The sequence below is a fragment of the Cryobacterium sp. MP_3.1 genome (assembly GCF_035984795.1).
GTDB lineage: Bacteria > Actinomycetota > Actinomycetes > Actinomycetales > Microbacteriaceae > Cryobacterium > Cryobacterium zongtaii.
In genome coordinates this window covers 1-54,231 of record NZ_JAXCHV010000010.1, presented here as the reverse complement: position 1 = coordinate 54,231, position 54,231 = coordinate 1, and the positions used below count along the sequence as shown (strand labels likewise).

The window sequence follows — 54,231 nt, the reverse complement described above, 5'->3', positions numbered from 1 at the left end:
CGAGTCGATCAACGATCTCTACGAGCTGCGCGAGGCCCTCGAGGAGCGGGCGGCCACGCTGGCCGCGCGCCGCGATGACCGCACCGCGTTCGGGATGCTGCGCGACCGGTTCGTCGCCGCCCCGGCCCTGCTAGAGGCGGGCGAAGCCGGCATCCACGAGTACTACGCGCTGATCGACGAGTTCGACGCCGCCATCGACGCCGCCGTCGACAACTCCTTCCTGGTGGGCGCCCTGGTCACCGTGCGCACCCACCTGGCCCGCATCCGCCGGGTGGCCAGGGGAAACCCGGTGCGGCTGCGGGCCGCCGCGGCCGAACATCTGTTGATCCTCGACGCGATCATCGACGGCGATGCTGCTCTCGCCGCGCACGCCACCCACGTGCACCTGCATCTCAGCCTCGCGAGTGTGCTCGCGGTGCTCGAGGCCACCGAAACGACCTCCTGACCTCCCCGATTCGAAAGGACCACCTTCGTGCAGACAACCTCCGTGCGCGTGCACCCCAGCGAGAACAGCCCCGCCAAGACCGACCAGCTGGCCTGGAAGATCGCCGCCTGCGCGGCAGACCCGGTCCCGGTCGACGACGACGTCACCGAGATGATCATCAACCGGGTGATCGACAACGCCGCCGTCGCCGCGGCCTCGCTGACCCGCGCCGCCGTCGTCGCCGCCCGGTCGCAGGCGCTGGCGCATCCCCGGTCGACCGGCGGCGACGGCGCCACGGTGTTCGGCCCGTCCGACACCGAGAGGGTCTCGCCGGAGTGGGCGGCCTGGGCCAACGGGGTGGCCGTGCGGGAACTGGACTACCACGACACCTTCCTCGCCGCCGAGTACTCGCACCCCGGCGACAACATCCCGCCGCTCATCGCCGTCGCCCAGCACCTGGCCGCCGGCCGCGGCCTCACCGGAGGCGACCTGGTGCGCGGCATCGCGACGGGCTACGAGGTGCAGATCGACCTGGCCCGCTCGATCAGCCTGCACAAGCACAAGATCGACCACGTCGCCCACCTGGGCCCGTCGGCCGCGGCCGGCCTCGGCACCCTGCTGGGCCTGGACCCCGACACGATCTTCCAGGCCGTCGGCCAGGCGCTGCACACCACAACGGCCACCCGGCAGTCCCGCAAGGGCGAAATCTCCTCCTGGAAGGCGTACGCTCCCGCGTTCGCCGGCAAGATGGCCGTCGAGGCCGTCGACCGGGCCATGCGCGGCCAGACCAGCCCCACCCCGATCTACGAGGGCGAGGACGGCGTGATCGCCTGGCTGCTCGACGGGCCGGATGCCGCTTACGACGTAGCCCTGCCGGCCCCTGGTGAGCCCAAACGGGCGATTCTGGACAGCTTCACCAAGGAGCACTCCGCGGAGTACCAGGCCCAGGCGCTCATCGACCTGGCCCGGAAGCTGCACCGCGAGCACCCCGAAATCTTGGTGCCCGGCGCGGTGGCGAGCATCGTCATCCACACCTCACACCACACCCACAACGTGATCGGCTCCGGAGCCAACGACCCACAGAAGTACGACCCGCGGGCCAGCCGGGAAACCCTGGACCACTCGGTGCCGTACATCTTCACCGTCGCGCTGCAGGACGGCTCCTGGCACCACGAGGACTCCTACCGGCCCGAGCGCGCCGGCCGGGCCGACACCGTGGCCCTGTGGAACACGGTCAGCACGAGCGAAGATGCCGAGTGGACCCGCCGGTACCACTCCAGCGACCCCGCCGAGAAGGCGTTCGGCGGCCGGGTCGAGATCCTGCTGGCCGACGGCAGTCGTCTGGTCGATGAGCTGGCCGTCGCGGATGCGCATCCGCTCGGCGCCCGCCCGTTCGTGCGCGCCGACTACGTCGCCAAGTTCCGGCTGCTCGCCGCGAACGCCCTGGAGCCGGCCGAGATCGAGCGGTTCCTGGACCTCGCCCAGCGGCTGCCGGAGCTGACCGCTGCCGAACTCGGCGGCCTCACCCTGGTGGCCCGCCCCGGCCTCCTCGAACCGCTGCCCAGCCTGAACGGAATCTTCTGATGCTCTACTCCGGACTCACCCCCGCCGCCAAGCGCGCGCAACTCCGCGCCGACCTCGCCGGCGGCGAGCTGCTGCGTTTCCCCGGCGCGTTCAACCCGCTCAGCGCCAAACTGATCCAGGCCAAGGGATTCGAGGGCGTCTACATCTCCGGTGCCGTGCTCGCCGCCGACCTCGGTCTGCCCGACATCGGTTTGACCACCCTCACCGAGGTCGCCGGCCGCAGCCAGCAGATCTCCCGGATGACCGACCTGCCCACCCTCGTCGACGCCGACACCGGCTTCGGCGAGCCGATGAATGTGGCCCGCACCGTGCAGACCCTCGAGGATGCCGGCGTGGCCGGCCTGCACATTGAGGACCAGGTCAACCCCAAACGCTGCGGGCACCTGGACGGCAAGCAGGTCGTCGACACCGACACGGCCCTCAAGCGCATCCGCGCGGCCGTCGACGCCCGGCGGGATGCGAACCTGCTCGTGATGGCGCGCACCGACATCCGCGCCGTCGACGGGCTGGCCGCAGCGATCGACCGGGCCAAGGCGCTGGTGGATGCCGGCGCCGACGCGATCTTCCCCGAGGCCATGGGCACCCTGGCCGAATTCGAAGCCATCCGGGCGGCGGTGGACGTGCCGATCCTGGCCAATATGACCGAGTTCGGCAAGAGCGAACTCTTCAGGGTCGACCAGCTCGCCGACGTGGGCATCAACCTGGTGATCTTCCCGGTGTCGCTGCTGCGCCTGGCGATGGGCGCAGCCGTTGCGGGCCTGGACACCATCCTCGCCGAGGGCTCGTTGACCAGCCGGCTGCCGGACATGCAAACCCGCGCCGAGCTCTACCGGCTGCTGGACTACGAGGCTTACAATCGCTTCGATTCGGGGATTTTCAACTTCACTCTGAGCGGTCACGACGGCTAGCCCAGCACCACAACGGCACCACGAAGCAGTACCAGCACGGCTAAGTACCTCAGGACGCAAAGGAGCGAAATGACTATCAACCAGCCCACCCACACGGCCCCGGTGCAACAGCCGGTCGTGCCGGAGATCCACCGCGGCCTGGCCGGGGTGGTGGCCGATACGACGGCGGTGTCCAGGGTCAACCCCGACTCCAACTCGCTGCTCTACCGTGGCTACCCGGTGCAGGAACTGGCCGCGCAGAAGAGCTTCGAAGAGGTCGCCTATTTGCTCTGGCAGGGCGAGCTGCCGGACGATGTGCAACTGGCCGCATTCGAGGTCGCCGAGCGGTCACTCCGGCGCCTGGACCACTCGGTGCGCCGGGTGATCGACGAGATCCCCACCTCCGCCGATCCGATGGACGTGGTGCGCACCGCCGTGAGCGTGATCGGCGCCAACGACCTGAGCACCCCGGACTCGTCGGTGGAGGCCAACCTGGCCAAGTCGTTGCGCCTGTTCGCGCAGCTGCCGGCGATCGTCTCGTACGATCAGCGCCGCCGGCACGGCCTCGACCTCGTCGAACCCCGCGACGACCTCGGTTATTCGGCGAACTTCCTCTACATGACCTTCGGCGAGGTGCAGGAGGTCGAGGTCGTCGAAGCCTTCGACGTGTCGATGATCATGTACGCCGAGCACTCCTTCAACGCGTCCACGTTCACGGCCCGGGTGATCACCTCCACCCTTTCCGACCTCTACTCCGCCGTGACCGGGGCGATTGGGGCGCTCAAGGGCCCGTTGCACGGCGGCGCGAACGAGGCCGTGATGCACATCTTCAGCGAGATCGGCCTGGGCGACGGGTCGGCAGAGCGCGCAGAACTCTGGCTGGAGGACACCCTCGCGCACAAGCGCAAGGTGATGGGCTTCGGCCACCGGGTGTACAAACACGGCGACTCCAGGGTGCCCACCATGCACGCGGCGCTGCTCACCCTGATCGACCACTTCGACCGGCCCGACCTGCTCGACCTCTACGAATCGCTCGCCGACGGCATGAAGACCCGCACCGGCATCCTGCCCAACCTGGACTACCCGGCCGGCCCGGCGTACCACCTGATGGGTTTCGACACCGCCAGCTTCACGCCGATCTTCGTCGCCGCCCGGGTGACCGGCTGGACCGCGCACATCATGGAGCAACTGGCCGCGAACGCGCTGATCCGGCCGCTGTCGTTCTACAACGGCACGCCGGAACGCCACGTTCCGCCGGCGGCCGACGGCGACGTGCTCTGACGCCGCGCGAGCCGCTCCATACTGGAGTCATGACTGTACTGATAGCCGGATGCGGCGACCTCGGCACCGAGGTGGGCCTCCGCCTGGTCGCCCTCGGCCAACGAGTGGTGGGAGTGCGCCGCCAGGCCGGGGTGCTCCCGGTCGCCCTCAACGGGCAGTCCGTCGACCTGAGCCGCGAGCGGCCCGAGGTGCCGGCGGACACCGAGATCGTGATCGTGACCGTCGCCGCGGGCAACCCAGACCCCGCGGTGTACCGGGCCGCGTATGTGACCGGCCTGGCCAACCTCCTCGACGCCCTCGACGCGACCGGGGTCACCCCGCGCCGGTTCCTGCTGGTGTCCTCCACCGCGGTGTACGACGTGAACGACGGCAGCACTGTCGACGAGGAGACCCCGGCGGCCCCGGGACCGGGCACCGACTCGATCCTGCTCGAGGCCGAGCAGCTGCTGCGCAGCCGGATCCCGGCCGCCGTCGTGCTGCGCCTGGGCGGCATTTACGGCCCCGGCCGGGAGCGCCTGATCAGGCAGGTCCGCGAGGGGCGGGCGACGATTGCCGCGCGCGGCCGTCTCAGTAACCGGATCCACCGCGACGACGCCGCGGCCATGATCGTGCACCTGGTCTGTCGGGACACGGCGCCCGACCCGCTCTACCTCGGCGTCGACTCGACGCCGGTGCCCGCCACCGAGGTGCCGGATTTCCTCGCAGACGAACTCGGCCTGCCCCACCCGGAGATCGTCGAGACCGGCGGCCGCCGCGGCGGCGACAAACGCGTGAGCAACCGTCGAATCCTCGAGACCGGGTTCAGCTTCACCTATCCGAGCTACCGGGAGGGTTACCGGGCCGTGCTGGCCGGCCAGGCGGTTCGGCACCCGTAAGCCCCACACCGGTCAGGGGGCTGCTGCAGCGCAGCCGGGCGGGCCCGAGCCGCAGCATCCCGTCGGTCAGCGGTTCGCAGCGCATGCCGCCGCGGCCCCGCAGGGCCCGGTGCGCGCCGGGAGCCAGCACCACGTCCATCCAGGCGCACGGGTTCGCCGGCCGGTTGACCAGGAACTCGACCGGGCCGTCGCCGGTGTCGAGCGAGAACGTGGCGCCGCGCAGAGAGTCGATATCCAGCCCGCGCAGCAGGACGTTGCGCCGGGTGGCGGCCGGGTCCAGAGTGCGCGGCAGGCCGAGGTCATCCGCCACCTGCGCCAGAACGTCGGCGTTCATCACGGTGACCGACGCGTGTACGTGCGCCGGTTTGGCGAAGTGCCGGTCGCCCACGATGCCCAGGCCCGCCCGCAGGCGGACGCTGGGGTGGCTCTCCGCGCCGACCATCGGCAGCGGCCCGTCGGCCGGGCGCCCCTCGTAGCGGTGCACGGGGGAGGCCAGGAGCAGCACGATCTCCACCTCGGCGCTGTGCGGCAGAAGGCTCACAAGACGGTTACGGCGCCATCCCGGACTCGACCGGCACGAATTCCACGTTGTTGGTGGGGTGCACGGTCTTCGCCGGCGCGCGGGAAAAGCCCTTGGCATCCAGGCGGTTCTCGGCGCGGAAGGTAGCCAGCGCCGTGTCGTACAGGTCGTTCAGCCGAGCGCCGGTGTACTCGCCGGTCGTGCCGTCGGTGAAGAGAATCGCGATGGGGGTCTTGCTGGGGAAGTGGCGGTTCATGCGGATGAAACCGTGGGCGTCCTGGTGCAGTGTGATCATGGGTCAATTCTCCTGTAACCGGGGCGTCGCCGCGGAACCGGGCCCTTCGGCCGCGCACTGCGGCCGCCCGAGGTTCTACCATTGACAAATGCAACCCGACCAGCAGCAAACCGCGCCCCCCGCCACCATCGACCCGCCGCGCGAGGTGCTGGAGTGGACCGACTTCGCCGACGCCTCCAGGTCGCTGGCCTCGACGGTGCTGGCCAGCGGCTTCCAGCCCGATGTCGTGATCGCCATCGCCCGCGGCGGACTGCTGCTCGCCGGAGCCATCTCCTACGCCCTCGGCACCAAGAACTGCGGCTCCATCAACGTCGAGTTCTACAGCGGCATCGACGAGCGCCTGCCCGAGCCCGTGCTGTCCGGCCCGATGCTCGACGCCCCGGCCCTCGCGGGCCTGCGGGTGCTGCTGGTCGACGACGTCTCCGACTCCGGCCACACCCTCGCCCTCGTGGTCGGCATCCTCAAGGAATCGGCCGGTGAGGTGCGCTCCGCCACCCTGTACACCAAGCCGCGCACCGTGCACGTGCCCGACTTCACCTGGCGCGAGACCGACGGCTGGATCGTCTTCCCCTGGTCGTCGCTCCCGCCCGTTACGGCCACCCCGCTCACCTCGGTGGTCGACGCATGAGCATCCACCTCGTCGGCGGCGGCTGGGCCCCCGAAAACGACACCGAGAACGACGCGGCGGTCTTCGGGCCGTTCCTGGCCGAGGCCGCCCTGCGGGCCACCGCCGCCGGCCGCACCGACCCGCGGATCGCGATCATCGTGGTGCGGAACGGCGACGGCGACGACCACGCCGCCAAACTTGTCGCCGCGCTCGAAGCAGCCGGCCCGCTTGACCCCGTCATCACGTCGCTGGCCCTCGATGGCCTGGCGACCCTGCTGGCGGTGGCGGATGCCGACGGCATCGTCATCGGCGGCGGCCTCACCCCCGCCTATCTCACGGCCGTCGCGCCCATCGCCGGTGAGATCCGCCGCCAGGTGGCCGCCGGCATCCCGTACCTGGGCTACTCCGCCGGCGCGATGATCGCGGCCGAGCGAGCCCTGCTCGGCGGCTGGCGCATCGGCGGCGTGCCGGTGAGCCCGCAGGAGGCCTCGGAAGACCTCGACGAGATCACCATCGAGAACGGCATCGGCCTGCTCGACGTGACCGTCGACGTGCACGTCGCCCAGTGGGGCACCCTGAGCCGCATGGTCGCCGCCACCGAGGCCGGACTCATCCGCGGCGGCCTCGCCGTGGACGAGGGCACCGTGCTGATCGTGGGCCAGGGCACCCTCGGCGTGGCCGGCGCCGGCAGTGTCTGGACCGTCAGCGAATCCGAGGGCGGGGTGCTGGTGAGCACCTTCGGCGCCTAGCGGATGGCAGAACCCGCGCTGATCGCGGCGCCGATCGACCCCGGTTGGGCGCGCGCCTTCGGCGTCCCCGGCGCGGGGGATGCGCCGGTCGACGTGAACACCGTGGACCCGTTCGCGGCCCCGCTCGCCTTCGCGCGGGCCGACGCCGCGGCCGGCGAACGGGTGCTGCCCGCGCCGGAGCACATCCTGCGGGCCTTCCGGCAGCCGTTCGCCGACGTGCGATTACTCATCGTGGGCCAGGACCCGTACCCGACCCCAGGGCATCCGGTGGGCCTGGCCTTCTCGGTGGCCGCTGAGGTGCGCCCGGTGCCGCGGAGCCTCGGCAACATCTTCACCGAGCTGCACGACGACCTCGGGCTGCCGACCCCGGCCACCGGCGACCTCACCCCCTGGACCCGGCACGGCGTGCTGCTGCTCAACCGGGTGCTCACGGTGCGGGCCGGCGCCGCGGGCTCGCACCGGCGACACGGCTGGGAGGCCGTGACCGAGCAGGCCATCCGGGCGCTGGCCGCCCGCGGCACGCCGCTGGTCGCCATCCTCTGGGGCAAGGACGCCGAAAACCTCGCCCCGCTACTGGGAGACACCCCCACCATCGTCTCCGCGCATCCGAGCCCGCTGTCGGCCCGACGTGGATTCACCGGATCGCGCCCGTTCAGCCGGGCGAACGCGTTGCTGGCCGCGCAGGGCGCCGCGCCCATCGACTGGTCGCTGACGGTAGCCTGAACAGCATGTGGAGAGGACCCGTCCGGTGTTAGAAGAGGAATACCAGCCCCGTCGGCGGCTGCCGCGTCACCTGTCTCCGGCGCCGGCGCCCGAGGCGCCGTTCGAGTACGCGCTGCGCGACGCGGTGGAGACCGACCTGCCCCATATTCAGGAGATCTACAACTATTACGTCGCGAACAGCACCGTCACCTTCGACGAGGATGCGATGACGCTTGCCGAATGGCGCGACAAGTTCCACTACCTGGCCAAGCTCGGCATGCCGTTCATCGTCGCCGAGTCCCCTGCCGGCCAGCTGCTCGGCTACGCCCTGGTGAGCCCGTGGAAGCAGAAGAAGGCTTACAGGTTCACCGTCGAGAACTCCATCTACCTCGGTGCCGCCTCCACCGGCAAGGGGCTGGGTCGGGTTCTGCTGGCCGAACTCATCGAGCGGTCCAGGGCCGCCGGCCTCAAGGAGATCATCGCCGTGATCGCCGACCAGGGCGCCGACGCCTCGATCAAGCTGCACCAGGACTTCGGTTTTGAGGAGATCGGCCGGATGGGCAAGGTCGGCTTCAAGTTCGAGCGTTGGCTGGGCACCGTTCTGCTTCAGAAGAGCCTGAAGTAGCGGCAGCCGGCAACTCAGCGGCGCGACAACCGCCCGGTCACCGTCACCACGGCGCGCCGGGGTGCCGTTCCGGCCAGCCAGGCGACGACCCGGTTCTGGCCGCCGACGACGGTGTGCGGGGGAGTCGTGGCCGCGTCGAGAGCGGCGAAGGCCGTGTGCATCACCTCGTCGACGCTCATCAGGCGCCGCGGCCCGTCCGGTGACCGCCGGGCGACGGCGTAGAACTCGGTCTCGGTGGGGCCGGGGCACACCGCGGTGACCTTGAGGCCGGTGGCCCGCGTCTCGTACCAGAGCGCCTCGGTGAGGCTGAGCACGTAGGCCTTGGCGGCGGCGTACACGGCCAGCCGCGGCACCGGCTGGAACGCTGCGGTGCTGGCCAGGTTCACCAGTGCGGCCCCGTGCGGATGGGCGAGGGCCGCGGCCTGAAGACCGGGCAGCAGGGCGTGGGTGAGATCCGTCAGCGCCGCCACGTTCACGGCGACCTGGTCGTGCACCCGGCTGGCCGGCGCATCCACCAGGGCGCCGAAATGGCCGAAGCCGGCGTTGTTGACCAGGGTGGCCACCCGGATGTCGCGTTCGGTCAGGTCCCGCACCAGCTCGGGTACGGCGCCGGGTTCGGCGAGGTCGAGCGGAATCACCGTCGACACGGTGCCGTATTTCTCGGCCAGGTCCACCGCGAGGGCCTCGAGGCGGTCGAGCCGCCGGGCGGTGAGCACCAGGTCGGCGCCGCGGCGGGCGAGCTCGTGCGCGAAGCCCACCCCCAGCCCGCTGGACGCGCCGGTGACCAGGGCGGTCGTGCCCATCGGGTTGTACAGCGCGGCAGTCTTGGTGCGGGTCATCCTCCGAGGCTACCCGCGCCGGGGTTTCCGGCGCCAGCATGGCTAGGCTCGGGGGATGGCCGACCTCTTCGAACTGACCGCCCTCGACCAGTGGCGGTCGCTGCAGCGGGGCGAGATCAGCCCCACCGACCTCACCGAGCACTACCTGGCCCGCATCGAGCGGCTGAACCCCGGGCTCGGCGCTTTTGTCACCGTGACCGCCGAGGCCGCCCTGGCCAGGGCCTGGTTCGTGGAGAACGAGGTGCCCCGCACCGCACCGCTATGGGGCCTGCCCTTCGGCGACAAAGATCTGCAGCTGCGCGCCGGCGTGCCCGCGCGCCTGGGCTCCCGGCTGATGCGGGACAACGTGCCCGAAACCAGCGACCTGCTCGTGCAGGCCCTCGACACCGCCGGCGGAATCAGCCTGGGCAAGACCAACACACCCGAGTTCGGCCTGCCCTCCTACACCGAGAGCCTGGCCGCCCCGCCGGCCCGCAATCCCTGGAACCCCACTTTCGGCGCCGGCGGCTCCAGCGGCGGCGCCGCGGTGGCCGTGGCCGCCCGGATGCTGCCGTTCGCACCCGGGAGTGACGGCGGCGGCTCGGTGCGGATCCCCGCCGCCGCCTGCGGCCTCGTCGGCCTGAAGCCGTCCCGGGGCCGAATTCCGGCGGCGAGCGGCCTCGACGTGCCCGGCGGACTGCCGGTAGCCGGCCCGCTGGCCCGCACCGTGGCGGATGCGGCCCTGCTGCTGGACGCCATGATCGCGCCGGGCGGCGGCCGGCCGGAGCATCCGTTCTCGGTGCGGGCGCCCGGGGGAGACGAGCAGCTGCTCGGCGCCGCCATCCGCGGTGAGGGCCGGTACCAGCTGGGCGTGATGACCACCTCGGCCTGGGACGACGCCTACGAGATCAGCCTGGCTCCCGAGGCCCTGGCCGCGCTCACCTCGGCCGTGGACGGCTTCGCGGCGATGGGGCACGGCATCGAACAAACCGCCCTCACGGCAGACCCGAGCTACGCGCCGGCCTTCCGGGCGCTGTGGCAGCTCAGCGCGGCCCGGATCCCCGCCGAAACCCCGGAGCAGGAGGCCCTGCTCGAACCCCTCACCCGGTGGCTGATGCACCGCGGCCGTTCGCTGACCGGCCGCGCCGTGGCCGAGGCGCTGAGCACCCTGGCCGCCTACGAGCGCTCGTTCATCCGCCAGCTGGCCCGCTTCGACGCCGTGCTCACGCCCGCGCTGGCGCTGACCCCGCGACCTGTGGGCTGGTACGACGCCACGGATGGCGAACGCAACTTCGCCCAGCAGGTGCAGTACACGCCGTTCACCTCGATGGTGAATGTCTGCGGCCTGCCGGCCATCACCCTGCCCGTCGCGCAGACCGCCGACGGGCTGCCGATGGGTGTTCAACTGATCGGCCGGCCGGGCGGCGAGGCCACCCTGCTGGCGCTCGGGGCGCAACTGGAGCGCAGACTCCGCTGGCAGGACCGGGTGCCGGCCGGCCTGTGACCGGCGTGTCTTGTTTTGAGTGATTCAAAACAACTGCTAGCGTGAGGGCATGCACAGACACGGAATGGACGACCAGGCGATACCCGCCGCCCTCGACCACGCCGCCGACCATGCCGCCGAGATTCGCGCTGCGGGACTGAAGGTCACCGCACCCCGGCTGGCCGTGCTTGGCGGGCTCGCCGAGTCTCCGCACGCCACCGCCGACCAGCTCTTCGAGGCCGTCAGCCGGCAACTGCCCGGCACCTCCCTGCAGGCGGTCTACGGTGTGCTCGGCGCCTTCAACACCGCCGGTCTGGTGCGCCGCATCGAACCGGCCGGCTCCGCCGCGCTGTTCGAGCGCCGGGTGGGCGACAACCACCACCACATCGTCTGCACGAACTGCCACAGCGTTCGCGACGTGGAGTGCGTGACCGGCGAAGCTCCCTGCCTGACCCCGTCTGACACCGCCGGCTTCGTCGTGCAGACCGCCGAGGTCACCTTCTGGGGTCTCTGCCCGGACTGCCAGACCGGCACGACGCTCCCCTCGACAGCCACCGACTTCTAAACGACGCGAACGACCAGCACATGACACGAAGGAGCACCATGACAACACTGCCCCCCACCACCACCCAGACCGGAACCCCGGTTCCCAGCGACGAGCACTCCCTCACCGCCGGCGCCGACGGCGTCACCGCCCTGCACGACCGCTACCTGGTCGAGAAGCTCGCGCAGTTCAACCGCGAGCGCATCCCGGAGCGCATCGTGCACGCCAAGGGCGGCGGAGCGCACGGCGTTTTCGAAGTCACCGGTGACGTGTCCGCATACACCCGCGCGGCGCTGTTCCAGCCCGGCGCGCGCACCGACACCCTGCAGCGCTTCTCCAGCGTCGCCGGCGAGCAGGGCAGCCCGGACACCTGGCGCGACGTGCGCGGCTTCTCGGTGAAGTTCTACACCCAGGAGGGCAACTACGACATCGTCGGAAACAACACCCCGGTGTTCTTCATCCGCGACGGCATCAAGTTCCCCGACTTCATCCACTCGCAGAAGCGCCTGCCGGGCTCCGGCCTCCGCGACGCCGACATGCAGTGGGACTTCTGGACCCTCTCGCCCGAGTCCGCCCACCAGGTGACCTACCTGATGGGCGACCGCGGCCTGCCGCGGTCCTGGCGCACCATGCCCGGCTTCGGCTCGCACACCTACCAGTGGATCAACGCCGCCGGTGAGCGCTTCTGGGTGAAGTACCACTTCACCTCCAACCAGGGCAACATCGAGATGGAAGGCGCAGAGGCCGAGCTCATCGCCGGCGCCGACGCCGACTACTACCGCCGCGACCTCTACGAAGCCATCGACGCCGGCGACTTCCCGTCCTGGGACGTGCACGTGCAGGTCATGCCCTACGAAGAGGGCAAGACCTACAGGTTCAACCCGTTCGACCTCACCAAGGTCTGGCCGCACGCGGACTTCCCGCTCATCAAGGTGGGCACGCACACCCTCAACCGCAACCCGGGCAACTTCTTCGCCGAGATCGAACAGGCCGCGTTCTCGCCGGCCAACTTCGTGCCCGGCATCGCCGCCAGCCCCGACAAGATGCTGATGGCTCGTATCTTCTCCTACCCGGATGCCCAGCGCTACCGCGTGGGCACCAACTACAACCAGCTGCCGGTGAACGCGCCCCAGGCCCCGGTGCACAACTACTCGCAGGATGGCGCCGCCCGGTACCACTTCAACGACGCCAGCGCCCCGGTCTACGCGCCCAACTCGCTCGGCGGCCCCGTCGCCGATCCGGCCCTCGCGGGCGACGGCAGCTGGGAGTTCGACGGTGCGCTGGTGCGCAGCGCCGCCACCCTCCGCTCCGAGGACGACGACTTCGGCCAGGCCGGCACCCTCTACCGCGACGTCTTCGACGACGCGGCCAAGGCCCGGTTCCTGGAGACGATCACCGGTGCCGTCGGTGGCGTCACCCGCCCCGAGGTCAAGGAACGCGCCATCCAGTACTGGACGAACGTGGACGCCACCCTCGGCGCGAGCCTCAGGCTGAACCTGGCCACCGACGCTGCGGCCGACTCGGCCAACGTGGCCGCCGAGCCCGTCGGCGTCGGCGAGTAACACCCGCACCACCTCACTCGCGCGGCCGGCCCAGCCGGCCGGCCGCGCGATCACACACCACCACCAGCACGCGTCCAATGAAGCTCTGCGTCGAAACCAGCCCCACCCGACAGGAGCATCATGAATTCCTACATCAGCATCGCCAGCCCCCGCACCGATCGTTCAGCCGAGCCGGCCGGCTACGTGAGCAGCGGACAGCCCGCCGCGATCCCCACCGGCTACGTCAGCCCGGCCACGCGCCGCGGCGCGGGCAGCTACGTCGCCAGCGAGTGGGTCACCGCCGCGTAGCGACCCACCTCGGAACCGTTCACCGGAAATCGCTAGGTGAAACATAGGTAAGGCATGCCATACTTAGGCCATGCTTACCTCGACAGTCGCTCCCGCGCCGGCCGCCGCACGCGTGCGGGCACCGCGCCCCAGCTACCGCCCGTTCGCCGTCTCGGTGGCCCGCGTGCAACGTCTGTCGACAAATTTCACCCGGGTGACCTTCACCGGCCCCGACCTGCACGAATTCGGTACCGCCGGCCTCGACCAGCGCATCAAGATCGTCCTGCCGCTGCCCGGGGTCGGCGTTTCGGCGTTCCCTCGGAACGACTCCTGGTACGAGACCTGGCGCGACCTGCCCGACGAGCGCCGCAATCCCATCCGCACCTACACGGTGCGGCACGCCCGGCCCGAGCACCGCGAGGTCGACATCGACTTCGTCACCCACGGTGACGCGGGCCCCGCGTCGCGCTGGGTGCGCGCCGCCAACGTGGGCGACGAGGTCGCCATCGTTGGACCGGTCGCCGACGGTGACAACCCGGTGGTCGGCATCGAATGGGCCCCCGGCAACGCCAACACTGTGCTGCTCGCGGGCGACGAGACCGCCGCTCCGGCGATCTGCGCAATCCTCTCCGCCCTGCCCCGCACGGCCAGGGGCTGCGCCTACATCGAGGTGCCGGAGGCCGCCGACGCCCACGAGACGAACGCGCCGGATGGTGTCACCGTCACCTGGCTGCCCCGCAACGGCGCCGGTCACGGTTCCGCGCTCGAATCCGCCGTTCGGGGCTGGACGGCCCGCTTCCTGACCGCACACCACAGCGGTACCGAGCTGCCCGACATCGACATCGACGAGAGCATCCTCTGGGAGGTGCCGGACGGATCGGCTCTCGACGGCGAGCTCTACGCCTGGCTGGCCGGTGAAGCCGGTGTGATCAAGCGGCTGCGCCGCTTCCTCGTCTCCGAGGTCGGCATCAACCGTCGCCAGGTGGCCTTCATGGGGTACTGGCGTGACGGGCGCGCGGAGCACGCGTAGCCGCACGCTTCTGGCGTAGGTAGCCGCCCTTCTCCAGGCCCGCCTCGATCTCGAACCGGTTCTTCAACGGGTCCCGCCCGGCGAGCAGATACAGCAGCGGAAAAAGCATGCCGTAACGTTGCCACTGCACTTTGTGCACGGCCTCGTGCTCGAGCACATCCGCCGTCACGTTCTGGTTGGTGAGGTAGACGGCGCCCACGCAGGAGCCGCCGCGGCCGAACGACCAGGCGGGCAGGCCGCGGAACACGAACAGGCCGTTCCGGCGTTCGACGCGGCCGGTGCTCCAGATCGCACCCCAGACCAGGCCGACGGCGGTGGCGTACAGATACCCGGCCCGGCTGAGCGGGGAATCGAGCAGAAGCCGTCGCATCAGAGGCTCCGGTCGCTGCTGGCCGGCGGCCGGCCGTAGGCCTCGAGTAGCCGCAGCCAGACCTCGCTGAGGGTGGGGTAACTGGGCACAGCGTGCCAGAGCCGGCTGATCGGTACCTCGCCGACCACGGCGATGGTGGCCGCGTGCAGCAGCTCGCCGACACCGGCGCCCACGAAGGTGACACCCAGCAGCACCTCGGTGTCGAGGTCGACGATGGCGCGGGCCTGCCCGGTGTAGCCGTCGGCCAGCACGCTGGCGCCGGCGACCCCGGCCAGGTCGTAGTCGAGCACCCGGATGCGGTAGCCGGCCTGCTCGGCCGCCGCGGCGGTCAGCCCGACCGAGGCCACCTCGGGGTCGGTGAAGGTCACCTGCGGCACCGCGGCGTGATCGGCCGTGGCCACGTGGGTGCCCCACGGGGCGTCGTCGACCACCGTGCCCCTGGCGCGGGCGACGATGACGTCGCCGGCCGCACGGGCCTGGTACTTGCCCTGGTGGGTGAGCAGCGCCCGGTGGTTCACGTCGCCGGTGGCGTAGAGCCAGTCGCCGGCCAGGGCGGCGGAGTCGCCGGTGACCAGCAGGGTGTCGTCCACGTCGACCCAGTCGCCCGGGGTGAGGCCCACGGTCTCGAGGCCGAGGTCCTGGCTGCGCGGCACCCGTCCGGTGGCCACGAGCACCTCGTCGGCCGTGATGGTGCGGCCGTCGGCGAGCACCAGGGCCACCTGGCCGGTATCGATGCGGCGGGCGGCGGTGGGGCTGGCGCCGGTGAGCACCTGGACACCCGCGTCGGCGAGGGCGGCGGCCACCAGCTCGCCGGCGAACGGTTCCTGGTCCCGCAGCAGGGAGCTGCGCACGAGCAGGGTCACCTCGGCGCCAAGCGACCGGTACGCGGCGGCCATCTCCACGGCGACGACACCACCGCCGATGATGGCGAGATGGCCGGGCAGGTTCGTCACCGAGGTGGCGTCCCGGCTGGTCCACGGTGACACGTCGGAGAGGCCGTCGATGTCGGGCAACAAGGCGCTGGACCCGGTGCTGAGGACCACGGCGTGCCTGGCAGTGACGACCACCGGCCCATCCGTCGTCTGCACGGTGACCTCGCGCACGCCGCTGAGCCTGGCGTGGCCGCGCAGCAGGTCGATGCCCGCGGAGGCCAGCCAGTCGGCCTGGCTGTCGTCGTTCCAGTCGTGCGTGAAGGTGGTGCGGCGCCCCAGCACGGCAGCCACGTCGAGCTGCCCGGTGACCGCCTCGGCCGCGCCGGCCACCCGGCGGGCCGCGGCGAGGGCGGCGCCGCTGCGCAGCAGCACCTTGGAGGGCATGCAGGCCCAGTATGAGCACTCGCCGCCGACGAGTTCGGCCTCCACGATGAGGGTGCGGAGGCCCCCCTGCACGGTGCGGTCGGCCACGTTCTCGCCCACGGCGCCGGCACCGATCACGATGACGTCATAGCTACGGGTGGCGGGCATCGCTGCAGAGTCGGTCATCGTCGCAGCCTACCGACCGTTCCCGGGAGGAATCCAGAGTTCGCCAGACTAGCGTCCCTGGAACGCGGCGGGCTGGCGCGAGAGGAACGCCTCCATGCCGATGCGGGCATCCGTCGACCCGGCCAGGCGCGCCAGGGCGGGCTGCAGCTCGGCCTCGGCCGCTGCAGGTCCGTCACGGAGCGCCGTGCGGGCGCTGGCGAGGGTGGCCTGCACGGCCAGCGGCGCCTGCGCGGCGATGCGCTCGGCGAGCTCGATGGCACGGTGCAGCTCGCGACCGTTCGGCACGATCTCCTGCACCAGCCCCATCCGGTGCGCCTCCCTGACGTCGAACATGTCCCCGGTGAGCAGCCAGCGCATGGCATTGCCCCAGCCGGCGGCGCGCGGGAACCGGATCGTGGCGCCGCCGAACGGCAGAATGCCCCGGCTCACCTCGATCTGACCGAACCGGGTGGACTCGGCGGCGACGACGATGTCGCTGGCCAGCATCAGCTCGATGCCCAGGGTGAGGCAGGTGCCCTGCACGGCGATCACCACGGGCTTGGTCAGCGCGGTGCCGTCGACCTGCCAGGGGTTGATGCCGCCCTCAGGCACGATGTCGATACCGTCGGGGCCGAGCCGCGGGCCCACATCGGCCAGGTCGAGCCCGGCGGTGAAGTGCTCGCCGAGAGCGTGCACCACACCCACGCGCAGCTCCGGGTCACGCTCCAGCTCCCCGTAGGCCAGCGCGAGCTGCTGCAACATGGCGAAGTCAGCCGCATTGCGCTTCTCGGGCCGATTCAGCCCGATCAGCAGCAGGTGCCCGCGCCGCTCGGTCACGACTCTCAAGTCCTCCGTGGTCATGGTTGATCTCCTTCGATCAGGCAAGCGAAAAGGTCGTCAGCGGGTGATCGCGCTGATGATGCGCAGGATGCTGGGCAGGTCGTCGTTGGCAGCCTCGGGGGAGGACGGCGCGAAGCCGGCGATGGTGGCGCCGGCCAGCGAGAATTCGGCGCGGAGCGCCGTGATCGCAGCGGTGAGGCCCTCCACGGCCAGACCGAACGGGTAGATGTTCGACAGGCCGACGATCGTGGCAGGATCGAGCACGTCGAGGTCGATGTGCACATACACGTGCGCGGCGCCCGTGCGCTTGACCGCGGCCACGACCGCCGCCGGGGTGCCGAAATCCTCCACCGGCACCAGCGGGATGCCCTGCTCCGTGATGTAGACATCTTCGGCCGGGTCGATGTCGCGCACGCCGGCCAGCACCACCCGGTCCGGGCTGAGCCGGGCATCGGCGTCGAGCGCGAGACCGTCGACGCCGTCACCGAGGATGGCGCGCAGCACCATGCCACCGAAGCCACCGGACTGCGAGGATTCGCTGGTGTGCAGGTCGGGGTGGGCATCGAACCAGACCAGCGCGATGTCGCCGGGGTGCCGGCGGGAGGCGTGCTCGACGGCGCCGAAGGACACCCCGCAGTCGCCGCCGATCGTGAGCACCGGCTCCGAACCGGCGCGGAGCACGGCCAACTGCCGGTCACGCACCGTCAGCAGCGCCGAGAACCGGTGGATGCCGGTGTCCAGGGCATCGCCCGCTTCGGCGGGCACGTCGACGGGAAAGGTGACCGAGGAGGGCAGGTCGCCCTGGATCGCCTCCGCCCCGTCGACCAGGCGCATCGCGCGCGGAGAAACCGAACCTTGCCACTGCGGCACGACCACGTAGTTGGGGGACACCACCCCAGTATGCCCCTCGGCCCCGGCCGGGCGCATCTGCCAGTTCGGGGGCGTCGGCCTAGACCGCCTGCGGCATGTCCCGGTAACGGATGGCCGCGCTCACCGCCTCGCGCAGCTCGAATTCGTCCATCCGCGGGCCGTAGCCCGGGGTGTCGCGCTGGATCCGCCAGCCCTCTTTCAGCGGGCCGAGGTCCACGGTGTCGAAACCGAAGTCGTCCAGCAGCGCAGTGACAACCGCGCGGGCCTCGGGGTCGTTGCCGGCGATGACGAGGGCACGGCGATTCGCCGAGCCGGCCGGCTGGCCGTCGGTGGTGAGGTCCGCGGCGTAGATGTGGTTGAACGCCTTCACGACCCTGGCGTCCGGCAGCAGGTCCTGCAGCAGCTCGGCGGTCGTCGAGGTCTCCTCGTCGAGGGCCACGATGTTGCCGTCCCGCTGGGGGTAGTAGTTATTGGTGTCGATCACGAGCTTGCCGGCCAGTTCGGGCAGCGGCAATGTGTCGATGGCGTGCAGCGGGATCGTGACGATCACCAGATCTCCGGCCGCGGCGGCCTCTGCGGGCAGGGCGGCGCGGGCCCGCGGCCCGAGTTCGGCCACCAGGCCCTCGAGGGTCGCCGGGCCGCGGGAGTTGCTCACCACGACGTCGTATCCGTTGGCCACGCCGAGGCGGGCGAGCTGGCTGCCGATATGACCGGCACCGATGATTCCGAGAGTAGTCATGGTGGTGACAATGCAGAACGGCCCCGGGGTATTCCCGTGGCCGTTCCGGATTCACGCTGTGTGAGGCGGTGCGCTACTGCTCGATCGAGGAGGGCGAACCGGCCTTGAGCGCGGCGAGGCGGGCATCCACCTCGGTGAGCTCACCGAGGTCGTCGAGGCTCTCGAACTGCGCGTCGAGGCTGGATGCGGCGAGTTCGCTGGCGCCACGCACCTTGGCCTCTTCGCGGCGGATCTTCTCCTCGAACCGGCTGACCTCGCTGGTGGGGTCCATCATGTCGATGCTCTTCACGGCATCCATCACCTGCGACTGCGCGGCAGCGGTCTTGGACCGGGCGATGAGCTCGCTGCGCTTGGCGGTGAGCTGGCCCAGCTTGGTCTTCATGGTGTTCAGGCCGGTCTTGAGCTGCTCGACGACGGCGGTCTGGCTCATGATCTGCGGTTCGGCGTCCTTCGCCTCCTTCTCGGACTGCAGCTGGCGGCCGAGGGCCACCTTTGCCAGGTTGTCGAACTTGTCGGCGTCGGCGGCGTTGCCATTCGTGCGCAGTTCGTCGGCCTTGCGGCTGGCGGCGAGGGCCTTTCGGCCCCACTCGCCGGCGGCCTGCACGTCTTCGCGGTGGTCGTCTTCGAGCATTCGCAGGTTGCCGATGGTCTCGGCGATCGCGCTTTCGGCATCGGCGATGCTGTTGGTGAAGTCACGCACCATCTGGTCGAGCATCTTCTGGGGGTCTTCCGCGGAGTCCAGCATCGCGTTGATGTTCGCCCGGGTGAGCTGGGCGATGCGGCCGAAGATCGACTGCTTGGTCATGTGAGTGTCCTTTCGAAGGGTGTCAACGCTAAGAAGCTACCGCGTTCCCCTGCACCTTCGCCCGATTCATCGGCAGCGTCGCCGCGGCGGATAGTGTGTGTTGCATGCCGACCCCCCTGAGCCTGACAATCGTGCCGGGCATCAACGACTCCAACGAGAAGCACTGGCAGTCCCGCTGGCAGGCGACACAGACGGATGCCGTGCGCATCCGCCCGGCCTCGTGGGACGAGCCTGACCTCGAGAACTGGATCGCCGCCGTGGACGCGGCCGTCACCACGCCGGACACGATCCTGGTGGCGCACAGCCTGGGCTGCCTGGCCGCCGCGGCCTGGCTGGCGCAGAACCCCGGCCGCGTGCGCGGCGCCCTGCTGGTGGCGCCGCCGGATCGGTTCGGAGCCGGGTTCCCGCAGGCGGCGCCGAGCTTCCGTTCGGCCGAACCGGTCCTGCTCGGCGTCCCCGCCCTGGTGATCGCCAGTGCTGACGACCCGTATTGCGCTCTCGGCACCGCCCGTAACCTGGCGGCCGCATGGGGCGCCGGCTTCGTCGAAGTGGGCAACGCCGGGCACCTCAACGCGGCCAGCAAGCTCGGCGCCTGGCCGGCCGGCCGGGCCATTCTGGACGAGTTCGCCCACAGCCTGGCGGGAATGGTGCGCTGATGACCGACCCGGATGTGCTCACCCGCCAGACCGTCGACCTGCTGCGCGATCTCATCCGCAACGCCTGCGTGAACGACGGCACCGCCGACTCCGGCGGCGAGATCCGCAGCGTGCGCACCCTCGAGGGGTTCTTCGCCGGCTCCGGGCTCGAGCTCGAGGTGGTGGAACCGCACCCCGGCCGGGCATCGCTGATCGCCCGCCTCCGCGGCACCGACAAGACCGCCCCGTCGCTCGCACTGGTCGGTCACACCGATGTCGTACCGGTGGACCTGGACGGCTGGAGCCGCGACCCGTTCACCGCCGAGCTCGTCGACGGCGAGATCTGGGGCCGGGGCGCCCTGGACATGCTCTACCTCACGGCCAGCTACGCCGTCGTGATCCGCGATCTCGCCATGGGCCCGTTCCGGCCGCGCGGGGACCTGGTCTTCGCGGCCGTCGCCGACGAGGAGAGCGGCAGCCGGCACGGAGTGGGCTGGCTCACCGAGCACCGCCTCGACCTCATCGACGCCGACTTTGTGCTCACCGAATCCGGCGGCGCGCCCGTGGGCGTGCGGCCGTCGATCACCACCACGGTGGGGGAGAAGGGCATTGCTGGCCGACGCCTGGTCGTGCACGGCACCCCCGGCCACGGCTCGGCGCCCTGGGGCGCCCGCAACGCCGCCGTGATCGCCGCCGAGGCCGTGAGCCGGTTGGCCCGGTTCGAAGCGCCGGTGCAGATCACCGCGGACTGGCGGCACTACGTGTCGGTGCTCGGCCTTCCCGCCGAGCTGGCCGAGCGGCTCACCGACCCGGCCCGCATCGACGACGCCGTGCACGAGCTGGGCACCCTGGCCGGCTTCGCTCACGCCTCAAGCCACACCACCATCTCGCCCAACATCGTGCGCGCAGGCACCAAGGAAAACGTCATCCCGTCGCTGGCCACCGTCGACCTCGATATCCGGGTGCTGCCCGGCACCGACGCCGGCCACGTGGACGCCTACCTGCGCCACGCCCTCGGCGAGCTGATGGTCGACATCGACATCGTCGGCGACAGGTTCGAGGCCGCCACCCGCTCCTCGGTGGACACCCCGCTGTTCACCGCGCTGAGCTCTGCGGTCGCCCGCGCCTACCCGAACGCCGACCTGCTGCCGGTGCTCAGCGTCGGCGGCTCCGACGCCCGGTTCTACCGGCGCCGCGGCATCCCCGCCTACGGCTTCGGCCTGCTCAGCCCGCGCTGGGACTACGGCACCTTCCGGATGCTGTTCCACGGCAACGACGAACGCATCGACGTGGCCTCGATCGCCCTCACCGTCGCCGCCCTCGACTTCACAGTGCGGGAGGTGCTCGGATGACCACCCGTGTCGACACCCTGGTGCTCGGCGGCGGCGCCATGGGCTCAGCGGCCGCCTGGGAGCTGTCCCGCCGCGGCCGCGAGGTGACCCTGCTGGAACGCTTCGACCGGGGGCACACCACCGGCGCCTCGCACGGCGCCTCCCGCAACTTCAACCTCAGCTACTCCGACCCCACCTACGTGGCCATGCTGGTAGAGGCGCTGCGGCTCTGGCGGGAGCTCGAGGACGACGCCGACACCACGCTGCTCGAGCAGGTGGGCCTGGTCAACCACGGCCAGGGTCAACCGTTCGCGGCGGTGCACGCGGCCCTCACCTCGGTGGGGTTCGACCCCGAACTGCTGGCCGTCGACGCCGCGCGGGAACGCTGGCCGGGCATCCGCTTCGACACCGAGGTGCTCTACACGCCGGAGGCCGGCCGCCTGAACGCGGATGCGTCGGTCGACGCGCTGCAGAGCGCTGCGGCCGCCCACGGCGCGCGCATCGAGCACGGAATGCCGGCCACCCGGCTCACGGTGATCGGCGATGACAGGGTGCTGGTAGACACCGACACCGAACAGTTCGAGGCCAAACGGGTGATCGTCACGCTCGGCGCCTGGACCGACACCCTGCTCGCCGGGCTGCTGCCGTTGCCGCGCCTGGTGGTCACCCAGGAGCAGCCGGCGCACTTCGCCGTGCTCGACACCAGCTTCACCTGGCCGGGCTTCAATCACGGCTACCGGACCGGCACGCCCGGTTACGAGTACTGGCGGTCCCCGGTCTACGGCATGCACACACCGGGGGAGGGCATCAAGGCCGGCTGGCACGGCGTGGGCCCCGTCGTCGACCCCGACCGCCGGGACTTCACCGCCGAGCCCGAGCAGCTGCTGGCCCTGCGCCGTTACGCCCGCGAATGGCTGCCCGGCGCCGACCCCGACGACTTCGCCGCGATCAGCTGCACCTACACGACCACGCCGGACTCGAACTTCGTGCTCGACCGGCGCGGCCCGGTGATCGTGGGCGCCGGCTTCTCCGGCCACGGTTTCAAGTTCACCCCCGCTGTCGGCCGGATCCTCGCCGACCTGACGGTCGACGTGCCCGCCCCGCCCCTGTTCGCGCTCGGGCGGTAACGCCTGGCTGTCGCGCCCAGTTGCGGCAAAGTGCCCCTTCCGGCTCGTTGAAAGGGTCTGTTGCGGCATGCCGACACCACCGCCACTTCAGGCCCCTTCCTGAGCATCGAAGGGGCCTCAACTGTCATCTCGCGGCGGGAGGTTGAGGCGAGTTCTAGAAGCGGCCGCCACCGCCCCGCCGGCCGCGGGTGCCGCTGCCGCCGAAGCTGCCGGGGCGTCCGCCACCGCCGAAGCCGCCGCCACTGCTGCGCCGACCGCCACCGCCCATCCCTCCGAAGCCGCCACCGCCGCCACCGCCACCGAACATGCCGCCGCCCCCACCGCCGCCGCCGAGGATCTGGCCGATCAGGATGCCGCCGAGCACGGCTCCCATCGAGCCGTTGCTGCCGCCGCGCCGGCTGGCCCCGCCACCGCCGAAGAAGTCGCCGAAGTCATCGTCATTGGTTGAGAAACTGTCCACGTCGCGCCGGGCCAGGGCCGTCGCCTCCGCGGCCAACGAGCCGGCCCGTTGGGACACGGCCAGCGCGGCGGCCGGGTCACTGGCAACGAGAGAGTCGGCCTGCGCGGTCAACCGGCCGGCCTCGGCCAGGCGGGTGCGCGCCTCGGCGCCGACCGCACCGCGCCGGGCCGTGATGAAGTCCTCCGCCGCCGACACCTGACTGCGCGCGGACTGCAGGCTCTGGGCCAACGCCGCCTGCAGGCGCTGCGCCTGCAACTGGGCGTTGCGCACCCCCTGCAGCGCGGCATCCATGGCGGCATTCGCGGCCTCGAGGGTGCGCAGCAGCTCGATCGGGTTGATCGGCGGCGCGGCCAGGCTGGCGCGCACCTCGGCCAGCGTCTGCTCGGTGCGGGCGATCACCCCGGGAACCGCGGCCGACGCCTCGCCCGCAGCGGGCAGCGAGCGGGCGGCGACCAGATCGGTGTCGAGGTCGGCGAGCATCGCAGGGATGCCGGCCTCCGCCCGCTGCAGGTCGGCGGCCAGCCTGTCGACGGCGTCGACCAACAGTTTGGCCTGGTCGATGGCCTCCTCAGCCGCGCGGATGTCCACGGCCGCGGCGCCCGGTTCGCCGGCGGCGAGCTGGGTGCGGGCTTCGGCCAGCGCGTTGATGGCGAAGGTGAGCCGTTCGGCGGCCTGCTCGGGGTTGTCGGCGACGGTGTCGATCGCGGCGGGGGCGTACCGAGTGGCGAGTTCCGCCACCCGGGCCTCGGCCTGGTCGAGGAGGGCATCGACGGCAGCCAGCTCGGTGTCGAGCTCGGCCGCGGCGGCCGGGGCGTTAGCCTCCAGCTGGCGCAACTCGTCGAAGGCGGCGGCCTGCTCGTCGAGGGCACGGTTGGCCTCGGCGCACAGGGCGATAATCTGGCGGTACCAGGCCCGCACCTGCTCCTCGGTGTCGGGTTCGGCGTCGTCGAGGCGCTGCTGCAAAGTGAACGCCTGACTGAGCTTGCCGGCCGCGCCGCTCACGGCGGCCTGGAAGGGTTCCGCGGCGGCAGCCCCGTACGAGGCGAGCGCGAAGCCCACCTCTTGGCCGCTGGTCTTGATGGCGTCGTCAGTCTCGATCAGCGCGCTCGACGCCTCCCGTTTCAGCTCGGCCGTCGGCACCTCGTCAGTGGGCTTGCCCTGGCCGGTGACGGGGGCGGTGCCGCGCCGCCGCAGCACCACGATCACGATCGCGACGATGCCACCAACCACGGCGAGCACCAGCAACACGGCGATCCAGAGCGGAAAACCGCCGTCGGAGCCGCCGGAACTCGGGCTAGCCTCGCCAGGAGTGATGACGGGGGCGCTGAGGGGCTCGCCGGCCACACTCTGCTCCATGGCTGCGGCACCGTTGATGGCGGCGCCGGCCCAATCGTTCTCCCGCAGCGACGGTTCGATGGCGGTGTTCTGCACCTCGGCGAGCTGGGCCTCGTCGAGCACGAAGTCGGTGGCGACCGACAGCTGGTACTGCCGGTCATCCGTGGCCACGGCCAGCAGCACATCGTTGTCGCCGAACCCGTTGTCCACGGCGGTCTGGTCGGCCCAGGTCGACGTGTCGTCCACCCCGTCGAAGCTCGACACGTAGGCCACGAACAGGTCGATCTGGGTGCCGGCGAAGAGCTCATCGAGGGCGGCGACCACCTCGGGCTCCCGGTCGCCGAGCGCTCCGACGGTGTCGACGATGTGACTCTGATCGAACGTCACCGGGTCATCCGCCCTGGCGGGTTGCGGTTCGCCGACTCCTACCCCGAGCACGGCGAGGACGGCCCCGAGCAACACGGTCGCGCCTATCCGGGGGAGTGCCGGTCGTATGCGCGTACGGCTGGGCTGCATGGATGATCTCCCTCGGATGCGGTGACGTGTCGAGCATAGAACCCCCGGCACTGTTGCGCCCTGTTACCGCGAACCGGATGCCGATGGCGCGGCTCAGGCACACTGGAACCCGCACCATCCGCACCCCACCAACCGATCCCGTCACGGAGGCGAGTCATGACCACCACCCAGCTCGCCACCATGACCGCCCTGCCCGCGCCGTCGCTACCCGAACGGCCCACCCTCGCCGTCATCGAGGTCACCCGCAGCCGGCCCGATCGCCCGGAGTACCACGCCAAGGTGCAGACCCTCAACGCCACGGTCGTCGACGCCGGCACCGACGGCGGCTGGACCGTCGTACGCCTGGCCGCCGCCGACCTCGACGCCCCCGCGCTGCTGGACCTCACCGACTCGGCCGATGCCGTCGTGATCGTCGGCGGCGAAGACATCGACCCGCGCTTCTACGGTGCACGGGCCGGCTACCCGGGCGAGACGCCGCACTTCATCGACGCCGACGAGGGCCAGATCGCGCTCGTGCAGCGCGCCGCCGACCGGGGCACCCCGGTGCTCGGCATCTGCCGCGGACTGCAGATCATCAACGTCGCCCTCGGTGGCGACCTCGTCCAGCACATCGACGACGGCATCCACCGCAACATCGGCGTGCCCATCGACGAGATCCTCTCCACCCACGCTGTCGTCCTCCGCTCCACCAGCACCCTCGCCGCGGCGCTCGGCGACACCCGCATCTCGGTTCAGAGCGCCCACCACCAGAGCGTCGGCCGGCTCGGCGCCGGTCTCACGCCCGTGGCGACCGCCCCCGACGGTCTGGTCGAGGCCGTGGAGCACCGCACCCTCCCGATCACCGGGGTGCAGTGGCACCCCGAGGCACCGGATGCGCCCGCCTCCCAGCTGCCCCTGCTGCTGGCGTCCCTCTACCGGGCGGTCGCCGCCGCCGAGGTCGCCGAGGCCGCCTGACCCTCTCGCCAGCCGTGAGTCAGGCCCCGAAAACCGGCGGTTTCGGGTGCTTAGCTCACCGTTCGCGGGGCGAGGCGGGCCAGGAACGCGGGGATGTCCAGCTCGTGTTCGAAGGGCTCGCCGATCGTCGTGGCGTTGTAGTAGAGCCCGTCGGCCAGAAGCATCGTGGCCCGGGCCAGGTCGGGGTCGCGCAGATCCTCGTTGAGGATGTCGAAGTAGCGCCGCCGCATATCCACGATCACGGCGTGGGCGCGCGGGTTGCGGCGGGCCAGAGATCCGCCGGCCAGGGTCGCCCGGTCCAGCGGGCTGTTCACGTACTCCGCCATCGCCACGTAGGACGCGGCGGCGCCGGCCGGGGCGGCGCGCATCCGTTCGTATTCGGCGTCGGCCAGCCTCTCGAGCCGGTCGATGAGCGCCGTCTCCAGGCCGTCCCGGGAACCGAAGTGGTAGAGCAGCCCGCCCTTGGTGACGCCGGCTGCACGGGCGACGGCGTCCAGCGACGCGCCGGACCCGCTGGTGTCGATGAGCAGTTCCTGGAACGCGGTGAGGATGCTCTCGCGGGCGCTGTCGCGGTGTTGGGCCATGACCGCCACTTTACTGTACTGGGTGGTATAGTCTAAATCTGCTGTACCCGATGGTGCAGTAAAACTCGCCGTTCCCCGGAACCCCGAATCTTCAGCCAGGTAGACATGAGCACCACAGACGACATCCGCACCTCCGACCTCTCCACCGCCGTACCCCGCGCCGGCCGCCGCGAATGGGCGGGCCTGGTGCTGCTGATGCTGCCGGTGCTGCTGATCTCGGTGGACAACACCGTGCTCAGCTTCGCCCTGCCGGCGATCAGCCTGGACCTGCGCCCGAGCAGCACGACTCTGCTCTGGATCGTCGACATCTACCCCTTGGTGCTCGCCGGGCTGCTGGTGGCCATGGGCACACTCGGCGACCGGGTCGGCCGGCGCAAGCTGCTGCTGATCGGCGCGACCGGGTTCGGCGTGGTCTCGGCCCTGGCCGCGTTCGCGCCCACCGCCGAGATGCTCATCGTGGCCCGCGCGGTGATGGGCTTCTTCGGCGCCATGATCATGCCCTCCACGCTGTCGCTGCTGCGCAGCCTGTTCCGGGATGCCCGTCAGCGCACCCTGGCGATCGCGGTGTGGGCCGGCGCCTTCGCGGCCGGCTCCAGCCTCGGCCCCATCGTCGGCGGTGTGGTGCTCCAGCACTTCCACTGGGGTGCGGTGTTCCTCATCGCGGTGCCGTTCCTGCTGCCGCTCGTCGCCCTCGCCGGGGTGCTCATCCCCGAGTCGAAGGACCCGGCGCCGCTCCGCATCGACCTGGTCAGTGTGGCCCTGTCGCTGCTCACCCTCGCCCCGCTGGTCTTCGCGATCAAGACCCTCACCCACGACGGTGTCGGGGTGCTCGGTGTCGGCGCGCTGCTGCTGGGCCTGCTGGCCGGGGCACTGTTCCTGCGCCGCCAGCTGCGGATCGACAACCCGCTGCTGGACCTCACCCTGTTCCAGCACGCCCCGTTCGCCGGGTCGGTGCTGGCCAACTTCCTCGCCGTGTTCAGCCTGGTCGGCTTCCTGTTCTTCGTGTCGCAGCACCTGCAGCTGGTGCTCGGCCTCGACCCGCTCGCCGCCGGCCTGCTGCTGCTGCCCGGGGCCGTGCTGTCGGTCGTGGCCGGCCTGGCCGCGGCCTACGTGGTGCGGCGGGTGCCGCCGCGCCTGGTGATCGTGGGCGGAATCCTGCTCTCCGCGGTGGGCTTCGGCCTGATCGTGCTGCTGCGGGAGAACCTCACCGCCGGGGTCGTGGTTCTGGCCTTCGGCATCCTGTCGGTGGGCGTCGGCGCGGCGGAGACGATCTCGAACGACACTATCCTCAGCTCGGTTCCGCCGGACAAGGCCGGCGCCGCGGCCGGGGTCTCCGAGACCGCCTACGAGCTGGGTGCCGTGCTCGGCACGGCCGTGCTCGGCGCGATCCTCGCGGCGTCCTACCGGGCCAGCGTGGTGCTGCCGGACGGCCTCGGCCGGGGCGCGGCCGCCCAGGCCGGTGAGACCCTCGGCGGTGCGCTGGGCGTGGCCGGCGAGCTGCCCGCCGCCGACGCTCTCGCGCTCACCGAATCGGCCAAGGCCGCGTTCGACAGCGGGGTGGGTGTCACGTCGATCATCGCCGTGGTGCTGATGCTGATCGCCGCTGTGGCGGTGCAGCTGAGCATGCGCCCCCGCCGTCCCCGCGGCTAGAGGTCGCCGCCCGCCGACGTGCCGCAAAGTGCCAGCCGCCCCCTCGCGCTCAACCGGCCGCCGGGCGATACTCGGGGCATGACGGCAACCGGCACCCACCGCATCCAAGCCCCCCAGCGAAATCCGACCCCCACCCGCACCGGATCAGAGAGAACCGTGATCGTGCTGGAGGCCGTCACCGGCGTGACCGCGCTGGCCGGCGGGGTGCTGCTGATGCTCGCCCCCGACGGTTCACTCCTGATGGCCGATTCCGCGGCCCTCGAGGGAACCGCATTCGAGAACTGGCTGCTGCCCGGCGCCGCCCTCGCGCTGTTCGTGGGCCTCGGTTTCGCGGTCACGGCCGTCTGGCAGTGGCGCCGCGGGCCCTACGCCCGCCTGCTCTCGCTGGCCGCCGGCGTGGGCCTGGTGCTCTTCGAGATCGTGCAGTTCTCGCTGATCGGCTTCCACCCGCTGCAGGTCGTGTTCGGCGTCGTCGGCCTGGTCACGGCCGTGCTGGCCTGGCGGCTGCCGGGCGCCAAACACGGCACGGCCGGAGGAGCGCGTTAGCTCGACGCCCGGAACCCGCGCAGGCGCAGGCTGTTGGTGACCACGAACACCGACGACAGCGCCATCGCCGCGCCCGCGATCAGCGGGTTGAGCAGGCCCAGAGCGGCGAGCGGGATCGCGGCCACGTTGTAGGCGAACGCCCAGAACAGGTTGGCCTTGATGGTGCCCAGAGTACGCCGTGAGAGTCGGATGGCGTCGACCACGGCGAGCAGGTCGGCCCGCACGAGGGTGATGTCGCTGGCCTCGATGGCCACGTCGGTGCCGGTGCCCATCGCGATGCCGAGGTCGGCGGCGGCCAGAGCCGCGGCGTCGTTCACCCCGTCCCCGACCATCGCCACGACGTGGCCGGCGGCTTGCAGGGCACGCACCCGCTCCACCTTCTCCGCGGGCAGCACTCCCGCGAAGACCTCGCCGATTCCCACCTGGTCGGCCACGGAGCGCGCCACGGTGGGGTTGTCCCCGGTGAGTAGCACCGGGCTGAGGCCGAGGGCCACCAGCTGTGCGACGGCCGCGGCGCTGGAGGGCTTGACCTCGTCGGCGACGGTCAGGATGCCCCGGGCCTCGCCATCCCAAGCCACGACGACGGCCGTCTGGCCGGCACCCTCGACGGCGTCGAGAGCGGCTTCCAGGTCGTTGGGCAGGGTGATCTGCCACTCGTCGGCGAGCCAGCGTGGCCGCCCCACGAGCACCAGGTGGCCATCGACGACGGCCTGCACGCCGAAGCCCTGCGCCGAGGCGAAGTCGGTGGCCGCCGGCAGCACGCCCACCCTCGCGGCGGCTCCGGTCACGACGGCGACACCGATCGGATGCTCGGAGCCGGCCTCGGCCGCGCCCGCGAACCGCAGGACCTCGGTCTCGCCGGCCTCGGCGGACACCGCCGCCGTGACGTGCACGCCGAGCAGCGTCATCCGGCCCGTCGTGACGGTGCCGGTCTTGTCGAGCACGATGGTGTCCACCTGGCGGGTGGACTCCAGAATCTGCGGCCCGCGGATGAGGATGCCCAGCTGGGCGCCCCGGCCGGTGCCCACCAGTAACGCCGTGGGAGTGGCCAGGCCCAACGCGCACGGGCAGGCGATGATCAGGGTGGCCACGGCGGCCGTGAAGGCCTGCTCGGCGCTGGCGCCGAGCACCAGCCAGGTGGCCAGGGTGCCCAATGCAATGACGAAGACGATGGGCACGAACACCGCCGACACCCGGTCGGCCAGCCGCTGCACCGGCGCCTTGCCGGTCTGGGCCTGCTCGACCAGGCGGCCGATGCGGGCCAGTTCGGTGTCGGCGCCGACCCGGGTGGCGCGCACCGTGAGGCGGCCGCCGGCGTTGACCGTGGCACCAACCACGGTGTCGCCCTGACCCACCTCCACGGGCACGGTCTCGCCGGTGAGCAGGCTGGTGTCGATGGCCGAGGCGCCGTCGACGACGATGCCGTCGGTGGCGACCTTCTCGCCGGGGCGCACCACGAACACGTCACCGACGACGAGTTCGGCTATCGGGATGCGCTGTTCCAGCGTTCCGCGGAGCACCGCGACGTCCTTGGCACCGAGGTTCACCAGTGCCGTCAGGGCCGCGCCGGAGCGGGTCTTGGCGCGGGCCTCGACGTAGCGCCCGGCGAGGATGAACACGGTCACGGCGGCGGCGACCTCGAGGTAGATCTCGGCGGACCCCGATCCCGTCATGCTCAGGTCCATCTGCATGGTCATGCCGGCCATTCCGGCATCGCCGAGGAACAGGGCATAGAGCGACCAGCCGAACGCAGCGAGCACACCCACGCTGATCAGGGTGTCCATGCTCGCGGCACCGTGCCGGGCGTTCAGTGCGGCGGCACGGTGGAACGGCCAGGCGCCCCAGACGGCCACCGGGGCGGCAAGCGTGAGCGCAAGCCATTGCCAGTTGGTGAACTGCAGGGCCGGCACCATCGAGAGCACGGCCACTGGGATCGCCAGGATCGTCGAGATCATCAGTCGTCGCCGGAGGGCCAGGGTGTCGGCATCCAGCTCGATCGGCTCGGCGGCCGGGGCGGCGACGGGCGGCGCGGGCAGCCGCGCCGTGTAGCCGGTGGCTACGATCGTGGCGATGGCGTCGTCGATGCTGGTGCCCTGCGGCAGGCGCACGGTGGCCTTGTCGGTGGCGTAGTTCACGGTGGCCACCACGCCGGGCAGCCGGTTGAGCTTCTTCTCGATGCGGGCGGCGCAGGACGCGCAGGTCATGCCGCCGACCACGAGGTCGACGGGATCGGTCACGCGGCGGCGCCGGTGGTGGTCTGCAGTTCGTAGCCGGCTTCGTCGATGGCGGCGCGGATGTCGGACCGTGCGGGGGCGGTTGCGCTCGTGACGTGCACGGTGCTGGCGGCGCCGACGGCGAGGTCAACGGTCACCGCGCTGACCCCCGGCACCAGGGACACCTCTTCGATGACGCTGGCGACGCAGTGGCCGCAGGTCATGCCGGTGACGAGGTAGTCGGTGACGGTTTCTGTCTGAGCCATGATGCGAACCTTCTCTTGCGATACGGATGTGGGGATACCCCCTATGGGTACTGTAGCGCATCATCGTGATACCGTGAGGGGGTATAGGGTCAGCCGACAGCCAGGAGCGCACCATGACGACCTCAGACCACACCCACGATGGCCCGCACGGCTACATCTCCAACAAGGACGACTACCTCAAGCGCTTGCGCCGCATCGAGGGCCAGGCCCGCGGGCTGCAGGGCATGGTCACCGACGACAAGTACTGCATCGACATCCTCACCCAGGTCTCGGCCATGACCAGCGCCCTGCAGTCGGTGGCCCTGGGCCTACTCAACGACCACCTCAGCCACTGCGTCGTCGACGCCGTGGCCGTCGGCGGCGACGAAGCCCAGGCCAAGCTCAAGGAAGCCGGCGACGCCATCGCCCGGCTGGTGCGTTCGTAACGACCAGTCAATATGCTGTGCGCATGACGGATGCGGGCGGCTTCAGACTCCACCGGCGCATGAGCGCCCGCGACACCGGCGAGGCTCACCGGGCGGCCAGCCCGCTCGAGCTGCTCTTCGACCTCACCTTCGTCGTTGCGGTGGCGCAGCTTGTGGTGCAGCTCGCGCACGGCATCAAGGGCGGCCACGGCTTCGACGAGGTCGGCCCGTTCCTGATGGTGTTCTTCGCGATCTGGTGGGCCTGGATGAACTTCACCTGGTTCGCGTCGGCCTACGACACCGACGATGTGCCCTACCGGCTGCTCACCATGCTGCAGATGGGTGGGGTGCTCGTACTCGCCGCCGGGGTGCCGGCAGCGTTCGCCGAGCAGGACTTTCGCGCGATCACGCTGGGTTACCTCATCATGCGCATCGGCCTGGTGGCCCAGTGGCTGCGCGCCGGCTTCGAGCATCCGGCGAGCCGGGTGACGGCCTGGCGATATGCGGCGGGGGTCAGCCTCGTGCAACTGGGCTGGCTGGCCCGGTTGGCCCTGCCTGAAGAGGTCGGCGTGCTCTCGTTCCTCGTGTTCGCGGCGCTCGACCTGGCCGTGCCGCTGTGGGCGGAACGAACCGGCATGACCTTCTGGCACCCGCACCACATCAGTGAGCGATACGGCTTGTTCACCATCATCCTGCTCGGTGAGAGCGTTCTGGCGGCCACCTACGGCGTCCAGGTCGCCCTGAGCGAGGGCGGCGTGAGCGGCGACCTGGTGCTCGTGTCCGCCGCTGCACTGGTGACACTGTTCGCGATCTGGTGGCTCTACTTCCTCGAGCCCGCGGGGGAGGGGCTCTCCGTCGCACGCGGCCGCTCATTCCTGTGGGGGTACGGCCACTACGGCGTGTTCGCCGCGCTCGCGGCCCTCGGTGCGGGACTCGAGGTGGCGGTGGCCGAGGCCGGTCATCACCTGGGGGTGTCACCGGTGGCGCTGGGCTATGCGGTGGCCCTGCCGGCGGGGGTCTTCCTGGTGCTCCTGTGGGCCGTGCACGCGGTTCTGGTGTCCAGGTCGCAGATCCAGCCCCTGGTGATCCTGCCCGCGGCGGCCCTGGTGCTGCTGGTGCCGCTGCTCGCCGAGGTCACGGGAGTCACTGTGGTGGTCGTCCTGGTCGCGACAGTCTGCGTGCTTGTCGTGGCAATCACCCTGGCCGACCAGACGCGCCGGTCCCGGTCGGCCGCCGAGACCGATCAGTCCTTCGGCACCCAGTAGCCCACCGCCCCCAGGAGCCGGGTCTCCCGGTCGGCGTCGTCGGGCACCGGCACCGCGGGTGGGAACACCCCCATTTCTCGGAAACCGTCGATCTGCGGGCCGATGACCTCCTCGAGGGTCTCCACCAACGCGGCCGGCAACACGAAGTCCCAGCCGAGGTGACGGGCGATGGACCAGGCCTGGAACGCCCGGTAGATGCTGATGTGCTCGAGGTACTCCCGAACAGTGAAGTCGCCATAGCTCAGGTGCACGACCTTCTCCGGGTTGAGGTCTTCCTGCACGGCGGCGGTGGCCGTGTCGTTGAGCCGGTCGTAGGCGGCGATCGGGTCGTCGCCGAGTAGGTCGCCGTCGTAGGTGCCGCCCGCGTCCTCGATTGTTCTGCCGAGCAGCACATCGGGCACCCAGGCCTCGTCGCGGGCGTGCGCGGCCAGAACGTCGCGTACGGTGGGGTTTGACGTCACCGCCCAGTCGGCCGGTGCGGGCCGCATCAGCTCGTCAGGGGTGATCCGGTCGATGACGGAGCGCAACGCGGCATCCGCCTGGAGGAAGAGCTCTCTCTGCTTCATGGGGGCACGCTAACACCTACCGCCGACCAGGCGGAGACCCGCCCGAATCGTCGGCGGCAGCCGCACTGAAATAAGGTCTGGATGTGCTCGTGCCCGTAATGCCCACCGAAGCCACCGATGCGATGGTGTCGTTTCTCGACCCGGTCGCCCGCAAGAACCTCGGCATCGCTGTCGCGCTCGCCGGCACGGTGTTCCTGGCCCTCGGCGCTCAGTTGCAGCACCGAGGCGTGGGCAAGACCTCCAGGATGCGTCCCGGCGACCAGCAGAAGATGAGCATCGGCCAGCTCCTGGCCCTGTTGCGCCGACCGTCCTGGCTGTTCGGCACGCTGCTGCTGGGGGTCGCCATTCTGCTGCAGCTGACCAGCCTCGGCCTGGCTCCGCTGCTCGTCGTGCAGCCGCTCGGGGTCGCCGCTCTGGTGCTGTCCACCGTGGTGGACTCCCGGCTCGCGCACACCAGGCTCGACGGAACCGTGTTGCGCTCGGTGGCCCTGTCCGTGGGCGGCATCGTGATCTTCGTCTCCATCGCTGCCGTGTACGCCACCGACCGGCCCATCCAGCCGCCGCAGGTGACGATCATCCTGATCCTGCTCGGCGTCGTCCTGATCGTCTGCGGCCTGATCTTCACGCTGCTCCGCTCCCGCCTCACCGCCGTGGCCTACGTGCTCGGCGCCGGGGTGCTCTACGCCTTCGTCGCCACCCTGGCCAAACTCACCATCACCCAGCTGGTGGCCGGCGACCTGTCGTTGCTCACCCTGCTGTGCGTCGGCGGCATTCTCACGGCGGCGGTCGTGGGCGGGGTGTTCGTGCAGGTCGCGTACTCCACGGGTCCGCCCAACCTGGTGATCGCCGGTCTCACGGTGGTGGATCCCTTGGTGGCGGTCGGCATCGGCATCGTCGTGCTCGGTGAGGCGTCCGAGGCCCCGCTCTACGCCCTGATCGCCTTTGTCATCGCCGGCGCGATCGCGGCCTATGGTGTTGTCGGGCTCTCCAGACACCGCCCGCAGTCCACGCTGGCAATCGCCTCCGAAAGCGCGCCCGAAACACGGAGGCCCCCCAGACAACGTCGGTAGCATCATCCTGATGTCAACCGTTCACTCGAAAACCAGGACCGCCGGTCGGTATTTCGTCGTCGCCGGGTTCCTGGCCCTTGCTCTCTCCGGGTGCGCGGCGTCCGGCGCGGCCCAGACCAGCGCCGTGACGCCGGCTGAACCCGGCGACTCCGCCGATGCGACCCCGGATTCGTCGGTCGACCCCGCCGTCGCCACGCCCACGGGCTGCCCCGCCACGGCCGAGTCGATGCCCGCCGAGGCGGTCAGCGCTGAGATCGCCGACGTCGACGGCGACGGCGAGAACGACACCGAGTGGTACGACGAGACGACCTCGCCGTTCACCTTCGGCATCAGCACGGCCTCCGGCGCCACCGTGACCCTCGCCGACGACCTGGCCGGCCCCGGCGGGCACAACGGCTGGACGGCGACACTGCACAATGGTGTCGTCGTGACGGTGCTCGACGACAGCCGCAGCGCCACCCTGCACGCCCTCGTGGACTGCAAGTTCGTGACCCCCATCGGCGTGGACGCTCGGCCGTACACCTTCGACATGCAGAACACCCACGACAACGGCACCGGAGTGGGATGCCTCGAGGTCGATGGCGGTGTCGAGCTGAACGGTCTCCAGGTCACCCAGAACCGCGACGACAGCTATTCCCTGATGGCCACGGGCATCACGGTGTCGACAGACGGGCTCACCGCCATCAATGGATACACCGCCGTGTCGGGCGCCCTGCCAGAGGATGACCCTCGAGTCGCCGAGGCGCAGACCTCCTCCTGTGGCGCAGCCCCGGTGGTCAGCACCAGCGGACGCTAGCTAGCCGAGCGCACCCGCCGCGAATTGCGCAGATCATCGACACCTGAAATCGTAGGTACCGGGGAATGTGAGAGCCGGTAGCACGCTGGGGGGAGCGCGATCATGCAAGGTGAGAAGAGGGCCGGCCGGTCGATCGACGACTGCGTCAGTGAGTCCACGTCATCGTCGGCGGTGCTCGTGCGCCTCCTGCCCGACTACGCCGGCACGGTGCTCTGGTGCCCGCACCCCGTCGCGTACGCTGCCACGCAGCTCGATGCCGCCCTGGTCACCGATCTGATCCGCTGGGAGATCGACTACTACGACGCGCTGACCGAGGACTTCCGTTGGCGCACCCCGGAGCTGGCCGCCGAGTTCACCGCCACCGGCATCCGCCTGGCGATGGGGTTGGCCGTGCAGCTGGGGTCGGGTTTCGACATCGAGTTCGCATCCTACGAGGCCGGGGTGGCCACCCGCCGCTTCCGCAGCGAGTGCCCGGCCGACAACCCGCGTGCCACCGCGGCATTCACCCTGCTGGCCCGGAGCGCCGCGTGACGCTGCGGCTGCCCGTTGTGCCCGGCGATGGCGTCACCCTCCGTTCCTTCAGGGCCACGGATGCGCCGCTGATCCAAGAGGCATCAGGGGACGAGCTGATTCCGCTGATCACCAGCGTGCCTGCCACCAATGATCACGCTGCCGCGCTGGCCTTCATCGACCGGCAGCTTGAACGGTCCCGCACCGGGGAGGGCTACTCGTTCGCCATCGCCGATCCGGCTGACCGGGCCGTCGGCCAGATCGGACTCTGGCCGCGCGCCGACCCAGGCTCCGCGAGCGTGGGCTACTGGATCCGTCCCACCGCCCGCCGTCGGGGCCACGCGGCCGCGGCGCTGGGAGCGCTGGCCGACTGGGCCGGCACCCTGCCCGCGCTGGCGCGGCTCGACCTCTACGTGGAGCCCTGGAACATCGGCTCCGCCCGCACCGCCGAGCGCGCCGGTTTCGCGCGCGCCGAGCTGATGCCCGCCTGGCGGTCTGTGGGCGGAACACCCCGGGACATGGTGCGGTACTCACTCCTGCTGCACTGAACTTCAACAGCGCGGTAGCCTGAGCGCCAACGGCGAGAGATTGCGGGGCACGGGTTGTTGGAATCGTTTTGGACGTGGGTCGTCATCATCCTGGTCGCCCTCGTTTTTTCCGTCGCCATCGGATTCGCCACCCGCTCCCTGCTCGGCACCACGGTGGGCTGGCTCCGCACCTTCCTGGTGGGCCTGCTGGTCTTCGTCGGGTGCTGGCCGTTCGCCTACTTCGTCTCGACTCAGGCCCGGGTGATCGCCGCCGACGGCACGCCCACGGTGCCGATCGTGGTCGTGCTGCTCTTCGTGGCCCTCGCGTTCGGCTGGGTCTTCGCACTCGGCATGGCCATGCTGGTGGCCACCGAGGCGCTCTGGCCCACCACGGCCGCCAACCCGATCGACGCCTTCCGGGCGGCCCTGCACCGGCGCCGGCGCACCAAGCGTTACCTCCAGATCCTCACCCTGCTCTCCAAACACGGCATCGGCTGGATCCTCAACGAGAGGCCGGGCGGCGCTCCCCGCGAAGGCAAGAAGGCCGGGCGCACCCCGGATGCCCTCGTCTCGGCCATCAACGAGGCCGGTGTCACCTTCGTGAAACTCGGCCAGCTGCTCTCCACCCGGCGCGACCTGTTGCCGGCCAGCTACACCCGGGCGCTCGCCTCGCTGCAGTCCGGAGCGACGACGCTGCCGTGGCCGGCCATCCGCACCGTGATCGAGACCGAGATCGGCGGATCGCTGGACACCGTGTTCGCCCAGGTCGACGAGCAGCCGCTCGCGGCGGCATCCGTCGCCCAGGTACACGCCGGAACCCTGCTGGACGGCACCCGAGTGGTGCTCAAGGTGCAACGGCCGGCCGCGGCGGCTCAGGTCGCCGCGGACATCGACATCATCGTCCGGCTCGCGCAGCGCATTGAGAACCAGACCAGCTGGGGGCGCGACTTCGGCGTGGTGACCTTGGCCGAGGGCTTCGGCCGGTCGCTGCGAGACGAGCTGGACTACCGCATCGAGTTCAGCAGTACCCAACAGATCGGCAGTGTGGTGGCGTCGTCGGCGGAGAACGAGGTACTCGTGGTGCCCCGCGTGTACGCCGAGGCCAGCTCCCGCAGGCTGCTGACCATGGACCTCATCGACGGTCTCCCGTTGAACGCCGCGGGCGAGCGGCTGAGCCGAATGGACCCCGAGGACCGTGGGGCGCTCGCCGCGGCCCTGCTGGATGCGGTTCTCGAGCAGGTGATCGTGACGGGCATCTTCCACGCCGACCTGCACCCCGGCAACCTGATGCTGCGTGCCGACGGCATGCTGGGCATGATCGACTTCGGCAACGTGGGCGTGCTGGAGCGCAGCATGCGGGAGGGCCTGGTGACGTTGCTGCTCGCGGCGGCGAACGACGACGATATCGCCACGACGGATGCCTTGCTGCTGGTGGTCGAGGCACCGCCGGATGCCGACATCCTCTCGCTGCAACGCGACCTGGGCCGCGTGCTGACGTTGAACCGGCACAGCGCCAACGGTTCGATCTTCGCCGCGATGCTCGACACCATCCGCGACCACCACCTGGCCGTTCCGACCTCGTTGGGCCTGGCGCTGCGGTCGCTGATCACCCTGGAACGCTGCCTGGACATCCTCGACCCCGACTTCGACATGGTGGAAACGGCGCTGGCCAGGGTGCCGCATTTTCTGCGGCGGCTCGTCACGCCCAAGAGCCTTCTCGGTTCGCTTCAGGCGCAGGCCGCCGTGTTGCAGGCCACGGCGCGTCGGCTGCCGCGTCGGCTGGAGACCATCAGCTCTGCCCTGGCCAAGGGCACCTTCAGTCTGCGCATCCGCGCCTTCGCCGAGCCCGACGACAGGTGGTGGATCGGTTCGGTCGTCACCGAAGCCATTGGAGTGCTGATCGGCATCACCGCCGTCAGCCTGGGCATCGTGCTGGTGGTCTCCGACACCGGTCCTGACCTCGTGGCGGGCGTGCGGCTGTTCGCTTTCCTCGGTGCCTCGATCGGCCTCGTCGGGTTCATCCTGCTCATCCGGGCCCTGCGCCAGCTGTTCCTGCGTCGGCCGCACCCCTGACCTAGCCCGCGGCCCGCTGCCGGAACGCGATGGTATTCATCCGGTTGCCGCAGCGGATGCTGCAGAACCGCTTCGAGCCGTTGCGGGAGAGATCCACCAGAACGCCGGCGCAGTCCCGGGCCGCGCAGGCGCGCAGCCGGCCGGTCTCGTCGGTGCGGACCACGTCGACGAGGGCCAGGGCCACCTCCACCCGGATGCGTTCGGCCAGCGGGGCAGCCGGGTCGGTGGCGTGCAGGTGCCAGTCGAGTCCGTCGTGGCGCATCAGCCGGGGCAGGGCCCTGGCGCTTCGCAACATGGCGTTCAGCTCCTCGGCCGCGGCGTCGCGGCCGAGGAGCCAGATGCGGCGCAGGAGCTCACGGGTGGCGCGCACCTCGGCCAGTTCTGTCTCGGTCCCATCGAGGCGGCCGGAGAACCGGTGGGCCACAAAAAGCGCCGTCAACTGGGCGGGCGTGGCGAGTTCGTCGAGACCGCTTTTGGTGGCGCCGGCGACGGTATTGGCGAGGTCGACCGTGAACGCCAGACTCGCCTCGGTGTCAGGGGCAAAATGCAAATTGACTCCTTACTCACGACCACACTATCTTCATGATCAACACCCCCTCCGATTCCGTCGTCTGTCTGTCTGTGTGGAGCCCCATGACGCGCCCGTCCACCTCGCTCGGCCTGGTCATCGCCCTCATCGCCGCGGCCACCTTCGGCCTGTCCGGCGCCCTGGCCAAGCCGCTGCTTGAGAGCGGCTGGAGTCCCGCCGCGGCCGTGACCCTGCGGGTGCTCATCGGCGGCATCGTGCTCGCCCCGGTGGCCGTCATCGCGCTACACGGCCGCTGGGCGACGCTCTGGCGCGCCCGGTGGCGGGTGCTCGCGATGGCGGTCATCGGCGTGGCCGGCACCCAGCTCGCCTATTTCGCTGCGATCGAACGTATCCCGGTCGGCACCGCGGTGCTCATCGAATACATGGCCCCGCTGCTGCTCGTCGTCTGGGCCTGGGCGCGCAGCCGGCGGATGCCCAAGCGCGTCGTGCTCATCGGCTCGATCGTGGCGCTGGCCGGCCTGATCCTCGTGGTGAACCCGACCGGGTCGGTGCAGCTGGACGTGCTCGGCCTCACCCTGGCGCTGACCGCCATGGTGGGCTGCGCGATCTACTACCTCGTGGCGGCGCAGCCCAGCGAGGGGCTGCCGGCCGTGGCGCTGGCCGGATTCGGTCTGCTGCTCGGCGGCGTACTACTGGGTGCCGTGGGGCTGAGCGGCCTGGTGCCCTTCACCACCTCCACCGCGGATGTGGCGATGTTCGGCGGAACGGTGCCGTGGTGGCTGCCGCTCATCATCATCGGCGTGGTGGCCACGGCCATCGCCTACTCCACCAGCATCGCCGCCAGCGAAATGCTCGGCTCCAGGCTCGCCTCGTTCGTAGGCCTGCTCGAGGTGGTGGCCGCCACCTTCTACGCCTGGCTCCTGCTGGGCGAACAGCTCACCGGTCCGCAGCTGGTCGGCGGGCTGCTGATCCTGATCGGTATCGCCTTCGTGCGCTCCGAGAAGACGGATGCCGCGCTCGAGCCGGCGTCCGTTCCCGTGCTTGAGAGCAACCGACCCTAGTGGGCGACCACCGGCTCGGTCTCGGCGGCGAGGTGCGCGTTTGACAGGGACAGGCCGTGGCCCATCCGGCGGAAGAGCAGCGCCGCGATGATGCCGCCGACGGCGAAGAAGCCGGCGCCCCACCAGTACGCGACGGCGTAGCTGGTCACCGCGGCCTGCGCGGCCACCTCGGCCGTGGCGGGCAGGTGCGAGGCAACATAGTCGGCCGCCGCGGTGGCCGCCAGGGTGTTCAGCAGGGCCGTGCCGATCGATCCGCCGACCTGCTGGCTGGTGTTCACCATCGCCGATGCGACGCCCGCGAACTGGCGGTCGACGCCGAGGGTGGCGGTCTGCATCGAGGCGGGCATGATCGAGCCCATCGCGAAGCCGAGAATCATCAGCGCCGGCAACACATTGGCCGCATAGGTGCTGTCGAGGTTGAGATTGGTGAGCAGGATCATGCCGGTCGCACCCAGTGCCATGCCGAACGGCACCATGACCTTGGGGCCGAACCTGGGCACGAAGATGTTCGTCGACAGCTGCGCGGCGAGCACGAGCATGGCGATCATCGGCAGGAACGAGAAACCGGTCTGCATCGGTGTGAAGCCGAGCGACGTCTGCAGGTAGTAGGTGACGAACAGGAAGATGCCGAACATGCCCGCGCCGGCGATCATCACCGAGAGGTAGGCGGCACCGCGGTTGCGGTCGAGCACGATCGGCAGCGGCAGCAGCGGATGCGCGGCCTTCCGCTGCCAGAGCACGAACGCGACGAGCAGCACCACGGCACCCGCGAGCATGCCCCAGGTTAGCGGCGAGTCCCAGCCATCCGTCTCGGCGTTGGAAAAGCCGAAGACCAGGCCGAACAGCGCGGCCGAGACCAGGATCGTGCCGGGGATGTCGAGCTTGGGCCGCGGGCCGGTGCGCTGCAGGTGGTCGACGAAGATCGCGGCGCCGATGACCCCGACAATGGCGATGACCACGTTGATGTAGAGATTCCAGCGCCAGTCGAAGTACTCGGTGAGGAAGCCGCCGAGCAGCAGTCCGACGGCGCCGCCCGCACCGGCGATCGCGCCGAAGACGCCGAAGGCCCGCGCCCGCTCCTTGGGGATGGTGAAGGTCGTGGTGAGCACGGCCAGGGCGGTCGGGGCCAGCAGCGCGCCGAATGCGCCCTGCAGGGCCCGGGCGGCGACCAGCCAGCCGAAGGCGCCGGCCGCGCCGCCGAGCGCGGAGGCGATCGCGAAGCCGATCAGACCGATGATGAAGGTGCGCTTGCGCCCGATCAAGTCGGAGAGCCGCCCACCCAGCAGCAGCAGGCTGGCGAAGGCGAGCGAGTACGCGGTGACGATCCACTGGCGGTCGCCGTTGGAGAAGCCGAGGTCGGCCTGGGCGGAGGGGAGGGCGATGTTCACCACCGTGGAGTCGAGCACGACCATGAGTTGGGCGAGGGCGACCACACTGAGGGTCCACCACCGGCGGGAACTGGGCACACTGGTTCGAGACATAAACGCGACTCTATACGATACTGTGGAGTTCCGGATCTTAACAGTTCCTGAATTTACGCCCCGGTAACATGTGGAGGAGTACAGGATTGATCCGTCACCACAAGGAGGTCGACGCAATGACGCAGCTCGAACCCGCCGCGGCGACCGAGAGTACCGCGGCTGAGACCAAACTGGGGCGCAAGCGTGACCACACCCGTGACCCGGAGATCCTGGCCGCTGCGCTCGAGGTGCTCGCCGAGACCGGCTTCGACGGCATGACCATCGACATGGTCGCCACCCGGGCCAAGGCCGGCAAGGCCACGTTGTACCGGCGCTGGCCCTCGAAAAACGAGCTCGTCATCGACGCCGTCGCCTGCATGAAGCTGGGCGATCTGGATCAGGCCAGCCTGCCCGACACCGGAACCCTGCGCGGAGACTTCGTGGCGATGATCAAGCCACGCTCCATCGAGGACGGCGAGAAGAAGATGCAGATCATGGCCGGGCTGATGTCGATGCTCTCGGCCACGCCCGAGATGGCCGACGCGGCGAACAACGCCATCGTCAAGCCGCGGGCCGCGGCCAACCGATTCCTCATGCAGCGGGCCATCGACCGCGGCGAGATCTCACCCGAGTGTGACATTGACACCCTCTGCCTGGTCACCCCGTCAATGGCCGCCTACCGCACCCTCATCGAACGCAAGCCCGTTGACCGGGACTTCCTCATCACGCTCATCGACGGGGTGCTGCTGCCGGCGCTCGGCCTGCGCGGCGATGCCGCCCCGGCTGGGCGCGGTAAGGTTGCGCCACCGGCCTCGTAGCCGGCGGAGTTCCATCTCGACGAAGAGAGCGTGTCATGTCCGGCAAGTATGAATTGACTGCAGACCGATCCGGTGGCTATGTCTTCAAGCTCAAGACCCACAGTGGTGAAGTGCTGATGACCTCGGAGAGCTACCAGACCAAGGCAGCCGCGCTCAAGGGCATCGAGGTCGTCAAGGCCGATGCCAAGGGCAAGGTCGTCGATCTCACCGAGCCGCAGTAGCCGCCTACAGCTCGGCGTCTGCCACGGCGAAGGTGTCGCAGGCCTCTGCCCCGTTGGTGTAGCCCGTCTGGAACCACCTCTGGCGCATCTCGCTGGAGCCGTGCGTCCAGGTCTCCGGGTTCACCTGGCCCTGGGCGTTCTCCTGGATGCGGTCGTCGCCGATGGCGGACGCCGCGTTGAGCGCATCCGCGATCTGGGCGTCGGTGATCGGCTCGAGCAGGCGGGTGCCGTCGGCATCCGTGGTCTCGGCCGCTGAGCCGAGCCACGCGCCCGCGAAGCAGTCGGCCTGCACCTCGACGCGGACGGCGTCAGAGCTGGGGCCGGCCTCGGACGTGTCTGTGCTGGCGAACGTGCCGGCGCGGTTCTGGATATGGTGGCCCCACTCGTGTCCGACGACGTAGAGCTGGGACAGCGGACCCGCTGTGGCGTCGAACTCGGTGCGCAGCGTGTCGTAGAACGCGGTGTCGAGGTAGATCTGCTGGTCGGCCGGGCAGTAGAACGGCCCGACGGCGCTCGTGGCTGCGCCGCAGCCGGTGTCCACCCCGCCGGAGAACAGCTGGATGACGGGCGAGGAGTAACTGATCCCCATGGCGGGCGCCTGCTCGGCCCAGTAGTCCTCGAGCGAGTCGCGGGTGAGGCCCACCCGGCACTCGACATCCACATTGGCGTCTGCGCCTGTCTCGCAGCCGGTCAGCGCGGTGGTCTCGCTCTCGCTCGTGCCACCGGCCGTGCCGCCGCCCAGCAAGCCGGACAGGTCCACCCCGAGCAGCTGGGAGAGCAGCACGATGGCGACGAGGCCCAGGCCTCCGCCGCCGACGGCGAGGCCGGTGCGGCGGCCCGATTTGCGCACGCCCTGGCCGGAGTACTTGGCGTCGTCGTTAAAAGTCATTCCTCGACCATAAATGATTGCTGGCGCCTGTCGTGCCCGCCTGCCACACTGCGGCTATGAGAATCTCGGGGCTCCTCGTGCTCGCCGGCGTCACCGTCACCCTGCTCGCCGTCGGCGGATGCGCCGGCAGTGACGCGCCGGGACCTCGGTCCTCCGCGGTCCCGGGGCAGTTTCCCCGCCCCGCGGCCGCAGGTGAGGTCCTCGCGCAGGCCACGGTGCTGCAGAAGGACGGCGAGGCCCCTCAACTCTGCTTGGGCGCCGTCGCCCAGTCACTCCCGCCCCAGTGCGGCGGACCACCCATCCTCGGCTGGGACTGGGCGACTGCCGACCAGTCCGAGACGCAATCCGGCGTCACCTGGGGCAGCTACGCCGTCACCGGAACCTGGGACGCCGCCGCGTTCACGGTCACCCAGCCGCCCATCCCGCTGTCACTCTATGACCCGCTCGCCCAGATCGATCCCCGGCTCGACGAGGCCACCCCCGGCCCGAGCGAGGAGAGCACCCTGCTGCGCCTGCAGGACGAGTTGAACGCCGCCGAATACAACCCGGCCACAGCCTCGGACTGGTCCGAGATGCCGATTCTCTCCAACTGGACCCAAAACGGCTACCTCTGGATTTCGGTCATCTACGACGACGGTTCGATCCAGCGGTTCTTCGACGACCAGTGGGGTGCGGGCGTGGTCGCCGTGCAGTCCGCCCTGACTGACGCCGAGTGATCATCCGGCAGCCGTAGGATCGGTTCATGGCCCTCCTTCACCAAGCTGACATCACCCCGACGAAGATCGACATGCTCAGCCGCTGGGCGCCCACCCAGCCCTGGTTCGTCGGCGATGCCGGCGGGAGCGTGACGAACCTCGCCGCCTACAGGTTCGACGATCCGGACGGACAGGTCGGCATCGAGACCATCCTCATCACGGCCGGCGCCGGCCCGGTACTGCAGATTCCCGTCACCTACCGGGACGCCCCGCTCGCCGGCGCTGAGACCTCACTCATCACCACAATGCAGCACTCGGTGCTGGGGGAGCGGTGGGTCTACGACGCCACCGGCGACCCGGCCTACCTCGCGGCCGTTGCGACCGCCGCGCTCACCGGAGGCCACCAGGCCGAACTCACCATCGAGATCGACGGGCAGATGGTGGTGCGTGAGCCCACCGCCGTCGTCGCCGGCAGCGGCACGCCCGGCGGTGCCGCCGTGACACCGCCCACGGTGGCCGAGATCAGCATCCGGCAGGAGCCCGGTGCCACCGTCGTCACTGCCGGAACGCTGCGGATCGTCGTGGCACGGGTGCTCGGCGACGACGACGTCCTGGCGAACCAGGCTCCGGATTCGGCCCATGAGGTGCTGGCCGGAACATGGTCGGAGCAGCCCACCCTGCGCGCCCTGGTCCTCGTCGCCACCCCGGCGTAACACAGCGACGCCCGGGCGCGCGGGCCGGTACCGTGCAGGTATGCCGACGGATGCCGCACCCAGCCTGGTCGCCGTTCCTTCGGGGACCGTGACCATGACGGATGCGCGCACCCGCCGCAGCTGGAGCGCCGATGTCGCCGCGATCGAGATCGCGGCGTATCCGCTGACCCAGGAGGAGTACGCCCAGGTCACCGGTCTTCGGCCTGCCGCGACCCCGGGCGCACGGCTGCCCGTCGAGGGAGTGTCGTGGTGGGACGCGATCCGCTTCTGCAACGCCCTATCGGAGCGGGCCGGCCTCACCCCGGCGTATCGGCTGCGCCCCGATGAAGCCATCGTCTGGGACCCCACAGCGGAGGGCTACAGGCTGCCGACCGAGGCGGAATGGGAGCACGCCTGCCGTGCCGGAACCGCCGGACCTCGCTACGGTGACCTCGACGAGATCGCCTGGTACCGCGGCAACTCGGACGAACACCCGCACGACGTCGGCGGCAAGCAGCCGAACGCCTGGGGTCTGTACGACACATTGGGCAGTGTCTGGGAGTGGTGCTGGGACTTCGCCGACCCCGAGCGGTACGGCACCTACCGCGTGCTTCGCGGCGGCGGCTGGTTCGACCAGCACTGGAGCTGCCGTGCTTCCGTGCGGCGGGGCAGCTACCCGGGCCTCCAGATCGACGACGTCGGATTCCGGATCGCCCGGAACTCCTGATCGGCCCGGTCGACTGGCAACGGTAGGCATGCGAGGCTTAGGTCACCTATGGACGACGACGGATTCGATTTAGACGAGCCCGGCCCGCTCTGCCCGGCCTGCGGCACCGAGATGAGCCCCGACGGCATCGACACGGCCGAGGGCCTCGAGTCCTGCCACCGCTGCCCGCGTTGCAAGCTCGCGATCGTCGTGCCGGGTCTCTGGCCCAACTGATCCGCCGTTCACCGCCGGGCCGGGCGGAGTTCACGGCGATGCAGCAGGATGGGCCCATGCGCATTCTCGCCATCGCCAGCCTGCTCCTCGCCGCAGTGCTCTTTGTCGTGTCGATGGTGGGCTTTGTCGTGATCGGAGAGGTCGCCGCGCTGGGCCTCCTCCCCGCGCTTGGCGCATTCACCCTGGCTATCGGGGCGCAGGTGGCGTCTCGCCGACGCTGAGCGGTGTGGTCACTCCCCGGCGCAGCGCGTGCACGATCGTCGCACGAGCATCGCCGCCGATCGTCGTGGGCAGCAACGGGTACACATGCAGCTGCCCCACGGCCTCGTGGAAATCCAGGTCAACCCCCGCTGCTGCGGCCTTGCCGACAAGTAGGTGCGCATCCGGATTCAGCACGTCCCTGGAGCCGCTGAACAGGGTGAGCGGGCCCAGCCCGGCCAGGTCGCCCATCAACGGACTCACCACGGGGTCCAGGATGTCCCGGTCGCCCTTCCAGAGGCGGGCCAGGACTTCTCCGCCGGGAGTGGCGAGCCAGGGGTCGCTCGGCTGCACGGCCGGTATGCGCGGGTTGCTCCAGCTGAGATCGAGGGCGGGTGAGACCAAGACGGTCTGGGGGAGCGTGATGCCGTGCTCATCGCGCAGTGCGAGCGCGGTGGACAAGGCAATCTGGCCGCCGGCGGAATCCCCGGCGATGCAGGTGGCGCCATACCACTGCAGATTATCCAGCACGAGGTCGACGATTCCGGCGGCCACGACGGCTGCGGTCCCGAAGGGCACGAGTGGGTAGATCGGCACCGTGACGACGGTGTCCGCCTCCGCGGCGATCTGGGCAGCCAGATGCCAGTGCTGCCCAGCGATCTGATTCAGCCAGCCGCCGCCGTGCACGTACACCACACTTCCGGTCGGGGTGCTGCCGAAGGGGGTGATGGTGTAGACCGGCCAGCCCCGATTGGAAACGTCTATCCGTACATCTCGGCGCATTCTGCTCGGTGGCCCGTATGGGGTCGGCCGGAGTTCGAGCTCGCGCACCCGGCGGCGCGCCCCGTCGGCGGTGGCGAAAACGCGGTTCGCGCGCATGAGACGCAGAGCGGGGGCGATGACGCTGCTCGGAACGGTGACCATGCCATCCATTCTGCATGCCACACTGAAAACGAGACCTGCACCAGGCGAAGGGACCTCCCATGACCGACAGCACCGGCTACCCGCCAGAGCCCTGGTATCTCGGCGGTTCCCTGAACGTGTCGGTGTTCCTCGTGCCGGCGGCCGGCCTGCCTGCCGGGTTCGAGCTGCCGAGCGGTCGGCGCGCGCTGCGTCTGGGTTCACGGGTCGTCGTGGGGGTCGCCGCTGTGCGTTATCTGCCCGGCGGGGTGCTCGATTACGACGAGCTGCTGGTGGCGGTGCCGAGCCTCGGGCGTGGTGGCCTGCGCGTGACCATCACGCAGATCTGGGTCGATAGCCCCACGTCGGTGCGCGGCGGGCGCGACCTCTGGGGCATCCCCAAACACCTGGCCGTGTTTCGGCAGAGCGAGAGCAGGGGGGTTGCGAGTATGACCATGTCGGTCGGCGGTGCAGCGGTCGCGGCCCTGCGTGCTCGGCGCGGGCTGCCCTTGTTGCCCGGGATGCGCCAGTTCGCGCTGCCGATTCTGCAAGACCTCGACGGCCGGGTGACGTTGTCACACAACCGGGTCATCGGCAAGATGGCGGGTTTGCGTGCGGCATGGCATTTTCCGGAAAACGGCCCGCTGGGCTACCTGAGCGGGCGCCGGCCGGTGCTGAACGTTGCCGTGCACGATGCGGCGATCATCTTCGGCCTGGATGTGAGGCGGTCATGACCGGCCGGGGCGGTGACCCGGCGGCTCGCGCCGCCTACCAGTCCAGCCCGCATGGTCAGGCCTGAGCGGTCTGCTGCGCGGCTTTCTGCTCCGCCACCTGACGGTGCACATCGTTCATGTCCAACGCCTTGACCGCGGTCACGACCTGCTCGAGTGCCGCCGGTGGCAGCGCTCCGGGCTGGGAGAACACCAACACGCCCTCACGGAAGGCCATCAACGTGGGGATCGACTGGATGCCGGCGGCCGCGGACAGCTGCTGCTCGGCTTCGGTGTCGACCTTGGCGAACACCACGTCGGGGTGCTGCTCGGAGGACGCCGCATAGGTCGGGGCGAACTGCTTGCACGGGCCGCACCAGTCGGCCCAGAAGTCCACCAGAACAATGTCGTTGGCTGACAGGGTCTCGCCGAAGGTCGTTTCGGTCACGTCGATGGTGCTCATGTAGGTCTCCTTGCTGAAGTTGTCGCGGACGAATTGATTACAACCGTGGGCACCTCCCCGGTATTCCATGGGAGGCGGCGACCGGCGCCGGCGGGTACGACAAAGGTGGGCAGAGAAATCTCTGCCCACCTTTGATCGTGCGGGGTGTTACTTGGCGGTCACCGTGAGAAGCGGGCTTCCGACGCTCACCTGGCCGGAAGCGGCCTGGTCGATCGAGCCGAACTTCTTCGGGTTGGTCACCAGGACCGGAGTGACCAGCGAGTAGCCGGCTTCCTCGATCACGGCACGGTCGAAGGTCACCAGCGGGGTACCCGCCTCGACCCTGTCGCCGGCCTTGACCTTGACGTCGAAGCCCTTACCGGCGAGGTTGACGGTGTCGATGCCCACGTGAATGAGCATTTCGATGCCGCCGTCCAGCATCAGTCCGAAGGCGTGTCCGGTCGGCTGAGCGACCAGGACCTTGCCCGCGGCGGGTGCGTACACGGTGTTCTCGGTCGGGTCAACGCCAACGCCGAGTCCGACGATGCCCTTGCTGAACACGGGGTCCGGCACGTCGGCCAGCGGGACGACGATGCCGGCGACCGGGGAGCCGATCGTGGCCAGGACGGTGGCGACCATGGTCGCCGTGCCGCCGGCGGCAGGTGCGGTGGTAGCAGCAGCGGCGACCGGTGCGGCGACCGGGGCGACGGGTGCGTGCTTGGCTTCTTCGGCTGCCGTGTCGGCGGCGAGCTGAGCGGCCGCTTCGGCCTTCTGCTCGGGCGACAGGTAACCGGAGAGGATCACGAGGATCATCGCGGTGAAGAACGACGCGGCAACGGCCAGTGCGTACAACGGGATGTTGTTGAACGCCGGGATGGTCAGCAGCGAGGTGAACACGAACGCGTTGGTCGTGACGCCACCGCCGAGGCCGATGATGACACCACCGACGAGGCAACCGACGAGCATGCGCGGGTAGATGCGCTTGAACCGCAGGTGGATGCCGTACAGCGACGGTTCGGAGATACCACCGAGGAGACCGGCGGCAAGTGCACCTGTCGCGGTCTGCTTCATCTGGCTGTTCTTGGCGCGGATGGCGAGGAAGAGCACACCGGCAGTCGCACCGAAGCAGGCGAAGTTCCAGGCGCCCATCGGGCCCTGGATGAAGTCATAGCCCAAGGACTGGATGTTCAGCAGCATGACGGCGTTCAGCGGCCAGTGCAGGCCCAGCGGAACCATGAACGGGTAGGCCAGCGGGATGACAATGGCGAAGATGAGCGGTGAGAAGTCGTTGATGGACTTGAGGAACTCGCCGATGGCCGCTCCGCCGAAGACACCGATCGGGCCGATGAGGAAGGCCGTGACGGGGATCATGACGAGCATGCTCAGGAACGGAACGAAGATCAGCTGGACGCTGGCCGGGATGATCTTCTTCAGGCCCTTGGTGAGGAGACCGAGAGCGGCAGCCATCAACAGCGGCGGGAAGACCTGCGAGCTGTAGTCGGTGACGGTCAGCGGCAGGCCGAAGATCGAGACGATAGCGGCCTTGCCGTCGAAGACGGTCTGGGCTCCGTCGGAGGCGGCCAGGGCGGAGAAGCCCGGCAGCATGACGACGGCCATGATGCCGAAGCCGACCCACGGGTCGGCGCCGAGGCGCTTGGAGGCGTTGTAGGCGACCATGAGCGGCAGGAAGACGAACACGCCCTGCCACATCAGGTTGATGAAAGCCCAGCCCGGTTCCAGGGTGACGCCCGGCGCGTTCCATGCGGGGATGACACCGAGGGTGGCCATCAGCGCCATGAAGGTGATGAACAGCGAAGCGCCCAGCAGCGCGCCCAGGATCGGGCGGAAGGAGTCGGAGAGGACCTCGAAGAAGGTATCGAGCCCGGCGAACTTGCCGCGGGGGCCCTTGGCACGCTCGGCGGCCTTGATGTCGTCGGCGCTTTCGCCGGTTCCGACCTTCTTCATCTCGGGCAGAGCCAGGATCTCGTTGTACACGGTCTCGACCGCGCCGCCGATGACGACCTGGAAGCGGTCTCCGGACTGGGGAACGGCACCCAGGACTGCGGGGATTCCCTCAACAGTCGGCAGGTCGATTCCCGATGCGTCCTTCAGCGTGAAGCGCAGTCGGGTGGCACAGTGAGTGAGCGCGACGACATTCGCGGCCCCTCCGATGCTCTCAATAATGTCTTTAGCGGGCGAGGACGCCACCTGAATCTCCTTACGGTGTGGATGCCAAACGCGTGGTTCCCGCTTGGTACACAGCTCAGTCGAACCGGGTTAGCCGACTGAGTTTCTCCTGTTAAATTTCACACAACAGTTGAATTTACACGCTCAACGCAGCTCGCGCTGGGTCGTTAGTCCCGCAAGGTGGGGGTATGGGCCCGCCGCGGGGCCCGAAACGCCGGCGGCTCAGTGTCCGGCGTTCGCCTCCGGGCGCAGCCGGATGAGGCGCTGCGAGCCGTCCTCGGCCAGCTCGGCCAGGTCGCTGCGTGAGGAGAGGAAGTCGGTGAAGGAGCGGAAGCCGAGCGGCTTCTCGTTGAAAGACGGGTCCATCCGGCGCATCTGGTTCTTGACCGTGCCCGTGTTCAGCCACTCGTCGTCATCGCCCTTGGCGTGACCGATCTGCAGCGCACGAACGAGGAGCTCCGTTGCGAGCGACTGCGGGTCGACGTCTTCGGCCGCTTCCGGCTCGTCGTAGGGGGAATCGTCGGTGTGCGAGAACATCGGGATTGTCGTGAGCTTGCGGGCCGTGCTGGCCGGCGGTGCGGGCTCCACCTCAACGGGTTCGGCCGCTCGGCGGCCACCCTTGGGCTTGTCCGCACGGGCGGTGTCGGCATCCGCGCTCGCGGCGACCTTCACGATTCCCGGCAGCGAGTCGTAGTCCTCGAACTCGTCGCAGGCGGCCGCGAGCGAGGTGCTGGTCGACCCGGCGACGCCGATGCCGACGACGAAGCGGCCCAGCCGCTTCGACTTCTGGGCCAGGGCGATGTAGTCGGAGTCGCCGGCGATGATGATGACGTGGGTGAGGTCGGGCAGCCGAAAGAGATCTTCGACCACGTCGACGGCCAGACGGATGTCGGCGCCGTTCTTGGTCCCCCGGGTGGTGGTGGTGAACAGCTGGGTGAGGTCCACCGCGCGGGACATCAGCTGGCGCTGGTAGCTCGCGTTCACGGGCACCGACCAGTCGGCGTAGGCACGGTTGACGACCAGGGTGCCGAAGGATGCGGCGAAGTCGATGATGGCGTTGAAGTCGACCGTCGCGGCGGCCAGCCGGGCGGCGACCTCGGGGTCGGCATCCCGGCTCGTCTTGTCGAAGTTGCGGATGCCGTCGCGCTGGAAGGCGTTGCGGCCGTGCAGCTGCTGATAGCGCGAGATGACGATGTTGTCGAAGTCGATGTACAGGCCTACGCGTGCGTCGTTCGGTTCGGTCATGGTGAGCTCCTTAGCCACAGGCGGAAAACTCAATAGCGATCCGGTGCTTCCAGTCTGGTGCGCGTGGTGCGGCGAGAGCAACTCGGAGCGCCCACGGACGGTCAACTCAGTTGCACGGTGGTGACACAGGTGGGATCGTCCGTGCCGGTGCCGACCGGCACCTCCGCGGTGTTCTCACCGTCGTCGATGCGCATCGTGAGCTCGCGCCCGGCCGGGAGCCACACATCGAAGAAACCGTTCTCAAACGTGGTGACGGTCTCGTCGAGGAACACCTCGTTGTTGGCGTCGTCGGTGATCGTCACCTGCAGCTCCTGGTCGGCGAGTTCCCCGACGCAGGTCGTCAGCGAGTGGAAGTAGCAGTCGTGGGTGTCGTTCAGATAGGGCGCGACGGAGAGGTGGAAGTCGTCGGTCGGGAGGGGGACGCCCACCTCGTCGTCCCCGCTGGAGAGCAGTAGCTCGTTGACCCGCACGGAGGCCATCAGGCCGGCCGGGCGCTCGGCCAGTGGCTGCGACTGGAGCTGCTCGATGAGGTCCTCCACGTTGGCGGGCGCCGCGATGTCGAACTCGGCGAGCATCGACTCGGCATCCACGCCCAGCCCGACCGGGCTGTCCGGAGCGGTCGGTGTGGGGGTGCTCTCGCCGCCGCTGGAGCAGGCCGCGACGGAGACAAGGAGGACTAGCGTGCCAAGGCTCGCTGCGAATCGTGAACGGATCATGTCTCCAGCGTGCTGCCGACCGGTCGCCGGTCCCAGCGACAAAGGTCCTAGTGGCGCGGATACTCAGCGTTCTCACGGGCGGTAGATCTCGATTGCCGCCGGTAGTACGCGCACGGTCACCGCGCGCGTACCGCCGGGGATAAACGGTGGCGCCTTCTGAACTTCCCCGTCATGCGCGTAGAACTGGGCGCTGTCGGTGTTGGACCGCAGGGTGATTGCCGTTCGCGTGAACACGAGGCTGTGCCGTGGAGCGTGGAACATCGGCTCCGGACCGTGGTCGGTGCGACTGCGGGTCCGGCTGGACAGTAGGGAGAGGAACCCACGTCCGCGGGATCGGGCTGTGGAGCGCAGGATCCGGACATCCAGGACCCCGTCGTCGAATCCCTGCCGTTTCAGTGGGGCGCCTCGGGGCGGGGCGTAGCGCCCGACTCCGATGAACATCGACCAGACGCGAAGTTCCTGGCCGTCAAGACTGCCTTCGAGGGGCGCGGCAGTGAATGCGGCACGTAGTGCGGCGGCGAGTGTCGCCAACGGCCGGCCGATGGTGGGCTCCATCCTGGTGCGGAACTGGACGAACCGGGGGTTCACGCCCACGCTGAGGGTGTTGAGCGCGAGGACCCTGCCGCGATCGCCGAAGTCGATTTCTGCGAGGTCAACCGCGGATCCGGTTCCTGCTTGCGCGGCAGCGATGCCCGTCGCCAGATCGGGAATCCTGACCGTGAGCGCGAAGTGGTTGAGAGTGCCACCCGGCAACACGAGCAGGGGCAGGTGGGTCTCGAACGCGACCTCTGCCGCTGCGGCGACGGAACCATCGCCGCCGTACACGCCCAGGATGGTGGGCGGGGTGGTCGAGCCCACGGCAGCACGCATCACGTCGGAGATGCGCTCGCCCTTGCCGAGGACATGCACAACGGTGTCGGGCATTTCGCTGTCCAGGATTGGTTTCGGGTCCGGCCGTCGCTTGGTTTGGCCGGAGTGCGGATTGATCACGAGGAACAGGCCGGCGCCGGTGGGCGCAGGTCGGAGCCCCTCGCCGGTCACAACGCTGCCCGACGGCGGTGGAGGGCGGCGTCGGCCGCCGCGATGGCCGTCCCCAGCAGGGCTCCACCGACCACGTCGGAAAACCAGTGTGAGCCGGTGTGCAGACGGGAATACGCCACGGCCACGGCCATCGGCACGAACACCATGGCGAGCCTGGGGTCATCAAGCGACGCCCCCACCGCGAAGGCGAAGGCGCTGGCGCTGTGGCCGGAGGGGAACGTCGCCGAGGTAGGTGGCCGCGGAAGCCGACGACGACGGGGAACACGACTGAGCAGGGGGCGTGATCCGCCGAAAAACTGCTTGCCGAAGAGGTTGGCGGTGAGGCTCGCGATACTGAGCGCTGTGATGCCGCGCGCGGCGGCGGACCGGTGGCCGGTTGCCACCAGGACGGCGCCGGCTGCCGCCCAGAGCTTTCCGTGATCGGCAAGCGAGGACAGGCCGACCATGGATCGATCGAACCGGGCCGACGTGGGCCGGCCCACACGATCGAACATCGTGTGGTCAAGGGCCCGGATGGCGCGCGCTGGTCGCACCCTTGCCGCTGGCATCAGGTGTCGAGATCCTCTCGGCTCATGTCGCCCGTCGCCGGCACCGAACCCGTCGGACCGTACCGGAGGAGAACCGCTCCCTTCTCCGAGGCCGGCTCGGCGCCGAGCAGCTCCAGGGCCATCGGGGGTCCGTCGTCGGGGAACAGTCTCTTGCCAGCCCCGACCACGATCGGATATACCCACAGGTTCAGCTGGTCGAACAGGCCATCGGCGACCAGGGTGCGGGCGAAATCGATGCTTCCGATCACGTGGATTTCCCGGTGCCGCTTGCGCAGCGCGGTCAGCTCCCGGGCGAGATCGCGGCCGAGCAGGTGCGAGTCGCGCCAGCCGAGTTCCGGCGAGCCCCGCGACGCCACGTACTTGGGGATCGAGTCGAACGTGCGGGCGATTCCGGCGGCGGGCCCGTCGAGTTGATGAGGCCAGTACGCCGCGAAGATGTCGTAGGTACGCCGCCCAAGTAGCAGCGCGTCCATGGCCTGGATCCCGGCGTCGACCTGGGCGCCGACGGTGTCGTCGAGCAGGGGCGCCTGCCACCCGCCGAACGCGAATTCGCTATCCGTGTCTTCGTCGGGACCGCCGGGAGCCTGGGCGACCCCGTCGAGGGTGGTGTGACTATGGCAGCGTTATTCGGACCCACCTGGGCAATCTAAGCGGGACCCACTTCGGCTGTTGCGGGGTGTCTGGGGCAATCTAAGCCGGACCCACCTTCACCGTTGTTGCAACGTGTTTTCGTTGCTCAAGGTGGAGGTTTTGGATGGAGTCTCGGGTGGAGTT

At 69.9% G+C, this 54,231-nt stretch carries 60 protein-coding genes and 1 pseudogene (1 of these 61 only partly in view); 36 read left to right on the top strand and 25 right to left on the bottom strand.

Translation table 11 applies throughout. The features are described from left to right. From RCH12_RS08745 to RCH12_RS08725, 5 genes are all read left to right on the top strand, one after another. Positions 1-445 carry the 3' portion of a GntR family transcriptional regulator gene (locus RCH12_RS08745; RefSeq protein WP_244285918.1) on the top strand. The gene continues 239 nt to the left of window position 1, outside the view, so only the last 445 of its 684 coding nucleotides appear in the window; the start codon falls outside the window, past its left edge; the stop codon is at positions 443-445. 27 nt (positions 446-472) lie between these two features. Further along, positions 473-2,008: an MmgE/PrpD family protein gene (locus RCH12_RS08740; protein WP_327016641.1), complete on the top strand. Its 1,536-nt coding sequence runs from the start codon at positions 473-475 to the stop codon at positions 2,006-2,008. After that, the gene (gene prpB, locus RCH12_RS08735) at positions 2,008-2,916 is read left to right on the top strand and encodes a methylisocitrate lyase (protein WP_088455358.1); all 909 of its coding nucleotides are present in this window, start codon (positions 2,008-2,010) and stop codon (positions 2,914-2,916) included. Before RCH12_RS08740 ends, prpB begins: the two co-directional genes overlap by 1 nt. A gap of 69 nt (positions 2,917-2,985) precedes the next feature. After that, positions 2,986-4,176 (top strand): bifunctional 2-methylcitrate synthase/citrate synthase, encoded by a 1,191-nt coding sequence (locus RCH12_RS08730; RefSeq protein ID WP_327016640.1) that lies wholly within the window; start codon positions 2,986-2,988, stop codon positions 4,174-4,176. Positions 4,177-4,205: 29 nt separating this feature from the next. Then, positions 4,206-5,051 (top strand): NAD-dependent epimerase/dehydratase family protein, encoded by an 846-nt coding sequence (locus RCH12_RS08725; protein ID WP_327016639.1) that lies wholly within the window; start codon positions 4,206-4,208, stop codon positions 5,049-5,051. On the opposite strand, the gene RCH12_RS08720 is transcribed toward RCH12_RS08725, so the two are convergent. Continuing rightward, positions 4,984-5,592, bottom strand: coding sequence for an MOSC domain-containing protein (locus RCH12_RS08720; RefSeq protein ID WP_327016638.1), 609 nt, complete (start codon positions 5,590-5,592; stop codon positions 4,984-4,986). The genes RCH12_RS08725 and RCH12_RS08720 overlap by 68 nt on opposite strands. 7 nt (positions 5,593-5,599) lie before the next feature. Next, positions 5,600-5,866, bottom strand: coding sequence for a hypothetical protein (locus tag RCH12_RS08715; protein WP_088455361.1), 267 nt, complete (start codon positions 5,864-5,866; stop codon positions 5,600-5,602). Between the two features lie 88 nt (positions 5,867-5,954). On the opposite strand from RCH12_RS08715, the gene RCH12_RS08710 reads away from it, so the two are divergent. From RCH12_RS08710 to RCH12_RS08695, 4 genes are read left to right on the top strand one after another with little or no spacing between them, the layout of a single operon-like run. After that, entirely contained in the window at positions 5,955-6,494 is a 540-nt protein-coding gene (locus RCH12_RS08710; protein ID WP_088455362.1) for a phosphoribosyltransferase, read from the top strand. Beyond that, the gene (locus RCH12_RS08705; RefSeq protein ID WP_088455363.1) at positions 6,491-7,222 is read left to right on the top strand and encodes a Type 1 glutamine amidotransferase-like domain-containing protein; all 732 of its coding nucleotides are present in this window, start codon (positions 6,491-6,493) and stop codon (positions 7,220-7,222) included. Before RCH12_RS08710 ends, RCH12_RS08705 begins: the two co-directional genes overlap by 4 nt. 3 nt (positions 7,223-7,225) lie before the next feature. Next, positions 7,226-7,945: a uracil-DNA glycosylase gene (locus RCH12_RS08700; protein WP_327016637.1), complete on the top strand. Its 720-nt coding sequence runs from the start codon at positions 7,226-7,228 to the stop codon at positions 7,943-7,945. A gap of 25 nt (positions 7,946-7,970) precedes the next feature. Beyond that, a complete protein-coding gene (locus RCH12_RS08695) occupies positions 7,971-8,549 on the top strand; it encodes a GNAT family N-acetyltransferase (protein WP_088455365.1) in 579 nt (192 codons plus the stop codon). A gap of 14 nt (positions 8,550-8,563) precedes the next feature. Here the strand turns inward: RCH12_RS08695 and RCH12_RS08690 are convergent, their stop codons facing one another. Further along, complete coding sequence (locus RCH12_RS08690; protein ID WP_327016636.1) at positions 8,564-9,388, bottom strand: SDR family NAD(P)-dependent oxidoreductase; 825 nt, start codon at positions 9,386-9,388, stop codon at positions 8,564-8,566. Positions 9,389-9,443: 55 nt separating this feature from the next. Between RCH12_RS08690 and RCH12_RS08685 the strand changes: the two genes are divergently transcribed. The 5 genes from RCH12_RS08685 to RCH12_RS08665 all read left to right on the top strand — a co-directional run bounded on the left by RCH12_RS08685 (position 9,444) and on the right by RCH12_RS08665 (position 14,253). After that, positions 9,444-10,871 carry an amidase gene (locus RCH12_RS08685; protein ID WP_327016635.1) on the top strand — a complete coding sequence of 476 codons (1,428 nt, stop codon included), beginning with the start codon at positions 9,444-9,446 and terminating at the stop codon, positions 10,869-10,871. A 64-nt stretch (positions 10,872-10,935) separates the two neighbouring features. Then, the gene (locus tag RCH12_RS08680; protein ID WP_103460825.1) at positions 10,936-11,415 is read left to right on the top strand and encodes a Fur family transcriptional regulator; all 480 of its coding nucleotides are present in this window, start codon (positions 10,936-10,938) and stop codon (positions 11,413-11,415) included. A 38-nt stretch (positions 11,416-11,453) separates the two neighbouring features. Further along, entirely contained in the window at positions 11,454-12,956 is a 1,503-nt protein-coding gene (locus tag RCH12_RS08675; RefSeq protein ID WP_327016634.1) for a catalase, read from the top strand. 120 nt (positions 12,957-13,076) lie between these two features. After that, a complete protein-coding gene (locus tag RCH12_RS08670) occupies positions 13,077-13,244 on the top strand; it encodes a hypothetical protein (protein ID WP_165791160.1) in 168 nt (55 codons plus the stop codon). 70 nt (positions 13,245-13,314) lie between these two features. After that, positions 13,315-14,253 (top strand): siderophore-interacting protein, encoded by a 939-nt coding sequence (locus RCH12_RS08665; protein WP_103460820.1) that lies wholly within the window; start codon positions 13,315-13,317, stop codon positions 14,251-14,253. Here the strand turns inward: RCH12_RS08665 and RCH12_RS08660 are convergent. From RCH12_RS08660 to RCH12_RS08635, 6 genes are all read right to left on the bottom strand, one after another. Further along, a complete protein-coding gene (locus RCH12_RS08660; RefSeq protein ID WP_088455370.1) occupies positions 14,213-14,623 on the bottom strand; it encodes a Fe-S oxidoreductase in 411 nt (136 codons plus the stop codon). The genes RCH12_RS08665 and RCH12_RS08660 overlap by 41 nt on opposite strands. After that, positions 14,623-16,104: a dihydrolipoyl dehydrogenase family protein gene (locus RCH12_RS08655; RefSeq protein ID WP_327016633.1), complete on the bottom strand. Its 1,482-nt coding sequence runs from the start codon at positions 16,102-16,104 to the stop codon at positions 14,623-14,625. Before RCH12_RS08655 ends, RCH12_RS08660 begins: the two co-directional genes overlap by 1 nt. A 48-nt stretch (positions 16,105-16,152) precedes the next feature. Next, positions 16,153-16,944: a crotonase/enoyl-CoA hydratase family protein gene (locus tag RCH12_RS08650; RefSeq protein ID WP_103460817.1), complete on the bottom strand. Its 792-nt coding sequence runs from the start codon at positions 16,942-16,944 to the stop codon at positions 16,153-16,155. Positions 16,945-16,980: 36 nt separating this feature from the next. After that, positions 16,981-17,814 (bottom strand): arginase family protein, encoded by an 834-nt coding sequence (locus tag RCH12_RS08645; protein WP_103460921.1) that lies wholly within the window; start codon positions 17,812-17,814, stop codon positions 16,981-16,983. A 58-nt stretch (positions 17,815-17,872) separates the two neighbouring features. Next, a complete protein-coding gene (locus tag RCH12_RS08640; protein WP_327016632.1) occupies positions 17,873-18,532 on the bottom strand; it encodes an NADPH-dependent F420 reductase in 660 nt (219 codons plus the stop codon). A gap of 73 nt (positions 18,533-18,605) precedes the next feature. After that, positions 18,606-19,337 carry a PspA/IM30 family protein gene (locus RCH12_RS08635; RefSeq protein WP_088455373.1) on the bottom strand — a complete coding sequence of 244 codons (732 nt, stop codon included), beginning with the start codon at positions 19,335-19,337 and terminating at the stop codon, positions 18,606-18,608. 104 nt (positions 19,338-19,441) lie between these two features. Here RCH12_RS08635 and RCH12_RS08630 point away from each other — a divergent pair, with 104 nt between their 5' ends. From RCH12_RS08630 to RCH12_RS08620, 3 genes are read left to right on the top strand one after another with little or no spacing between them, the layout of a single operon-like run. Continuing rightward, positions 19,442-19,993 (top strand): RBBP9/YdeN family alpha/beta hydrolase, encoded by a 552-nt coding sequence (locus RCH12_RS08630; protein ID WP_165787967.1) that lies wholly within the window; start codon positions 19,442-19,444, stop codon positions 19,991-19,993. Continuing rightward, entirely contained in the window at positions 19,993-21,324 is a 1,332-nt protein-coding gene (locus RCH12_RS08625; RefSeq protein ID WP_327016631.1) for a M20/M25/M40 family metallo-hydrolase, read from the top strand. Before RCH12_RS08630 ends, RCH12_RS08625 begins: the two co-directional genes overlap by 1 nt. Next, entirely contained in the window at positions 21,321-22,430 is a 1,110-nt protein-coding gene (locus tag RCH12_RS08620; RefSeq protein WP_327016630.1) for an FAD-dependent oxidoreductase, read from the top strand. Before RCH12_RS08625 ends, RCH12_RS08620 begins: the two co-directional genes overlap by 4 nt. Positions 22,431-22,584: 154 nt before the next feature. Here the strand turns inward: RCH12_RS08620 and RCH12_RS08615 are convergent, their stop codons facing one another. After that, on the bottom strand, positions 22,585-24,687 hold the full coding sequence (locus RCH12_RS08615) for a TPM domain-containing protein (protein ID WP_327016629.1): 2,103 nt from the start codon (positions 24,685-24,687) through the stop codon (positions 22,585-22,587). Positions 24,688-24,897: 210 nt separating this feature from the next. Between RCH12_RS08615 and RCH12_RS08610 the strand changes: the two genes are divergently transcribed. Further along, positions 24,898-25,695, top strand: a complete 798-nt coding sequence (locus RCH12_RS08610) for a gamma-glutamyl-gamma-aminobutyrate hydrolase family protein (RefSeq protein ID WP_241983625.1) — start codon at positions 24,898-24,900, stop codon at positions 25,693-25,695. A 50-nt stretch (positions 25,696-25,745) separates the two neighbouring features. Here the strand turns inward: RCH12_RS08610 and RCH12_RS08605 are convergent, their stop codons facing one another. Beyond that, positions 25,746-26,279 (bottom strand): TetR/AcrR family transcriptional regulator, encoded by a 534-nt coding sequence (locus tag RCH12_RS08605; protein WP_327016628.1) that lies wholly within the window; start codon positions 26,277-26,279, stop codon positions 25,746-25,748. Between the two features lie 105 nt (positions 26,280-26,384). On the opposite strand from RCH12_RS08605, the gene RCH12_RS08600 reads away from it, so the two are divergent. Both RCH12_RS08600 and RCH12_RS08595 read left to right on the top strand, forming a co-directional pair. Then, positions 26,385-27,929 carry an MFS transporter gene (locus RCH12_RS08600; protein WP_327016627.1) on the top strand — a complete coding sequence of 515 codons (1,545 nt, stop codon included), beginning with the start codon at positions 26,385-26,387 and terminating at the stop codon, positions 27,927-27,929. A gap of 78 nt (positions 27,930-28,007) precedes the next feature. Next, complete coding sequence (locus tag RCH12_RS08595; protein WP_103431494.1) at positions 28,008-28,475, top strand: hypothetical protein; 468 nt, start codon at positions 28,008-28,010, stop codon at positions 28,473-28,475. Here RCH12_RS08595 and RCH12_RS08590 read toward each other — a convergent pair. Together RCH12_RS08590 and RCH12_RS08585 are read right to left on the bottom strand one after the other, a co-directional pair. Continuing rightward, positions 28,472-30,679 (bottom strand): heavy metal translocating P-type ATPase, encoded by a 2,208-nt coding sequence (locus tag RCH12_RS08590; RefSeq protein ID WP_327016667.1) that lies wholly within the window; start codon positions 30,677-30,679, stop codon positions 28,472-28,474. The two genes, RCH12_RS08595 and RCH12_RS08590, sit on opposite strands and share 4 nt — an antisense overlap. A gap of 29 nt (positions 30,680-30,708) precedes the next feature. Beyond that, a complete protein-coding gene (locus tag RCH12_RS08585; RefSeq protein WP_088455380.1) occupies positions 30,709-30,954 on the bottom strand; it encodes a heavy-metal-associated domain-containing protein in 246 nt (81 codons plus the stop codon). A gap of 113 nt (positions 30,955-31,067) precedes the next feature. On the opposite strand from RCH12_RS08585, the gene RCH12_RS08580 reads away from it, so the two are divergent. Both RCH12_RS08580 and RCH12_RS08575 read left to right on the top strand, forming a co-directional pair. Next, the gene (locus RCH12_RS08580; RefSeq protein ID WP_327016626.1) at positions 31,068-31,379 is read left to right on the top strand and encodes a metal-sensitive transcriptional regulator; all 312 of its coding nucleotides are present in this window, start codon (positions 31,068-31,070) and stop codon (positions 31,377-31,379) included. A gap of 59 nt (positions 31,380-31,438) precedes the next feature. Then, entirely contained in the window at positions 31,439-32,623 is a 1,185-nt protein-coding gene (locus RCH12_RS08575) for a low temperature requirement protein A (protein ID WP_327016625.1), read from the top strand. Here RCH12_RS08575 and RCH12_RS08570 read toward each other — a convergent pair. Then, positions 32,602-33,189, bottom strand: coding sequence for a hypothetical protein (locus RCH12_RS08570; protein ID WP_327016624.1), 588 nt, complete (start codon positions 33,187-33,189; stop codon positions 32,602-32,604). The two genes, RCH12_RS08575 and RCH12_RS08570, sit on opposite strands and share 22 nt — an antisense overlap. An 83-nt stretch (positions 33,190-33,272) precedes the next feature. Here RCH12_RS08570 and RCH12_RS08565 point away from each other — a divergent pair, with 83 nt between their 5' ends. The 5 genes from RCH12_RS08565 to RCH12_RS08545 all read left to right on the top strand — a co-directional run bounded on the left by RCH12_RS08565 (position 33,273) and on the right by RCH12_RS08545 (position 38,165). Then, positions 33,273-34,259 (top strand): DMT family transporter, encoded by a 987-nt coding sequence (locus RCH12_RS08565; RefSeq protein ID WP_243399183.1) that lies wholly within the window; start codon positions 33,273-33,275, stop codon positions 34,257-34,259. A 10-nt stretch (positions 34,260-34,269) separates the two neighbouring features. Beyond that, positions 34,270-35,055 carry a hypothetical protein gene (locus tag RCH12_RS08560; protein ID WP_327016623.1) on the top strand — a complete coding sequence of 262 codons (786 nt, stop codon included), beginning with the start codon at positions 34,270-34,272 and terminating at the stop codon, positions 35,053-35,055. Positions 35,056-35,157: 102 nt separating this feature from the next. Further along, the gene (locus RCH12_RS08555) at positions 35,158-35,586 is read left to right on the top strand and encodes a hypothetical protein (RefSeq protein ID WP_327016622.1); all 429 of its coding nucleotides are present in this window, start codon (positions 35,158-35,160) and stop codon (positions 35,584-35,586) included. Further along, the gene (locus RCH12_RS08550) at positions 35,583-36,113 is read left to right on the top strand and encodes a GNAT family N-acetyltransferase (protein ID WP_327016621.1); all 531 of its coding nucleotides are present in this window, start codon (positions 35,583-35,585) and stop codon (positions 36,111-36,113) included. Before RCH12_RS08555 ends, RCH12_RS08550 begins: the two co-directional genes overlap by 4 nt. A gap of 54 nt (positions 36,114-36,167) precedes the next feature. Continuing rightward, a complete protein-coding gene (locus RCH12_RS08545; RefSeq protein ID WP_133163842.1) occupies positions 36,168-38,165 on the top strand; it encodes an ABC1 kinase family protein in 1,998 nt (665 codons plus the stop codon). A gap of 1 nt (position 38,166) precedes the next feature. On the opposite strand, the gene RCH12_RS08540 is transcribed toward RCH12_RS08545, so the two are convergent. Further along, on the bottom strand, positions 38,167-38,715 hold the full coding sequence (locus RCH12_RS08540; protein ID WP_327016620.1) for a CGNR zinc finger domain-containing protein: 549 nt from the start codon (positions 38,713-38,715) through the stop codon (positions 38,167-38,169). Between the two features lie 83 nt (positions 38,716-38,798). Here RCH12_RS08540 and RCH12_RS08535 point away from each other — a divergent pair, with 83 nt between their 5' ends. Then, on the top strand, positions 38,799-39,755 hold the full coding sequence (locus RCH12_RS08535; RefSeq protein ID WP_327016619.1) for an EamA family transporter: 957 nt from the start codon (positions 38,799-38,801) through the stop codon (positions 39,753-39,755). Here RCH12_RS08535 and RCH12_RS08530 read toward each other — a convergent pair. Beyond that, positions 39,752-41,236, bottom strand: coding sequence for an MFS transporter (locus RCH12_RS08530; RefSeq protein ID WP_327016618.1), 1,485 nt, complete (start codon positions 41,234-41,236; stop codon positions 39,752-39,754). The two genes, RCH12_RS08535 and RCH12_RS08530, sit on opposite strands and share 4 nt — an antisense overlap. 116 nt (positions 41,237-41,352) lie before the next feature. On the opposite strand from RCH12_RS08530, the gene RCH12_RS08525 reads away from it, so the two are divergent. Together RCH12_RS08525 and RCH12_RS08520 are read left to right on the top strand one after the other, a co-directional pair. Then, on the top strand, positions 41,353-42,033 hold the full coding sequence (locus tag RCH12_RS08525) for a TetR/AcrR family transcriptional regulator (RefSeq protein WP_103431483.1): 681 nt from the start codon (positions 41,353-41,355) through the stop codon (positions 42,031-42,033). Between the two features lie 53 nt (positions 42,034-42,086). After that, complete coding sequence (locus RCH12_RS08520) at positions 42,087-42,254, top strand: YegP family protein (protein ID WP_327016617.1); 168 nt, start codon at positions 42,087-42,089, stop codon at positions 42,252-42,254. 4 nt (positions 42,255-42,258) lie between these two features. Here the strand turns inward: RCH12_RS08520 and ypfJ are convergent, their stop codons facing one another. Further along, positions 42,259-43,143: a KPN_02809 family neutral zinc metallopeptidase gene (gene ypfJ, locus RCH12_RS08515; RefSeq protein ID WP_327016616.1), complete on the bottom strand. Its 885-nt coding sequence runs from the start codon at positions 43,141-43,143 to the stop codon at positions 42,259-42,261. A gap of 56 nt (positions 43,144-43,199) precedes the next feature. On the opposite strand from ypfJ, the gene RCH12_RS08510 reads away from it, so the two are divergent. The 5 genes from RCH12_RS08510 to RCH12_RS08490 are packed head-to-tail and all read left to right on the top strand — an operon-like array spanning position 43,200 to position 45,691. Then, complete coding sequence (locus tag RCH12_RS08510; protein WP_103431481.1) at positions 43,200-43,859, top strand: hypothetical protein; 660 nt, start codon at positions 43,200-43,202, stop codon at positions 43,857-43,859. 26 nt (positions 43,860-43,885) lie between these two features. Beyond that, entirely contained in the window at positions 43,886-44,551 is a 666-nt protein-coding gene (locus tag RCH12_RS08505) for a CG0192-related protein (RefSeq protein ID WP_103431480.1), read from the top strand. A 40-nt stretch (positions 44,552-44,591) separates the two neighbouring features. After that, positions 44,592-45,257 carry a formylglycine-generating enzyme family protein gene (locus RCH12_RS08500; protein ID WP_103431479.1) on the top strand — a complete coding sequence of 222 codons (666 nt, stop codon included), beginning with the start codon at positions 44,592-44,594 and terminating at the stop codon, positions 45,255-45,257. Positions 45,258-45,305: 48 nt separating this feature from the next. Further along, positions 45,306-45,470, top strand: coding sequence for a hypothetical protein (locus tag RCH12_RS08495; protein WP_165789083.1), 165 nt, complete (start codon positions 45,306-45,308; stop codon positions 45,468-45,470). Positions 45,471-45,526: 56 nt separating this feature from the next. After that, positions 45,527-45,691, top strand: coding sequence for a hypothetical protein (locus tag RCH12_RS08490; RefSeq protein ID WP_165789082.1), 165 nt, complete (start codon positions 45,527-45,529; stop codon positions 45,689-45,691). Here the strand turns inward: RCH12_RS08490 and RCH12_RS08485 are convergent. Next, positions 45,657-46,592, bottom strand: a complete 936-nt coding sequence (locus tag RCH12_RS08485) for an alpha/beta hydrolase fold domain-containing protein (protein ID WP_327016615.1) — start codon at positions 46,590-46,592, stop codon at positions 45,657-45,659. The two genes, RCH12_RS08490 and RCH12_RS08485, sit on opposite strands and share 35 nt — an antisense overlap. Positions 46,593-46,651: 59 nt before the next feature. Here RCH12_RS08485 and RCH12_RS08480 point away from each other — a divergent pair, with 59 nt between their 5' ends. Continuing rightward, positions 46,652-47,302 carry an acetoacetate decarboxylase family protein gene (locus RCH12_RS08480; RefSeq protein WP_327016614.1) on the top strand — a complete coding sequence of 217 codons (651 nt, stop codon included), beginning with the start codon at positions 46,652-46,654 and terminating at the stop codon, positions 47,300-47,302. 55 nt (positions 47,303-47,357) lie between these two features. On the opposite strand, the gene trxA is transcribed toward RCH12_RS08480, so the two are convergent. From trxA to RCH12_RS08445, 7 genes and pseudogenes are all read right to left on the bottom strand, one after another. Continuing rightward, positions 47,358-47,741 (bottom strand): thioredoxin, encoded by a 384-nt coding sequence (gene trxA, locus RCH12_RS08475; protein ID WP_103431475.1) that lies wholly within the window; start codon positions 47,739-47,741, stop codon positions 47,358-47,360. 147 nt (positions 47,742-47,888) lie between these two features. Continuing rightward, on the bottom strand, positions 47,889-49,928 hold the full coding sequence (locus RCH12_RS08470) for a glucose PTS transporter subunit IIA (RefSeq protein ID WP_327016613.1): 2,040 nt from the start codon (positions 49,926-49,928) through the stop codon (positions 47,889-47,891). A gap of 201 nt (positions 49,929-50,129) precedes the next feature. After that, complete coding sequence (locus RCH12_RS08465) at positions 50,130-51,152, bottom strand: NYN domain-containing protein (protein WP_088455403.1); 1,023 nt, start codon at positions 51,150-51,152, stop codon at positions 50,130-50,132. 101 nt (positions 51,153-51,253) lie between these two features. Then, positions 51,254-51,868, bottom strand: coding sequence for a CueP family metal-binding protein (locus tag RCH12_RS08460; RefSeq protein ID WP_088455404.1), 615 nt, complete (start codon positions 51,866-51,868; stop codon positions 51,254-51,256). A 72-nt stretch (positions 51,869-51,940) separates the two neighbouring features. Then, entirely contained in the window at positions 51,941-52,858 is a 918-nt protein-coding gene (locus RCH12_RS08455; RefSeq protein ID WP_327016666.1) for a diacylglycerol/lipid kinase family protein, read from the bottom strand. Between the two features lie 47 nt (positions 52,859-52,905). After that, positions 52,906-53,355 (bottom strand): phosphatase PAP2 family protein, encoded by a 450-nt coding sequence (locus RCH12_RS08450; RefSeq protein ID WP_166789026.1) that lies wholly within the window; start codon positions 53,353-53,355, stop codon positions 52,906-52,908. Positions 53,356-53,456: 101 nt separating this feature from the next. Further along, a pseudogene (locus RCH12_RS08445) lies at positions 53,457-54,062 on the bottom strand (dihydrofolate reductase family protein); the annotation flags it as partial. Between the last annotated feature and the right edge of the window lie 169 nt (positions 54,063-54,231).

Excerpts from the sequence above, each read along its gene's own strand:
- prpB (WP_088455358.1), top strand. The coding sequence starts at position 2,008 with ATGCTCTACTCCGGACTCACCCCCGCCGCCAAGCGCGCGCAACTCCGC.
- RCH12_RS08730 (WP_327016640.1), top strand. The coding sequence starts at position 2,986 with ATGACTATCAACCAGCCCACCCACACGGCCCCGGTGCAACAGCCGGTC.
- RCH12_RS08725 (WP_327016639.1), top strand. The coding sequence starts at position 4,206 with ATGACTGTACTGATAGCCGGATGCGGCGACCTCGGCACCGAGGTGGGC.
- RCH12_RS08715 (WP_088455361.1), bottom strand. The coding sequence starts at position 5,866 with ATGATCACACTGCACCAGGACGCCCACGGTTTCATCCGCATGAACCGC.
- RCH12_RS08710 (WP_088455362.1), top strand. The coding sequence starts at position 5,955 with ATGCAACCCGACCAGCAGCAAACCGCGCCCCCCGCCACCATCGACCCG.
- RCH12_RS08705 (WP_088455363.1), top strand. The coding sequence starts at position 6,491 with ATGAGCATCCACCTCGTCGGCGGCGGCTGGGCCCCCGAAAACGACACC.
- RCH12_RS08700 (WP_327016637.1), top strand. The coding sequence starts at position 7,226 with ATGGCAGAACCCGCGCTGATCGCGGCGCCGATCGACCCCGGTTGGGCG.
- RCH12_RS08690 (WP_327016636.1), bottom strand. The coding sequence starts at position 9,388 with ATGACCCGCACCAAGACTGCCGCGCTGTACAACCCGATGGGCACGACC.
- RCH12_RS08685 (WP_327016635.1), top strand. The coding sequence starts at position 9,444 with ATGGCCGACCTCTTCGAACTGACCGCCCTCGACCAGTGGCGGTCGCTG.
- RCH12_RS08680 (WP_103460825.1), top strand. The coding sequence starts at position 10,936 with ATGGACGACCAGGCGATACCCGCCGCCCTCGACCACGCCGCCGACCAT.
- RCH12_RS08675 (WP_327016634.1), top strand. The coding sequence starts at position 11,454 with ATGACAACACTGCCCCCCACCACCACCCAGACCGGAACCCCGGTTCCC.
- RCH12_RS08670 (WP_165791160.1), top strand. The coding sequence starts at position 13,077 with ATGAATTCCTACATCAGCATCGCCAGCCCCCGCACCGATCGTTCAGCC.
- RCH12_RS08665 (WP_103460820.1), top strand. The coding sequence starts at position 13,315 with ATGCTTACCTCGACAGTCGCTCCCGCGCCGGCCGCCGCACGCGTGCGG.
- RCH12_RS08660 (WP_088455370.1), bottom strand. The coding sequence starts at position 14,623 with ATGCGACGGCTTCTGCTCGATTCCCCGCTCAGCCGGGCCGGGTATCTG.
- RCH12_RS08655 (WP_327016633.1), bottom strand. The coding sequence starts at position 16,104 with ATGACCGACTCTGCAGCGATGCCCGCCACCCGTAGCTATGACGTCATC.
- RCH12_RS08650 (WP_103460817.1), bottom strand. The coding sequence starts at position 16,944 with ATGACCACGGAGGACTTGAGAGTCGTGACCGAGCGGCGCGGGCACCTG.
- RCH12_RS08640 (WP_327016632.1), bottom strand. The coding sequence starts at position 18,532 with ATGACTACTCTCGGAATCATCGGTGCCGGTCATATCGGCAGCCAGCTC.
- RCH12_RS08635 (WP_088455373.1), bottom strand. The coding sequence starts at position 19,337 with ATGACCAAGCAGTCGATCTTCGGCCGCATCGCCCAGCTCACCCGGGCG.
- RCH12_RS08630 (WP_165787967.1), top strand. The coding sequence starts at position 19,442 with ATGCCGACCCCCCTGAGCCTGACAATCGTGCCGGGCATCAACGACTCC.
- RCH12_RS08625 (WP_327016631.1), top strand. The coding sequence starts at position 19,993 with ATGACCGACCCGGATGTGCTCACCCGCCAGACCGTCGACCTGCTGCGC.
- RCH12_RS08620 (WP_327016630.1), top strand. The coding sequence starts at position 21,321 with ATGACCACCCGTGTCGACACCCTGGTGCTCGGCGGCGGCGCCATGGGC.
- RCH12_RS08610 (WP_241983625.1), top strand. The coding sequence starts at position 24,898 with ATGACCACCACCCAGCTCGCCACCATGACCGCCCTGCCCGCGCCGTCG.
- RCH12_RS08605 (WP_327016628.1), bottom strand. The coding sequence starts at position 26,279 with ATGGCCCAACACCGCGACAGCGCCCGCGAGAGCATCCTCACCGCGTTC.
- RCH12_RS08600 (WP_327016627.1), top strand. The coding sequence starts at position 26,385 with ATGAGCACCACAGACGACATCCGCACCTCCGACCTCTCCACCGCCGTA.
- RCH12_RS08595 (WP_103431494.1), top strand. The coding sequence starts at position 28,008 with ATGACGGCAACCGGCACCCACCGCATCCAAGCCCCCCAGCGAAATCCG.
- RCH12_RS08590 (WP_327016667.1), bottom strand. The coding sequence starts at position 30,679 with ATGACCTGCGCGTCCTGCGCCGCCCGCATCGAGAAGAAGCTCAACCGG.
- RCH12_RS08585 (WP_088455380.1), bottom strand. The coding sequence starts at position 30,954 with ATGGCTCAGACAGAAACCGTCACCGACTACCTCGTCACCGGCATGACC.
- RCH12_RS08580 (WP_327016626.1), top strand. The coding sequence starts at position 31,068 with ATGACGACCTCAGACCACACCCACGATGGCCCGCACGGCTACATCTCC.
- RCH12_RS08575 (WP_327016625.1), top strand. The coding sequence starts at position 31,439 with ATGAGCGCCCGCGACACCGGCGAGGCTCACCGGGCGGCCAGCCCGCTC.
- RCH12_RS08570 (WP_327016624.1), bottom strand. The coding sequence starts at position 33,189 with ATGAAGCAGAGAGAGCTCTTCCTCCAGGCGGATGCCGCGTTGCGCTCC.
- RCH12_RS08560 (WP_327016623.1), top strand. The coding sequence starts at position 34,270 with ATGTCAACCGTTCACTCGAAAACCAGGACCGCCGGTCGGTATTTCGTC.
- RCH12_RS08555 (WP_327016622.1), top strand. The coding sequence starts at position 35,158 with ATGCAAGGTGAGAAGAGGGCCGGCCGGTCGATCGACGACTGCGTCAGT.
- RCH12_RS08535 (WP_327016619.1), top strand. The coding sequence starts at position 38,799 with ATGACGCGCCCGTCCACCTCGCTCGGCCTGGTCATCGCCCTCATCGCC.
- RCH12_RS08530 (WP_327016618.1), bottom strand. The coding sequence starts at position 41,236 with ATGTCTCGAACCAGTGTGCCCAGTTCCCGCCGGTGGTGGACCCTCAGT.
- RCH12_RS08525 (WP_103431483.1), top strand. The coding sequence starts at position 41,353 with ATGACGCAGCTCGAACCCGCCGCGGCGACCGAGAGTACCGCGGCTGAG.
- ypfJ (WP_327016616.1), bottom strand. The coding sequence starts at position 43,143 with ATGACTTTTAACGACGACGCCAAGTACTCCGGCCAGGGCGTGCGCAAA.
- RCH12_RS08510 (WP_103431481.1), top strand. The coding sequence starts at position 43,200 with ATGAGAATCTCGGGGCTCCTCGTGCTCGCCGGCGTCACCGTCACCCTG.
- RCH12_RS08505 (WP_103431480.1), top strand. The coding sequence starts at position 43,886 with ATGGCCCTCCTTCACCAAGCTGACATCACCCCGACGAAGATCGACATG.
- RCH12_RS08500 (WP_103431479.1), top strand. The coding sequence starts at position 44,592 with ATGCCGACGGATGCCGCACCCAGCCTGGTCGCCGTTCCTTCGGGGACC.
- RCH12_RS08495 (WP_165789083.1), top strand. The coding sequence starts at position 45,306 with ATGGACGACGACGGATTCGATTTAGACGAGCCCGGCCCGCTCTGCCCG.
- RCH12_RS08490 (WP_165789082.1), top strand. The coding sequence starts at position 45,527 with ATGCGCATTCTCGCCATCGCCAGCCTGCTCCTCGCCGCAGTGCTCTTT.
- RCH12_RS08485 (WP_327016615.1), bottom strand. The coding sequence starts at position 46,592 with ATGGTCACCGTTCCGAGCAGCGTCATCGCCCCCGCTCTGCGTCTCATG.
- RCH12_RS08480 (WP_327016614.1), top strand. The coding sequence starts at position 46,652 with ATGACCGACAGCACCGGCTACCCGCCAGAGCCCTGGTATCTCGGCGGT.
- trxA (WP_103431475.1), bottom strand. The coding sequence starts at position 47,741 with ATGAGCACCATCGACGTGACCGAAACGACCTTCGGCGAGACCCTGTCA.
- RCH12_RS08465 (WP_088455403.1), bottom strand. The coding sequence starts at position 51,152 with ATGACCGAACCGAACGACGCACGCGTAGGCCTGTACATCGACTTCGAC.
- RCH12_RS08460 (WP_088455404.1), bottom strand. The coding sequence starts at position 51,868 with ATGATCCGTTCACGATTCGCAGCGAGCCTTGGCACGCTAGTCCTCCTT.
- RCH12_RS08450 (WP_166789026.1), bottom strand. The coding sequence starts at position 53,355 with ATGGTCGGCCTGTCCTCGCTTGCCGATCACGGAAAGCTCTGGGCGGCA.